The 47,375-nt window shown below is 62.9% G+C and carries 30 protein-coding genes and 1 tRNA gene; 23 read left to right on the top strand and 8 right to left on the bottom strand.

Annotation, left to right across the window (positions count from 1 at the left end):
- The first annotated feature begins 314 nt into the window (after positions 1-314).
- From KOR34_RS22150 to KOR34_RS22105, 10 genes are all read left to right on the top strand, one after another.
- Positions 315-530 carry a hypothetical protein gene (locus tag KOR34_RS22150; RefSeq protein ID WP_146568306.1) on the top strand — a complete coding sequence of 72 codons (216 nt, stop codon included), beginning with the start codon at positions 315-317 and terminating at the stop codon, positions 528-530.
- A gap of 132 nt (positions 531-662) precedes the next feature.
- Positions 663-1,946: a hypothetical protein gene (locus KOR34_RS22145; RefSeq protein ID WP_146568305.1), complete on the top strand. Its 1,284-nt coding sequence runs from the start codon at positions 663-665 to the stop codon at positions 1,944-1,946.
- A gap of 345 nt (positions 1,947-2,291) precedes the next feature.
- A tRNA-His gene (locus tag KOR34_RS22140) sits at positions 2,292-2,365 on the top strand.
- Between the two features lie 217 nt (positions 2,366-2,582).
- Complete coding sequence (locus KOR34_RS22135; protein ID WP_146568304.1) at positions 2,583-3,923, top strand: tyrosine-type recombinase/integrase; 1,341 nt, start codon at positions 2,583-2,585, stop codon at positions 3,921-3,923.
- Positions 3,924-3,999: 76 nt separating this feature from the next.
- Positions 4,000-4,401, top strand: a complete 402-nt coding sequence (locus KOR34_RS22130; protein ID WP_146568303.1) for a hypothetical protein — start codon at positions 4,000-4,002, stop codon at positions 4,399-4,401.
- Complete coding sequence (locus tag KOR34_RS22125; protein WP_146568302.1) at positions 4,379-4,753, top strand: hypothetical protein; 375 nt, start codon at positions 4,379-4,381, stop codon at positions 4,751-4,753. The genes KOR34_RS22130 and KOR34_RS22125 overlap by 23 nt, the downstream gene beginning before the upstream one ends.
- Positions 4,754-4,861: 108 nt before the next feature.
- Entirely contained in the window at positions 4,862-5,386 is a 525-nt protein-coding gene (locus KOR34_RS22120) for a hypothetical protein (protein ID WP_146568301.1), read from the top strand.
- Between the two features lie 468 nt (positions 5,387-5,854).
- Positions 5,855-6,574, top strand: coding sequence for a GIY-YIG nuclease family protein (locus tag KOR34_RS22115; protein ID WP_146568300.1), 720 nt, complete (start codon positions 5,855-5,857; stop codon positions 6,572-6,574).
- Between the two features lie 344 nt (positions 6,575-6,918).
- Positions 6,919-7,494 (top strand): recombinase family protein, encoded by a 576-nt coding sequence (locus KOR34_RS22110; protein ID WP_146568299.1) that lies wholly within the window; start codon positions 6,919-6,921, stop codon positions 7,492-7,494.
- A 163-nt stretch (positions 7,495-7,657) separates the two neighbouring features.
- The gene (locus KOR34_RS22105; protein WP_146568298.1) at positions 7,658-8,344 is read left to right on the top strand and encodes a hypothetical protein; all 687 of its coding nucleotides are present in this window, start codon (positions 7,658-7,660) and stop codon (positions 8,342-8,344) included.
- 5 nt (positions 8,345-8,349) lie between these two features.
- Here KOR34_RS22105 and KOR34_RS22100 read toward each other — a convergent pair whose 3' ends face one another.
- Together KOR34_RS22100 and KOR34_RS22095 are read right to left on the bottom strand one after the other, a co-directional pair.
- Positions 8,350-9,201, bottom strand: coding sequence for a phage minor head protein (locus KOR34_RS22100; protein ID WP_146568297.1), 852 nt, complete (start codon positions 9,199-9,201; stop codon positions 8,350-8,352).
- On the bottom strand, positions 9,201-9,758 hold the full coding sequence (locus KOR34_RS22095; RefSeq protein WP_146568296.1) for a helix-turn-helix domain-containing protein: 558 nt from the start codon (positions 9,756-9,758) through the stop codon (positions 9,201-9,203). Before KOR34_RS22095 ends, KOR34_RS22100 begins: the two co-directional genes overlap by 1 nt.
- Before the next feature lie 327 nt (positions 9,759-10,085).
- Here KOR34_RS22095 and KOR34_RS22090 point away from each other — a divergent pair, with 327 nt between their 5' ends.
- Both KOR34_RS22090 and KOR34_RS27595 read left to right on the top strand, forming a co-directional pair.
- The gene (locus KOR34_RS22090; RefSeq protein WP_146568295.1) at positions 10,086-10,322 is read left to right on the top strand and encodes a hypothetical protein; all 237 of its coding nucleotides are present in this window, start codon (positions 10,086-10,088) and stop codon (positions 10,320-10,322) included.
- A gap of 114 nt (positions 10,323-10,436) precedes the next feature.
- On the top strand, positions 10,437-11,021 hold the full coding sequence (locus tag KOR34_RS27595; protein ID WP_390620804.1) for a recombinase family protein: 585 nt from the start codon (positions 10,437-10,439) through the stop codon (positions 11,019-11,021).
- A 520-nt stretch (positions 11,022-11,541) separates the two neighbouring features.
- Here KOR34_RS27595 and KOR34_RS22080 read toward each other — a convergent pair.
- The gene (locus tag KOR34_RS22080) at positions 11,542-12,087 is read right to left on the bottom strand and encodes a CbrC family protein (protein ID WP_146568293.1); all 546 of its coding nucleotides are present in this window, start codon (positions 12,085-12,087) and stop codon (positions 11,542-11,544) included.
- A gap of 802 nt (positions 12,088-12,889) precedes the next feature.
- Between KOR34_RS22080 and KOR34_RS22075 the strand changes: the two genes are divergently transcribed.
- The 3 genes from KOR34_RS22075 to KOR34_RS22065 all read left to right on the top strand — a co-directional run bounded on the left by KOR34_RS22075 (position 12,890) and on the right by KOR34_RS22065 (position 22,680).
- The gene (locus KOR34_RS22075; protein ID WP_146568292.1) at positions 12,890-13,192 is read left to right on the top strand and encodes a response regulator transcription factor; all 303 of its coding nucleotides are present in this window, start codon (positions 12,890-12,892) and stop codon (positions 13,190-13,192) included.
- Between the two features lie 495 nt (positions 13,193-13,687).
- Complete coding sequence (locus KOR34_RS22070; protein WP_146568291.1) at positions 13,688-21,844, top strand: cadherin-like domain-containing protein; 8,157 nt, start codon at positions 13,688-13,690, stop codon at positions 21,842-21,844.
- A gap of 56 nt (positions 21,845-21,900) precedes the next feature.
- Positions 21,901-22,680 carry a dockerin type I domain-containing protein gene (locus KOR34_RS22065; RefSeq protein WP_146568290.1) on the top strand — a complete coding sequence of 260 codons (780 nt, stop codon included), beginning with the start codon at positions 21,901-21,903 and terminating at the stop codon, positions 22,678-22,680.
- A gap of 73 nt (positions 22,681-22,753) precedes the next feature.
- Here KOR34_RS22065 and KOR34_RS22060 read toward each other — a convergent pair whose 3' ends face one another.
- The gene (locus KOR34_RS22060) at positions 22,754-23,818 is read right to left on the bottom strand and encodes a mannonate dehydratase (protein WP_146568289.1); all 1,065 of its coding nucleotides are present in this window, start codon (positions 23,816-23,818) and stop codon (positions 22,754-22,756) included.
- A gap of 349 nt (positions 23,819-24,167) precedes the next feature.
- On the opposite strand from KOR34_RS22060, the gene KOR34_RS22055 reads away from it, so the two are divergent.
- Entirely contained in the window at positions 24,168-25,343 is a 1,176-nt protein-coding gene (locus KOR34_RS22055; RefSeq protein WP_146568288.1) for a XylR family transcriptional regulator, read from the top strand.
- 212 nt (positions 25,344-25,555) lie between these two features.
- Positions 25,556-26,452, top strand: coding sequence for an SDR family oxidoreductase (locus KOR34_RS22050; RefSeq protein WP_146568287.1), 897 nt, complete (start codon positions 25,556-25,558; stop codon positions 26,450-26,452).
- 55 nt (positions 26,453-26,507) lie between these two features.
- Here KOR34_RS22050 and KOR34_RS22045 read toward each other — a convergent pair whose 3' ends face one another.
- On the bottom strand, positions 26,508-29,039 hold the full coding sequence (locus tag KOR34_RS22045) for a glycosyl hydrolase 115 family protein (RefSeq protein ID WP_146568286.1): 2,532 nt from the start codon (positions 29,037-29,039) through the stop codon (positions 26,508-26,510).
- A gap of 363 nt (positions 29,040-29,402) precedes the next feature.
- Here KOR34_RS22045 and galB point away from each other — a divergent pair, with 363 nt between their 5' ends.
- The 6 genes from galB to KOR34_RS22015 all read left to right on the top strand — a co-directional run bounded on the left by galB (position 29,403) and on the right by KOR34_RS22015 (position 42,930).
- The gene (galB, locus tag KOR34_RS22040) at positions 29,403-32,138 is read left to right on the top strand and encodes a beta-galactosidase GalB (RefSeq protein WP_146568285.1); all 2,736 of its coding nucleotides are present in this window, start codon (positions 29,403-29,405) and stop codon (positions 32,136-32,138) included.
- 366 nt (positions 32,139-32,504) lie between these two features.
- Entirely contained in the window at positions 32,505-37,097 is a 4,593-nt protein-coding gene (locus KOR34_RS22035) for a beta strand repeat-containing protein (RefSeq protein ID WP_146568284.1), read from the top strand.
- 226 nt (positions 37,098-37,323) lie between these two features.
- Positions 37,324-38,442, top strand: coding sequence for a DUF1559 family PulG-like putative transporter (locus KOR34_RS22030; protein ID WP_146568283.1), 1,119 nt, complete (start codon positions 37,324-37,326; stop codon positions 38,440-38,442).
- An 86-nt stretch (positions 38,443-38,528) separates the two neighbouring features.
- Complete coding sequence (locus KOR34_RS22025) at positions 38,529-38,894, top strand: hypothetical protein (protein ID WP_146568282.1); 366 nt, start codon at positions 38,529-38,531, stop codon at positions 38,892-38,894.
- Positions 38,895-38,923: 29 nt separating this feature from the next.
- On the top strand, positions 38,924-39,808 hold the full coding sequence (locus tag KOR34_RS22020; protein ID WP_146568281.1) for a GDSL-type esterase/lipase family protein: 885 nt from the start codon (positions 38,924-38,926) through the stop codon (positions 39,806-39,808).
- A 206-nt stretch (positions 39,809-40,014) separates the two neighbouring features.
- A complete protein-coding gene (locus tag KOR34_RS22015; protein WP_146568280.1) occupies positions 40,015-42,930 on the top strand; it encodes a BNR-4 repeat-containing protein in 2,916 nt (971 codons plus the stop codon).
- Positions 42,931-42,997: 67 nt separating this feature from the next.
- Here the strand turns inward: KOR34_RS22015 and KOR34_RS22010 are convergent, their stop codons facing one another.
- From KOR34_RS22010 to KOR34_RS22000, 3 genes are all read right to left on the bottom strand, one after another.
- Positions 42,998-43,225 carry a hypothetical protein gene (locus KOR34_RS22010; protein ID WP_146568279.1) on the bottom strand — a complete coding sequence of 76 codons (228 nt, stop codon included), beginning with the start codon at positions 43,223-43,225 and terminating at the stop codon, positions 42,998-43,000.
- 275 nt (positions 43,226-43,500) lie between these two features.
- Entirely contained in the window at positions 43,501-45,687 is a 2,187-nt protein-coding gene (locus KOR34_RS22005; RefSeq protein WP_146568278.1) for an ATP-binding protein, read from the bottom strand.
- Between the two features lie 13 nt (positions 45,688-45,700).
- Positions 45,701-47,179: a sigma-54-dependent transcriptional regulator gene (locus KOR34_RS22000; protein WP_146568277.1), complete on the bottom strand. Its 1,479-nt coding sequence runs from the start codon at positions 47,177-47,179 to the stop codon at positions 45,701-45,703.
- Between the last annotated feature and the right edge of the window lie 196 nt (positions 47,180-47,375).

Below are 47,375 nucleotides of genomic sequence, written 5' to 3'. Positions count from 1 at the left end.
GCTGAGGGAGCGTGAACTTCTTCGGGGCACGGTGATGCCAGTAACGACGCACCGTCCGACGACCCAGCTCGTGGGCGGCAAGCAGCAACGCGATGGGAGACTTCGTCGTTCGCACCCACACCGTACGGAAACAACACTACCTACAGTTTAGCTAGCAACGATAAGATTTCTACAGAGCTACAAAAGTCGCCGCCGAAGAAACCATCGGAGGGGGCCAGTCGAAACCATCAACGCGGTGACCGCGGGCGCCGTGAGCGTTCCCGACAGCGGCAAGCTCGGATGGGCAATGAGTTCAGAGGGCTAGGGACCAAACTATGCGAACCGCCGCGGTCGTCTGTTTCGCCATGGCCGCGCTGACCGGGGTGGTCGGGGTCAAGAACATCATCGCCGACGCCGATCAGGCGACCGACACCGCTAACCTGGTGGGCTACGTCATCGGATCCCTCTTCCTGCCATTCGTTTTCACGATCGGCGGGCTGGCCTTCTGGGGGAAGGCAAAGAGAGAGCGGGAAGACGCCGACCGGGGGTGAGCAGCCTCGACTCGCAAGCGACAGCAGGCGGCCCCGGAACACCTACGCCGGTGGCCCCACGAGGACGGCTTGCTCGGGCGACGCCTCACGCGACGGTAATTTGGCCAACGAAGCGTGAGCTATAATAGGGGCATGCCCCGCCCTTGGCTCCTACTGCTGATCCTCGCAACCGCCGCTCTGGCCCCCGCCGCGACGCGCCTCGCGTCTGGGGAGGCGCTGGCGGTCGTGCCGGACCTGTACTCGGCCGGACCGGGGCCGGTTGAAGCGGACCCGGCCCAAGCCGCCGAGATGGTAAAGCGGGCCGCCGAGCTGGCGGGGATGGGCCAATCGTCCGCCGCGTTGCAGCTAGCCAGCCGGGCGCTGGCCGTCGATCCAGACAATGAAATCGCCAGGCGGGTGCTAGGCTATGAAATGCACGAGGACCAGTGGCTGACGCCGTACCAAGCCCGGCAGATCGGTCGCGGCTTTGTGTGGCACGCCAAGCACGGCTGGATCAAGCAGGACGATATCGCGCGGTACGAGGCGGGCGAGCGTCGCAACGGCCGTCGCTGGAGCACCGCCGAGGAGGACGCCCTGCGGCACGCGACCATCGACCGCGGCTGGCAGGTCCGGACCGACCACTTCCTGGTGACCACCAACCACTCGTTGGAAGCGGGCGCGATGATCGCCGCGGAGCTGGAGCAGCTGTTCCAGGCGTGGCGTCAGATGTTCGCCGGCTACTACCTGGGCGAAGCCGAGGTTCAGTCCCGCTTCGCCGGGACCCGCTCCGCCCGGCAGCGGTCGCGGCCGTACAACGTGATCTTCCACCGCACGAAGGAGGAGTACGTCGCGGCGTTGCAGCACAAGCAGCCCCGCATCGGCGAGACGCTCGGCATCTACTTCGACGACCTGCGGGAGGCCCACTTCTACGCGGGCAACGAGATCGACCGTGCGACCCTGTACCACGAGGCGGTGCATCAGCTGTTCAAGGAGTCGGTCCGCTCGCGGAAGGAGGTGGGCCTGCAACACGGCTTCTGGCTGGTCGAGGGGATTGCCTGCTACTTCGAGTCGCTCACGCCGCCCGAGGAGAGCGGCGGGGACTGGACCATCGGCGAACCGAACGGCGGGCGGCTGCCGGCGGCGCGTCACCGGCTGCTGGTGGACGTGTTCTACGTGCCGCTGGCGGAGCTGGCGCCCCTCGGAAAATTGGACCTGCAGCGCCGGCCCGACCTGGCGCCGCTGTACAGCCAGTCCGCCGGGCTGGCGACCTATCTGATGGAGGCCGACGGCGGGTCCTTCCGCGAGCCGCTGGTGGCCCACCTGAGGGGCCTTTACGAGGGCGACGCCAACTCCGACGACCTGTTTGAGCGGCTCGGCCAGACGCCCGACGAGCTGGATGCGGCCTACCGGCGGTGGCTCCAGGGGCCCGCGGAGTAGCCCGCCCAGCTTGCCGCGGGGGGCCAGGATAGCTAAGGTTGAGGGCTTGCGGGGCCCGATCTCTTCCCAGAGCGGGGCGAACCTCCCTGAGGGCCGCTTGTCCGATATTCCGGCCGCCCCGGCTGCCTATTTGCCCGAGAGAGAAACGCTATGCTGCTCGCCCACCTCACGACGCTGGACCTGCCCTCGCTGTGCGCCTCGTTCGCGGCCGGACTGGCCGTCGGCGCCGCCGCCATGGCGGGCCTGCGGTCGCTGCTGCACCGCTAGAAACCGCCCGGAATCGCAGCCCGCGGCAGGCGGATTGACCGACCTGCGCCCCGCGCGATAGGATTCTGGATTCTCGCGGTGGCTGTAGCTCAGTTGGTTAGAGCGTCGGATTGTGATTCCGAAGGTCGGGGGTTCGAGACCCCTCAGCCACCCTTACGGCTCTCTTGCTAAGCCTTTCTCAGCTTAGACTTACAACGATTCGCCGAGTTTGGCGTTTCGTAGGGCTTCCTCATTTCGGCACCCGAAGTGGTCCCCAAGGGCTCCCAAAGTGGTCCCGACTGGGTCTGTCGGCACTGCCAAAATAGTTAAGGAACCCCCTCGCCGATTCGGCTACGCTGGCTGCCCCTTCGAACCAAGGAAGCCGCAGCTATGCCGTTCAAGTACCAACTCACTTGGCTCCCCAGTCGCAAGCGATGGGCCAAGACCTATCTGGGCAAACGCCACTACCTCAAGACGCGAACCAACGGCAAGAAGGACCGCGAGGGCTACCTTGCGGCCTATCGCGAGTGGGAACGCCTACGCGACTACCTCGACGGCATCGGCCCCAATCCTTACGGGCCTAATGGGAACCTGCTGCCCGCTGGCGTGATCCCCTCACTTCCGGTTGAGTCTCACCGCACCCTGACCGTCGCACCGAAGCCCGCCCCTCAACGGGCCGTGGTGGCGAGCGTTCCACAGGTGGCCGAACTGCCCGATTCTCCCTTCATCTTGGGCATCGGGCTTTGTTATGAGCAGGCTATGAAGCCGGGCACCGCCCTCCCCTGCCCTACCGAAGACGGAATCTTCACCCTCATCCGGACGTGGGTCGAGCATCGCAGGCAACTCGCCGAGCGGGGCGAGCTGTCGCTAAAGCAGTGGTCGGAAGATGGAATCAAGATCGGCACCTTTCGAGATTTCATGCTCGCCAACTATCCGGGGCTCCACTCAATTGACCATCTAACGGGAACGATCCTCAACCAGTACCGAGACAAGCAATGGGAATTCGTGGACTGCGGGGGCGAAGGCAGCATTAGCAGGGCGACTCTCAAGAAGCGTCTAAGCATCCTCTGCAAGTGGCTGCGTTGGCTCGTCGACGAAAACTATCTTGAGGCCCCACCCAAAGACCTACGTTCGTACGCGAAGGTCAAACTTGACCCGCCGCAGCCTCTGTTCTTCACAGCGGACGAACTCAAGCAACTTTTCAGCGTCGCAACGCAGCGAACCCGCTTGTTCATGCTGCTAGGGCTCAACCTTGGTGCGACTCAACGGGAGATTGCGACCCTAGAGGCGAAAATGATCGACTGGGAAACGGGGATCGTCACCCGCCCCAGACACAAAACGGGCGTGCCTTCAAGGAATATTCTTTGGCCCCGCACGCTGAAACAGCTTCGCATCCTACGGAGCACCAAGCGGGGGCCGTTGCTGGTTGGGAACACCGGCAATCCACTAGTCGAAGAGTATATCAACAGCGAAGGAAAGCTCTCATTGCACGATGCGGTAAGCAAGGCTTTTGCCCGCACAATGAAGCAGGCGAAACTAGAGGGCCACAAACGGAGCTTCAAGCACCTTCGAAAGACCGCCGCAAACGAGATCGAGAAACGCGACCCGACGTTAACGCCGCTCTTCCTCGCTCACTCAGAGCAAGGCGTGAAACGGCACTATGTCGACACGCACTATGATCGCCTCTTCGAAGCCGTCTTGGAATTAGAAGCGGTGCTTCTTGCAAGTTAGCTCTTGCCTTGCCAAATAGTTTGCGTATAAATAATTTACACGTAAACTTTATTTGACACGGAAGCGAGCGGAGCCGATGGGCACCGAAACTGTCGGGCAGACACCAGATTCGGACCAGCTCTACGCGATCACCTGCACGGTTGCGGGAGAGGCCGCAGGGGCCTTTCTGATCGCCTCGGATCGAGATGAGGCCGTGGCACTTGCTCGGGGCGTGCTGCCCGACAACGCCCGGGTAATGCACGCTCTACAGGTCTGCCCCGCTTCGCTGGTCAACATGCACCGTCACAAGCTGGCGAGCCTGATTCCGCGAGAGCAGCGGTTGCAGTTTAGTTCGCTCAACCTGCTCAAGCTCATCACGATTCAGCAAGGGCTATGCGAGAGCCTTGGGCTCGCCGTCGACAGATACGAAGACTTGGTTCACGAGACCTTAACCCAACGCCAAAAGGGGGCACCGGATGCCCGAGATACCGACGCTTGAGCAGCTCGCCGCTTATCGTGGCCAGCCTATCAACTCGCAGAAACGCGAGAACCTCAAAGCTCTCACCCCTCAACGCTTCCCGGTCTATGTGAACGGCCAGCACGTCGGCACGGGCAGCGATCTAGAGCTTATGGAACGCCTGCCCGATGGCAGCTTCCGCAGCACGCTCACCAAAGCTGTCGTGCCACCCCCGCCTGAGGATGAGAACGAAGACCCCAACTCGGTCTTTGACCGGTCCGGAGTGTTCCCGATCACTGACCAGCAGCCACGGCAGCACGTTGCCAAGCAAACCACGGGACTGGACGCCAACTCATGCCTTGATCGGTGCTTCCCATGGCAAAGCAGGAACTAACCCAACGGAATGACCATGCCCACAACACAGCCCGAAACCTCCCGGCTACTCGACACCGGGGCACCTGCTCAGCCCAGCAAGCCCGCAAGCTTCTGGAATGAGCATGAAATGTTGAAGCAGAACCCCGCCCCAGCGGTCGAGAAAGAAAGCGGGGACGTTTACGGGTTCGAAGTTTGGGCACCGAAACGGGAGCAGGACGTAGGCCCGGACAACTCAGCAACCCGTGAGCGTATCGCCGAGCTTGAGGCAGAGCTAACCAAGCTTCGGGGCGAGTTGCGAGACCAAACCGCAGACGTTTTCGTCTTTCGGTGTGTGCCCGAGTCAAAGGTGTTCGTCTACGCAGACTGCCTCTCGAATGCAATCGACACCCTCAAGCGTCGAATGGCGAAGAGCTACGGCAACGCTTGGGCAATGGATTCGCAAACCGTCCAGCGTATGCCGCTCCACGATGCCGCCAGAGAGTCGCCCGGCAATCTCATTTACTCGTTCGGCGAGCTAGAGCGTAGCCGAATCGTGCGGGACGTAACCCAGAGCAAAGAGCGTTGGCAGAGGCTCCCCAACCAAGGCACGTATCGGCGGCTGTTGCTAGACGTTGAGGATTACGAACGCCGCCAGCGTGCGAACGCCAAGTAGGGCTCCATACGCATGCAGCCGCCAAGGTGTGATTCCTCCTTGGGTCCGGCTCCCGCCCCTCTGACATGTGGGGGCGGTTTCGGGGGGCGAAGAGTGAATCAGAGAGTTAAGGGACTCTGTAGGACAGCGATTCTAAATCCTTGGGAACGCTGCCCGCCACGATTCGCCCCCCTATTGAACAAATGAAACCGGGTTTTTTGGAGTCTGCCCGGTCTGCCCCGGTAGCAACCTCAGCCGCTGCCGGGGCCTCTAATCTTGTCGGGCAACGTTGCCTGCAAGCGAGGCCCGGGACCTGAACAACCCCGGGCCTTGGTATCTCGTCGGGCCTAGCGTCCGAATGAGAGCATTCCGAGCCCGGTCTAGGGGAGCGATCCTCTGGGCCGGGTTTTTCCGTATACTGGCGGGAAAATGGTGCTCACCGTTCAAGGCAATTGAGATTCCCCCTACTCCGTCACCTCAGTTCTTGGCATGAACAAAGAATTCATCCTAAATGAAATCCGTAGATCCGCAGTCGATGGCGAGGCTTTGGGGAGAGAGAAGTTTGAACGCGTGACTGGGATTAGGGTGAGTGACTGGAGGGGAAAGTACTGGGCACGCTGGTCTGACGCAGTTAAAGAGGCCGGCTACAAGCCGAACTCTCTGCAACCATCATTGGAATTCGATGAGTTGGCACTAGCAATGATTGAAATGATTCGTCACTACGAAAAGTATCCAACTCAAGCAGAGGTGCAGATGTATGCCGAGAAATGCCCCGAGATGCCGAATTGCAGGACCTTCGACAAATTCGGTGGGCAGGCGGCCTTTGCTAAGAAGCTCGTCGAGTACTGCTCCGCAACCTCCGGTCTCGATGATGTCATAGGGATTTGCCGGCCTGTTGCGGGGGCAATATCGGATGCACCCAAAGCAGAAGCAACCGCCAAAGATAGTGCTGCCGACGAGTACGTATACCTAATGAAGCAGGGGAAGAACTACAAGATTGGCAAGTCCAATGACACAGACCGGCGTCGGTCGAACTTAGCTACGGGTTCGCCAGAACACAGCGAAATGTTGCACAAGATCAAGACTCGCGTTCCTTTCCTGGCTGAGAAGTTCTGGAAAGATCGCTTTGAAGAAAAGCATGTTAGGGGCGAATGGTACGCCCTAGACGCTGAAGATATTAGAACCTTCAAACGCTGCCGCTTCATGTAGAGTTGCTGTGCCTTCTCGCTATATCCAAAATCGCAACTCGCAAAAAACACACGTAGGCAGTTTTCGCACCTTGCGTGCCAAATCTGGACACGGCCCCCACCCCCTCTTTGGCACGCGATTCTCGGCACACGATTTGAGCGGCAAATTGGCACGCGATTTCAAAGAGCCAATCACTTCTTCAACAACGAAGATTGAAGCCAACTTTTCTGCCGGTCTCAAATAGGGTTGCCTCGGTTTAGCCTCTTGAAAACAGGGGTTCTTTGCCGAAAACCACTTGCAGAATTGGTCTCATTTTGAGTACACTCTACTGAGACGAAAACAGTAAGGTTTTAGTAAGGTCGATCATGAGCACTGCCGTCTATATCCGTGTCTCGACTGTTGGTCAGAATGAGGCGGGCCAGAAGGCCGAGATCGAGCGTTGGCTCAAGGGCCACGGCATCACCGATGCGACCTTCTATGTTGATAAGAAATCAGGTGACAACCTGAATCGTCCTTCCTTCGAGCAACTTCAGAAAGCTGTCTTCGCAGGTGAAGTGAAGACCATTGTTTGTTACAAGCTGGACCGCCTCTCACGCTCTCTTAAGGACGGCATTAACACCCTGGTCTCTTGGATAGAGGCAGGGGTACGCGTGGTGAGCGTGACGCAGCAGCTCGACTTTAGCGGAGCTACAGGCCAGCTAGTTGCAAGCGTGCTCTTCGCTGTTGCTCAGATGGAGCAAGAAACTCGACGCGAACGCCAGAAGGCGGGCATCGAAGCGGCTAAGGCTCGTGGCCAGTACCTCGGAAGAAAACCGGGCACGACCAAGAGCAAGCCTCAGCGGGCTCAGAAGCTGCGAGAGAAGGGCTTGAACGCCGAAGAGATCGCAACGGCGATGGGCATCAGCCGGGCTACCGTTTTTCGGTACCTCAAAGCCGCCTAGAAAAAAGTCTGCGAAAAAAAACTTCTCGAAAAATAATCGAAAAGAAGTCTCTTCATACACACAAGCTGGTAGCAGCCATTTGCGACCACGGGTACTCTTTCCGCGTGCCTCTGCGAAGCAATTCGCGTTCGCAGGCTATGCCCCTAGTTTCCGAAAGCGGCTGATGGTCAATAAGTTTGAGAACGTTGAGTACTGCGTGAAGCAGGCTGCATTCTATTTCGACGAGATGGCTAAGGAGAAAGAGGACTACGATCGGGTCAGCTACATGTTCAGTGCGTTCGCCTATGGGGGCCGGTGCATCTACTTCGCGGTAAAACACGCAGGCAAAGCGATTCCTAGTTTCGATACTTGGTTCGGCGCCCTCGACGCCAAGCTGAACTCTAGCGGCCTAGACAAGTTTTTCGTTGATGCTCGCAACACCGTTACCCACGAAGGTCACTCCCCAGTACTCTACGGCTCTACTGCGGGCGATATCGATGGCTTTGTGGAGCACTTTTTCCAAGTGGGGCACCCCAACCTGCCTAACCCGCCTGAAGATGGCGTGCTCGCCAGTAGCAAAGATTGGCTGGTCGAGTTGCTGTCCATGGTTTGGGAGTGCTACACCCTCGCTGGACCTGAAATAGACCCGCTGCAGTACGCGACCTACGCCGACTTTTGCAAGCTGGGGTACTCGCTTGACAAGTACTGCGAGGAGGCTGGTTGGCCCAACCTATGTGACCGCGAGGCAGAAGTGTCGAACGAGAATCGCTTTGACTGCGTTCGCGACTTCCTAAGAGGACTAGACAGCGAGAGAATGGTTGACGCAGTCTTTCAACGATTTCTCAACAAGCCCAGGCCTTACCTGACGTGATCTCGCTAGCCGCCATCCCACGGGATAAGGTCTAGGGCAGAGGGGACTTCTGGAATCACCGAGCATCGGCAGTTCACCGACAGCGGACCATCGCCCGGGTGAACCTGGCCGCTCGGGAAGGGATCACCCACCCGCACTAGTCCCTCGGCTTCGTTGGTGACGTGCCACGGGCGGACACGGTTATCGCCTACGGTAATCCAAGAGTGGTATAAGACTCCGGATTTCTTGTACGTCTCGTGCTGCCCGTCTTCGTAAGCAGCGTGTGCCTCTGTTTCTGCGATCCTGCCGGCAAAGCTTGTTGGGAACTTTTGTCGCTTGAGTTTGGCAATCGCTGCCCCGGCTGTAATGCCGCCCGCTAGGGCAAGTTCTTTGAGGGTGCGTTGGGTAGCTTCTACGGTTGCTTTGACGGCTTGGTGGGCTATCGCTTGGGCACGCTCAAGGATTTTGAGGTTTATCGCACCATTAGTTAGCCTGAATTTCAGCTTGAAGGCTTTCAGTACCTCGACTCGGGCACGTTTGCCCCGAAGTTTGCTAACTCTGGGGGCAGTCGCCTCAAAGCCCATCTGGTGGAGAGCTACAACTGCCCCCGCTTCGAACGCCACGCTAGAGGCTCGGTATAGCTCTCCCGCAATGCGTGCTTCGAATGTCGGATCAACCAGAATCGCAGGCAGACGCTCAAACGCGTCTGGTTCGTTCAGCAGATTTTGCCGTTCAAGTTCCGCTATGTAGTTGAACTGAAAGCCCAAGATCATTTGGGCGAGTTTCGCCTGTAGCTGCCGCTCGATAAGCGAGCGTGCCCCGTTCTCAGCCAGCCTGATTGCTTGCTCGCGTCGTGCGTCTGTGAGTGTTGCTGACATTACAAGCTCCGGGCGTTCGCCATTTTCCCGATTAGCTGCGAGATCGCTTGATCCCGGGGAATGGTCGGGCCTCTGTCGTCGTCACTGAGGATTTCTTGGGGGCGATTGTCGGCAATGACCTGATAGATTTTTTCCGGGCTCTTGGGCAGGATGCCCGTTGTGACTAGCAAGTGTTGCCGTGCTGTTGCTGACCTGCGAGCTTCGCCTAGGTACGCCTGCTTTGCCCGGTCGCTCTTGCTCGACTCAGCCAGTTGCCGGGCTTGCTGCTCTAGATCCGTCAGCCTCGCTAGCTCTTCGGTGAGTATGTTGAGGACGGGCTTTGAATACTGCTCGCTCGCCTCAGCTTCCACGGCCTTGCACTTACGCCAGACGGTAGAGGGATCTACTCCCTCTGCCTGGGCGATTTCCCTAACCGGCTTCCCTGCGAGTCTCGCCCGATAGATCCTGTGGTGCTGCTCGGTGAGCTTGCTTCCTTCGAAGTCCTTGGGCGGATCGCCTAACGCCTCAAGGGCGGTGACTACCGAGGGAACTGCCGGCGTTTCTGTTGTCGCTTCCATGGACTCACGCGAGTTGTGTTCGTTCGTTGGCGGGGCGTTGAGCAACCTGCGGTAACGCTCCCGAATCTTGCAGGACCTTGCAGCCGCAACTTGGGAATCCCGTTTCCGGGACTCCACTCGATTGGACAAATCACCCCACCGGTGGGCGGTTTGCACCAAACCTCACCCGGAAATTTATCCTGCCAACCCCGGAAGCATTTCACCCTATAAAACACGGTGTGAAACGCGATCCATTGATTGACAGCGATGAGAAAATGAGTATAACAGGGTATCACACCCCTTGACAAGTTTCTTCCTTGCGATCTCAGCAAAAAGCCGTTTCGAGCGATGGGCGAGAAGATTGACCGACGAAAGACCAAGCCCGCCGAGACCCGCCGCTACTACATCGAGAGCGGACTGGTAAGGAAAGCGGCGGAGCTTTACGCCAATCACTCGCAAGTCGAGATCGCTGAGATATTCACTGACCGAAAGTACAACAACGCAACCGGCTACGTCGGATGGAAGCAACCGACTATCAGCAAGCTTCTTAAGTTCGCCCGAGAGATGGGATTCTTAGAAGAGTAGGAGCAAGAAAAAAGCCCGGCGACTGTTGGAGCAGTCGCGGGGCTCGAAACCTGTTAGCAGCAGGTTCTACTACACACAAAAACCACCATTACCTTAGCGTCTTTGCGTGCCGACATGATACCAGGAACTGCCACGGCGGGCAATCTGTTTGACCGCGACTCGTACAACTTCAAGGAGTCCGGGGCCGTTGTCCTCTACTCTCGAACGAGCCCGGATCGCGGGTCGGTTCGACACTCACCCGATGCAACGATAGGCGAGATGCATCGGTGGGCGAGTTCGCACGGGTTGCAAGTTGCGGGCAAGTTCATTGATCGGGGCTGCGACGGCCGGCGTGTCGGCCCGAAACGAATCGGACTCAACAACGCTGTTGCAATGGCTGTCGCCATGCAATGCCCTGTTGTGGCGTGGCACGTTCATAGGCTCTGCCGGATGCCGCACAAGCTGCAACGTTTCGGCTGTGACTTCGTGACCTATCATCCGCTTACCATGCCCGAGGCTGAGGTTAATGAGCTAACGTGCCAACTCGTTTGCCGTGATCGAAAGCAAGCGGGCCAGCGAATCGGCAGACCGGGCCGGCGAGAGATCACCCCAGAGCTACGGGAGAAGGTGAAGTCGATGTATCGGCGGTGTAGTCTCGGTGACGTTGGCAAGATCTACGGTCTGCCAAAGTCGACGGTCTTCGATATCGTCCACTGCTGAAATCGTCCGGAAGTGTCTAGTCACTTAGTCCGGTTCCAGAACGTGACTAGTCAAGTACCGGTACTGGTGACTACCTTCCCTTAGAGAGAAGAAGAACTGAGAAGAGACAACGCTCAATAGCTACCTCTAGTAGTCCCTCATTGAGAGCTTAGAGATAGTACCTCTAAAAAATAAAAGGCTGCGATTCGGTTTTCTCGCCCTTCGGGCCCCGACTTTTTGATTTCACGGGTCGCTCCCCCCGACTTTTGGGGAAGCAATCAAAACCACTGAGTACTGTCCAATCGATTGGAAGCGGTCAACCGCAGAGAGCCTGCTGAAGAGTGCGTAGGAGTTTCACGCCGACGCGTCGAAGAACTGGGCACCAAGTCGCCGAGATTGGGCAATCCGCTGTTAGTTTAGTGACGGCCGCCGAACGTCTCTCCGCTCTGTTGCCGGCCGCCCGCGGGGAGTAGGCTCCAAACCGACGACAACGTCACAGCGCGGGCGTCGCCGGTCAACTGCAGCCGGTGGTTAGCTCCACTCAGTCGCAGTCTTGATAGCCACCTACGGCATTGCATTTTGGGCAACGGAAGACGTAAGCAGTTGGGGAACCGTCCTTGTCCAATGCGTTGAAGAATTGCTGCCATTCTGGCCCATCATTCAAGCCGGTCGAATCTTGAATCGCAGCAATGGCGTCAGGCCCAAGCGATTCCAACTCTTTGCGTCCCGCACGTCCCAAGAACTGGCCTGCGTCTTCGCAATGTGTCCACCATTGTTCTTGCTGCCATCCGGAGAACCCAGGGGTGCGGTAGGCGACTTCTTCGACCAGTTCTTCGGATACCTCATCCCACATGCCACCCCCACCGATACCGTTTTCGTCGGTGAAGCTCGCATCGAGTTTCTCGTGAGCCGAACCATCTGAGATGCACCACGGACATATACAACAGTCGTATTCCTCAATTGCATACACTGGGCCGGTATAAATGAAGCCTCTGGCCGTCCCACAGCAAACGCATTCTGCCTCGGATTCAACGACATTGCCCGTGGCGACGGGATCAGGGTGATAGCGGAAATTCGGTAGCGACACTTCGACCTCCCCGGTGGGGCTAACTTGGCTATAGGCTGGTCAGTGTACCAACTCGTATGCTGCGAGGTTTTCAGCCTAACGCTCATCGGGCTTGAAATCGCTGAGGTTGTCACAACCTCGGTCACAGTCGAGCCCCCCTAACCTGCACAGGTTTCATCGTCCTGTGCGGATACGAAGCTTGCTTTCCGGCTCCCAAGTGGTTCAAATCTGTGTCAGAAATGTATCAAATCTGTGTCAGTCAGCGGTTTTGGATCAGCGTAAGTAGAGGCAGAAAAAACGCTTAGCAAGACGGCGGATCGGAGCTTGTGATTCCGAAGGTCGGGGGTTCGAGACCCCTCAGCCACCCCTTTCTCCGCTAACGACACACGTCGTTTCTCCCGCCGGTTTTCAGGCGATTCGCACTCCCACCGGCCTGATCCGGCAGCCCTGTGCGACTCTGGCACCCCTGGCCCCTACTCTCGCCCACCAGTGGCGCCTGCGCCAGTCATTCCCCCTGTGGGTTGAGCGAGAGGTTGCAAGAATCAGGTAAAGTCTAGCTTCCTTCTTCAATTCATCGTTTCTTAATTGAATGCATGCGGCCAATCGTATAGGCTCAAGTGTGGAACGGAGAGCCGCACCTACCGCGTCCCCTCGCAAGCGACTCACCAACGCGACCCCCCATCCTTGATTTTCACCTGATCTGGCGTCTCGTCTTCGGCCCAAAGCCTCTCAGATTCCTTCACCACAAGGCCCACTTGAATCGGCCATAGGTAAGGCGCGATGGCCGTACAGATCAATCGATACAACTTAGAGGGCAGAGTCGATGGAAGAGAGCGGCGCAAGAAGCAAGCAGCAAGACGAGCATCCCATCGCGAGCTCTGATCTATTTGACCTCGCTGAGTGGGAACTCGTCTGCGCAGAGCTTTCGCTAAGCGAGCGGCAGGCCGACATCGTCGCACGGATAATCTCCGGCAAGAGCGATCAAGCGATCGCGCACGCGCTGGGCATCTCAACGCCCACTGTCCGCGCCCACCTGCACCGTGTTTTCGAATCTCTCAAGGTTAACGACCGAGTGTCGCTCCTCGTGCAGGTGTTTCGAACCCTGAGAAACCTAGACCGGGTTTAACGGCGCAAGGATTACGCGCCCACGTTCGCGGCCAGCGGTCGACGTGGCCTGGGTCCGCAAACCATCTCTGCTTCAGCAGGATTCTGCGATTGCTGCGCGCGGCGTATCGCTTCCTCGGCTTGGGTGTAAACAAAATGCTAATTGCTTGCCCAATCGATACGGTTTAGCGTGAGTTTGCGGCTCCAAGTGTTCCGCTCGAACTACCCAAGCCCGCGGGATTGGGCCGCGAGCGAGCGAGCCGCATGACGCGAAACACCCTCCCTACCTCCACAAGTAAAGCTCCTGTATCGCGGGACGAGCAGCCGCAGTTCCTCACACGCAAGGATGCGTGGCAACTGCAACGTGGCGATCTCATCGGTTGTCTTGTCGAAACCTACTCCGAAGCTCTTGGAGCACTGGGCGCCCTAAGTTGGCCCCGCGAAACCAGGGCCGCCGTGCAAGAACCGCGATCACTTCATCTACAGCTCACTTAAGATCACTTAGGACGCCTACACCATGCATCGCCGCACCTCTCGGTCGCTGTTCGCCAACCGCCCCGCTCGCCGTGCCGCCCGCGCCCGGACGAAAGCCGAACGCATCAGCCAGCGTTCGCAAGTCCGCGTGTATGCGATGCAGCGGAAGCGGGAGTCTCGGATCCAGCGGTGGCGCAAGGCGTTCCCGACGCGATTCGTACCGGTCAACATGACGCGTTTTTCAGCGCTGTGGGCAGCAGTGCTGAGTATGTTCTCCGACGCGCTAGCCCCCCCCACCTTCCGGCGCCGGGCGTCCGTCGGAGCGCGGCATCGGGTTGGCAGCATGCGGTTCTTCCAGCCACTGGAAGAGCGCGTCCCCCTTGCAGCTGACCTGGTGGTAGGGAACTTCACGTTCGCAGATGTCGCAACTGACACCGACCTCTCAGGCGACCTTACTACTGGCGACATTGTCAACGTCACCCACACGGATTCCAGCGCACCGGCGACTGCTGAGTATAACGTCGACACGTTCACCTCGATCGGCGCAGCCATCGCCGCTGCGGCAGCAGACGCCGTCGATAACAACGGCCTGACATTTGACCGAATCTTTGTCACCGACGGAACTTACGCAGAGAACATCTCGCTCGCTGGCTCGGCGAGCCTCGACGGTCTGCAGCTAATCGGTGACGGCTCGGCCGACACGATAATCTCTGCCAGTGGAACCATCGTTGACAGCGCTGCTGAAGACGTAGGAATCAGCGGCTTCACGCTCAGCGCCACCACTAGCGGCGCAACTTTCTTCGACGACAGCAGCCCGATGGAGTCCTTGGCCGTATCGACGACTGCCTACGAGATTGTTGTCCTCGAGGATACCCCGTTTACGCTTACGGTTGACGGATCGAATGTGACAAGCGTCACTGCCGGCGACACAAAGGGCACCGTCCAGGCAACCGGCCCCGCAATTACCTACACGCCTAACTCCGCAATTGAAGGCCCCGATACGGCCACCTTCTCGTTCACCACTACCAACGGCCTGTCGGGGACTGTCAAGGTCGCGATCGCACCTGTGAACGACGCGCCGACCTTTGCGCTGGCGGGTGACCAGTCGGCAGCGGAGGATTCTGGCCTGCAAGAAGTCGAGAACTTCTTGACCGGCTTCGACCCCATCGAAGCAGGGCAGAACCTGCTCACGACCACGGTTACCAACAACAATAACTCGCTCTTCTCGATGCAGCCCGCCATCGACGCCAGCGGGAAGCTGACCTACACCCCGGCGCTCGACGCCGTGGGCACGGCCACCGTGACGGTGACCGTGCAAGACGATGGCGGCACCGCAAACGGTGGCGTCGATTCGGCTTCGCTCACGTTTGAAATTGAAATCACCCCCGTCAACGACGCGCCAACCGAGGATATCAATCTCGGTAAGACCATTGACGAGGGCGGCTTCCGCTGGATCCGTTCAAGCGATCTTACGTATACCGACGCCGAAGACGATAGCACCCCCGAGAACATCGTCTACGAGATCACCAGCCTCTCGCCGGGTATCTCGCTCGAGTTGGTCGACGGCACCACCATCGGCCCCGCGGGCGGCGGATTTGACCAGACCTATTTCACTCAGCAAAACCTGAACAACGCCTCCGGCCTGCAGCGCGTGTTCGTGTACCACGACGGTCGGGAGGGGAATTCCGGCCTTTTCACGTTCATCGTCCGTGACAGCGGTGACGTTGACGGCTCCGACCCCTCGAGCCTGGAAAGCCCTGACGCGAACTCGACTACCAACGGCGAGTTCCTGCTTACCGTAACTCCGGTCAACGACGCCCCGGTACCCAAGGATGACTCCTTTGCCACCGACGAAGACACCACCGTCGGCGGCAACCTGCTCGCCGACAACGGCAATGGGATTGACTCTGATCCAGACGCCCCGGCCGATGGCGCCGAGTCCGACACCCTAACGGTCTCCGAGGTGGAGGGCGTCCCAATTGATGACGTCGCCAATCCCATGGGAACGCCCGTTGCCCTGGCTAGCGGCGCCACGCTGCTGGTGTGGGAGAACGGGGACTTCACCCTCGATCCCTCGACTTCCGCCAGTCTCAACACCTTGGCGGCTGGCGCCTCGGGCTCGATCACTTTCGACTACACCCTCAGCGACGGTATCGCCAGCAACACCGCCAGCGTAACGGTCGACGTCACCGGCGTGAACGACCCACTGTTCAAGGTCCGCAACCAGCCGCTCTCCGTCATCGAAGGCGGATCGGCCGTCATCACCAAAGCTCTGCACCTCGAATACAGCGACCCCGACATCGGCGACACGCTGACCTACACGGTTGACTCGATTCCGGCCGGCACGCTGACTCTGGCCGGAGTCGGCCCACTGGGCTTGATGGACACGTTCACTCAGGCCGACATCAACGCCGGCAAGCTCACTTACACCCACAATGGCGACGAGACCACCAGCGACTCATTCGTTTTCACGGTCACCGACGGCAGCGCAGCCAGTTTCACCGCAACGTTCAGCGTCTCGGTATCGCCGGTAAATGACAATCCTGAAGTCAGCGCGCCGACCGGCTTGGAAGTGGAAGAAGCCGTTGAGACGCCGCTTATTGGCATGGGCTTCGGCATCGTGGACCCCGATTCCGCCCCCGTCACTGTCACTTTTGCAGTCGGTAGTGGAACGATCGCGTTGTCAGGCACAAGCGCCCTGGTAGCCGATGCCGCCAGCACTCCGACGTCGTTGGTGCTCGTTGGATCGATTGGCGACATTGTTGCCGCCTGGGAATCAGGCGACGTGCTCTACACCAGCGCTGCCAACACACCAGCCGACACGCTGACAATCAGTGTCGATGACAACGACGGCGGGACCATCGCGACCGACGTGGCTACGATCGACATCAACGAAATCAACGACCCACCGGTGGTGGCGGGCCCGGCCTCGATCAGCGTCGACGAAGATGTCCAGACGCCGATTGCTGACGCCGCGTTCGTTGTCACCGACGCCGACACCGCCATCGTCACGCTGACCCTAGAAGTCGACTCCGGCGCCCTCAACGTCACTGGAACGCCGGCTGGCGTCACCGTCGACAGTGGCGATGGCACTGGCATGCTGGTGCTCTCCGGCTCTCCGACCGACCTGCAGGCGGCTCTGGTCGCGGGCGACATCTCGTACACCAGCGTTTTGAACGATGACACCGACGCAACCTTGACGCTCACCGTCTTCGACGGCGACAACACGGTCGACACTACGGTCGACATCTCAATTGATCCGGTGGACGACGCGCTGCAGCTATCCACCAATGACTTCACGATGGACGAGGAGTCCACGTTCACGCTGACGAGTGCGCAACTCTCAATCGTCGACCCGGACCGAGTGCCCGCGGATATTGAGATTGAGATCACATCGCTCCCGACTGACGCCTCGCTGCTGCTGAACGGCACCCCGCTCGGCTTGAACGATACGTTCACCTACCTGCAACTGCTAAGCGGCAACGTCGCCATCAAGGACGCGAGCCAGGGCGGCTCAACTTCATTCTCGTTTGATGTCGCGGACGGGGCCCTGCCCGACCAGAGCGGCACGATCAACGTCACGGTGACGCCGATCAATGACGCCCCAGAAGTCACCCCAGCCGGGCCTCTCATGGTGGCATACACCGAAGGAGACAACCCAGGCGTCCTGCTGGCAGGCGGCATCTCGCTCTCGGATGTCGACAACTTGCAGCTTGCCTCGGCGACCATCACCATCACCGACTTCCTAGCGGGCGACCTGCTGGAGGTCACCCCGACTGGCAGCGTCACAGTCGACGCCTCGGACGACGGCACGAGCGGAGTGCTGAAACTAATCGGTCCTGCCGACCTGGCCGACTTTGAAGCGACGATCGCTTCGATCACCTACCGCAGCACCTCGACCGACCCGACCGACAACATCAACATGCAGGCCTCCCGGTCGATCACCATCCAGGTCGATGATGGGGGGTCCAGCGACAGCGCCTCGAACGTGCTGCCCGTAACGGTTGACATCACACCGGTAAACGACGCGCCGGTGCTCGACACCGACGACATGATGCCGCCAGCGACGATCACCTACACAGAGAACGACCCGGCGGTCGCGCTGATCCCCAACATAACCGTTACCGACGGCGATGGCCCGTCGGTGATGATGGCCTACGCCACGGTCACCCTGACCGCCCCGACGCCGGGTGACGTGCTCAGCTTTGACGAGATGATGCTGCCGGCCGGCTTCACCGTTATGGACAACATCACGGACACCGGCACGGAAATCATCCTGACCGGCGCCGCCACGGCCGCCGAGTACCAGTCGTTCCTCAGCTCAGTCAAGTTCGAGAACACCACCGACGCCCCGAGCACCGCGCAACGGACGGTCGAATTCGTAGTCAACGATGGAATCGTGGACTCCGCCCCATTGTCGGTCATGATCGACGTGATCGCGGAGAACGATCCACTGGTGATTGAGGCGAACGAGGGGCTGAGCATCCTCGAAGGCTCCCACAACGCCGACGAGAACTACATCACGACATCGGTCCTCAACGTGACCGACGCCGACCCCGAGATCGACCCCGCCGACATTACGTACACGCTGGTTTCGATCAAGCGAGCCGACAACAGCAACGGCGATGATCTGGTCGAGATCCGAAACCGCATCGCCGGCACCCCGGTTGGAATCACCAGCTTCACCCAGCAGGACATTAACGACACCGACGCCAGCGGCCCGTCCAACCTGCACACCGGCATCCAGATCTACTCGCTGGGTGTGGACGCAACGCCGGGCAGCGATGTGGCGATCCTTGAGTTCGCCGTCACAAACGGCCAGGGCGACGACCTGATTCCGAACCTCACCTTTACGGTCAATATCGCCCGGGTGAACGACGCCCCGTCCGATGGCGATGGCCCTGGAACGGTCAGCGTCCCCGAAGAGGTCGACACCGTCGGCACTCCCGTGAGTATCACGGACTTTACCTACACCGATGAGGAAACCCCCGCCGACGAACTTACCATCATGATCACCGGTGTCACGCCCGACATCGGCGTGCTGTCGGTCAACGGCGTTCCGTTTACGGGATCTGCGCTCCCGATCACACAGGCTGAAATCGCCGACAATAAGCTGACCTTCACCCACAACGATCGCGGTGAGGGGACCGGCCCTGTCACAGTCACGTACGAGGTGATGGACGGCGAACTCGATGGCGGCGCCCTTGCGGCCACAAAGACTACCGGTCAGTCGTTCACGATCACCATCGATCCGCAAAACGACTCGCCGATCGCGACCGACAACGAGTACAGCGTGACTCAGTCGGGCACTGTTTCGGAGAACCTGCTGACGGATGACACGGGCGACGGAGTTGACGCCGACCCAGAAGGCGTCGGCTTTGTGATCACCGAGGCGAACGGCGCCGCCTTCGTCGATGGCGCCACAATCTCACTGACCTCGGGCGCCAACGTGACGCTCAACGCCGACGGCAGCTTCACCTACGACCCGGCCGGCGCGTTTGACTACCTCGACGACGGCGCCACCGCCACCGACTCCTTCACCTACCGGATCGAGGACACGTCCGCCGACAACCTGTCGCACCCGACGATCTCCCTCGCCACGGTCACGATCGCGATCACCGGCGAGAACGATGCACCGAACGTCGATCCCGACCAGGTGCTCCAATTCCCCGAAGGCGTCGCCCCAGTCAGTGTGGTTGGACTGGTCACCGCGACAGACCCCGACGATTCGGGCACGATCGTCGACTTCGATATTGTCGGCGGCGACGCAGGCTTCGAGATCGACAGTACCGGCCAGATCACGACCACTGCCGACTTCGACTTCGAGATGTCAGCCTCTCCGTACACGGTCTTGGTCAGCGCCAAAGATGACCAGGGCGACTGGGGCCCCGGCATTGAGGTGACGCTAAACCTGACGGATGTCAACGAGGCGCCGACCCTCATGGCTCCTGCCTCGATTAACACCCTATCTGAGGAAACCGCCGGCACGATCACCGGCATCACCGTCGGCGACCAGGACGCCGGCGACACCCTGACGCTTACCCTTGACGTGGACGCCGGCTCGCTGGCTGTCTCGGGAACGCCGACCGGGGTAACCGTCAGCGTCGGTGGGGCTACCCTGACCCTCACGGGTTCGGCAGCCGACCTGCAGGCCCTGCTTGACGCTAGCAACGGTTCCGTAGAGTACACCGGCAACATCGATGTTTTGATGGACATCCTGACGGTAGACCTGCAAGATGCCGCTGGCCTGACTGCGGCGACTGAGATGGTCGACCTTGTCCTTGCGAACGTCAACGACGCCCCGGTGGCGGACGCCGACCCGTATGAGATCACCGTGGACAAGGACAGCTCGTTCGTCCTGCACGTCCTCGAGTCCGCGATGCCGGCGTTCGGCGGGGAGGCGAATCTTTCCAGCGATGCCGATGGCGACACCATCAGCCTGACTGGCGTGTCAGCCACGGCCACTGGCGCCCTGGTGACCGCCGACATCGGCGACCTCGGTTCCGGCGGTGGTACGATTACCTACACGGCTAACGGCAGCACGGGTACCGACACCTTCCAGTACTTCCTGTCCGACGGAACTGCCACGACGGTTGTCACGGTCAACGTGACAGTTCAGGATCTCGAGCCGGTCGCCAACGACGACGACTTCATAGTGACCGAGGGCGACACCCTGGTCGAATTCGACGTGTTCGCGGACAACGGACACGGGCCAGATATTTCCGGCAAGACCGGCCAGCCTTCGTTCGTCGAGGTTGCTGGGGTGCCATTCACTCCCGGCATGGTGGTCATCCTGAGCGGTGGCACACTGACTCACGTCGCCGATGGCCTGTTCACCTACATAAGCGACGGCAACGCCGATCCCGAGATCCTAGCTGAGACCTTCACCTACACCATCACCGATGGCACCACGGCTGTCCCAGACAACATTTCGGACCCCGCGACTGTCACGATCAGTGTCACCGATGTCCCAGACATCGACCCGGTAATCTCTGGGTTCACTGTCGATAGCGGCACGCCCGGCACCGAGGATGTGCCGATGACGTTCACCGTCTCGGCGAGTGACGGGGACGCGATGGCCGACCTTGAGTACACTTGGAACTTCGGCGACGGCACCGTGTTCACCAGCGGCAACGCCACCGAGAGCCACACCTACTCGGATAAGGGCATCTACAACGTGACCGTCACGGTCTCGGACCGTGGAGACTCCGCGTCCGCTACTTTGGTCGGCGTAGAGGTGATTGACGTCACGCCGCCCGAAATCGCCTCGGTCCGCGTCGCCTCTCTCGACTGGAGCAGCAGCTTCATCGACGAGGTGGACGCCACCATGGGCCTGGGCTACTCAGTCGCTGACGGCGAAGCGTCGCTGCCCTGGGTCAACCTGGATGTCATCCACGTGACCTTCAGTGAGGAAGTCCAGAAAGTGGGCGGCGGCACGATCACCGCCGACGACATCCAGCTGATCGGGGTGAACTCGTCGCCCAGCATCGCTTCGTTCACGTACGACAACACTACCTTTACCGCGACGATCACGCTGTTCGATCCGATCGGAGCCGATAAGCTGCTGGTCTACGTCGACGGCGCAGACGTCCAAGACGACGCAGGAAACGCGGTCAACGACGGCGGGTCCGACAGCGACTCGCTGCAGGTCAACATCGTCCCGGGCGACGCCAACCGCAGCTCACAGGTTTCACCGACCGACCTGGGCTTCGCCAATGGCAAGAAGCTTCTGGCGGTGGGAGACGCGGGCTACTCGATCTACGCGGACGTGAACGGCTCGGGAACGGTGACCGGAACGGACGTCAACGACATCCGCCTGCGGCAGTTCAGCAGTCTGCCCACCGGTTCGCCAATGCCTCCGGCGCCCGCGCCAGCTGCGGCCCCGGCGCTCACGGCGTCGCCTATCTCCGACCCGATTAACTCGGAGGAGGTTGCTGGCCCGGCGGAAAACGAGGCACCAGCCCCCGTGCTGTTTGTGCTGTCGAGCAGCCTCCCGGCCGGCCCGGCAGCCGGACCTGCGGTGCTAGCAGAAGCGGAAGTTTCCGCCTATCAGGACCAGTCGTTGTTGCTGTACCTGGACGAGGTCGGATCCTCGGCCGGAGATGCTGAAACGGTAGCGATTGGAGAGGACACGGAGGAAAATGAGACGGAAGAAGAGCGGGACGAGGCAATCGGCCAGCTCTTCGGCTCAGCCTTCTAACGGTTCAGCCCTGGATAACGCGACTCAAGACTGTACATGACACCGGAGAGAAGGCTATGCGTTCCAGAATGATGCTCACGGCGGCGATTGCCGCCTTTACGGCGGCGGGGCCAGTGGCGGCCGAGGTCGGGTATGTGCTGCCGGAGGTTCATATCCCGATCAGCAACACCGATCCGATCACGGGGTCGTTCGATGTGAGGCTGTCGGTATCCGGAGCCGAGCTCGGCCTGCCGGCCAGCGCGTTCGCGGTGGAGTTCTCGGTCGACTCGACCGACGTGACACTGCTCGACGCCACCGGCCCGGCCAACGCTCTGTTCAACGACGGGGCGGTGCTGAACTTCTCGGACTCGGACCAGAAGATCCAGACCGCACAGGACCTCTACAGCTCCAACCCAGGCTCTGCCCCACTGGCTAATGAAAAGGGGCTCGTTACGGTCCCGTTCTCAATCGCGGCGCCATCAGTCGGAGAGTACTCGTTGTCGTTTGGTGGTCTTAACGAGTTGGCCGACGACCTCGGCTCGGCCTATACCCTTGACCTTTCGGACACAGGTTCGATCTCCGTCTTCCTGAGCGGCGACTTCAACCGCGACGGGTCGGTCGACGCGGCAGACTACACGGTCTGGCGCGATAACTTGGGCGGCAGCGGCGCGGCCTACGCAGGCGCCGACGGGGACGGGGACGGCAGCGTCGACTCGGACGATTACCTCGTCTGGCGAGACCAGTACGGCGCCTCGGTGGCGGCGCCAGGCGGTGTCGCCAACGCTGCCCCCGAAGCGACGGCCTTCTGCCTGGCGGGTCTCGCGGGGTGGTGGGGCGCCTTTCGACGGCGTCGGTAAGAGTCGGGATCGTTGACCCCAAGTTCGCGTTCGCAGGCCGACACATCTGCGAAGGTTGCCCGGGCGGACTAGGCTACCCGGTGGCTTCGATGGCCGCTTTCAGGTAGCCCATTGCGAAGGCCATGCCGGCGTGCCACGGGGCGTCGCAGCTCATCTGGGGGGCGTGGTCGGGGATGACCACGCCCTGGAAATCCGCGTTGCGCAGCGCCTGCAGCACGCGGCGAACGTCAACCTCGCCGTCGTCGATAAAGGTCTCGCGATAGTGTGGTGCCGCGCCTACGACGTTGCGGAGGTGAACGTAACCTATCCGCCCCTGCTCTGCGTAGCGGGCCGTTGCTGCGTAGACGTCCGCGTCCCGCATCTCGGCAATCGTGCCGACGCAGAACTCGAGCTGGTTCGCGGGGCTGCCGTTCAGATCGATTACCCGCTGGTATAGCTCCGGTCGCCAAACCAGCCGCGGCTGGCCCCGCACGGTTTCCAGCGGCGGATCGTCGGGGTGCAGCGCCAACCGCACGCCGCACTGCTCCGCCACTGGCAACACGTCATCCAAGAACCGACGCAGGCGGTCCCACAGCTCCTGGGGAGTGGCTGCGGCGGCGGCGCCAGCCGGGGCGTCTGGATCAACAACCATATTCCACGCCATGCCTTGTGGCATGGGCGTGTCGTACGGGCCATCCATCCCTACGGCAATTGCCTTTCCCCGGGCAAACGGACCAGTTACCCGTCCGCACACGCCGGCGATGCTGAAGTTGTAACCGAGGATCGGCACGCCCGCCTCGCCAAGCCGGCGGATGATAGTCCTGACGTTAGCGACGTGCTCGGCCCTGCGGGGGCCGTCGAGGAGAATGTCGTGCCAGTGCGCCGGGTCGAGGTTCTCGATCGCCTCGAGCGTGAGACCCTCGTCCGCTGCTTCGTCGCGTATGCGGACGATCTCTTCGACCGTCCAGAGCTGGCCGGGATCGCCAGCCCTACCCCAACCTCGGTCACCACCAGTGGGTTGATCGCCGGGCGGATTGTCGGAATCGCCACGGAAGTAGTCGACCAGGTGGGCCACCAGGTGCGTCGCCCCACACTGGCGAGCGAACCGGAAGTTGCTGCGGTCGAGTTGATGCCGGTACAGGCCCAGGCCGAGTTTCACAAGCGTGTCTCAATGAAGAGCAATGTAGGGATACCGCTTCCGTGAATCGTTTCATTAAACTCCGCCACTCACAAGGACAACGGTCCGCCAAACGCAATTGCAATACGCTTCTGCGTGATCGCCCTTGCGGGCCCGTCGCCGCCGCCAGCCGCGGATTCTGTGCAACCGGGATTTTAGGCAACGACGCGCCGTACGCAATTACACCACTCATTTGCGCGAATGCGACTTTCCTGCTTAGTCGCGACGGGACACCCTGCTAGTTGCTCCCAACCGCCGCGGTCCTCCGAGTTAGCTCACGGTGGGGGTCCCGACGATCTCATCCACGACCTACCCAGAACAGCGCACTGCCTTGCCGCACGTCTCCGAAGTCCGCGTCGCGTTGCTTGTCGAAACCGCCAGGGCGTTTGGGCGTGAGTTTCTCCGCGGGATCGCCCGCTACTCTCGCGAGCACGGCCCGTGGAGTTTCCACATCAGTCCTGGCGACTACGAACAGGTGGTGCCCAAGATGAAGCAGTGGGGCGGGACGGGCATTATCGCCCGCATCCCGAACGAACGGGTCGCCAGGCAGGTGTTAGCGGCGGGGGTGCCGACCATCGCGATCGGGCTGACCGACGAGCAGCTGGCCGAGGACAGCCCGCTCCACCTGCTCTCGGAAGTAAGCTCCGACCCGGCGGAGGTGTCGCGGATCGCAGCCGAGCACCTGCTTGAACGCCAGCTCAGGAACCTGGCCTACGTGGGTAGTTCCGATCGCGGCTGGTCATCCCGACGCGAGCTGGCGTACCGCGAGTTCCTCAACAAGGAGGGGATTGAACCATTCGTCTACCGCTCACCGACCCGCAAACGAGACCAACAATGGGAGCATGAACAAACGATCTTGGCGGAGTGGATCAAGAGTCTTCCCACGCCCGTGGGGCTGTTCGCGTGCGACGACGACCGCGGCCGCGAGGTGCTCGAGGCGTGCGCCCTCGCGGGCCGCCGGGTGCCGGAGGACGTGTCGGTCGTCGGCGTGGACAACGACGAGGTGTTCTGCGACCTGGCCGACCCGCCGCTATCGAGCGTGGCGCTCAACATCGAGACCGCCGGATACCGCGCCGCGGCGTTGCTCGACCAGATGATGTCAGGCCGCCGCACATCGTCGCAAGCGATCACCGTCGAGGCGTTGAACGTCGTGACGCGTCGCTCGAGCGAGATCATCGCGGTGGAAGACGAAGATATCTCATCAGCGCTAAGCATCATCCACAGCACGCAGGGGCGTGACGTCACCGTGAAGATGCTGGTCGACGAGTTGGCGATCTCACGCCGCAGCCTGGAGAAGCGGTTCCGGACCATCGTCGGGCGAAGCATCCTCGAGGAGATCCAGCGAGCGAGGCTGGAGCACTCCAAGCGGCTGCTGCTGAACACAAGCTACTCGGTTTCGCGCGTGTCGCGGCTCGCCGGTTTCGGTTCGGTCGGCTACTTCATCCAGTTCTTCAAGAAACGCGTCGGCATGACCCCGATCCAGTACCGGTCGAACCTCGCGCCCTGACCCCAGCCGGTTGCTAGCTTCGCTGCGCAATCGCAGCATGGTTTTACGGTATTAAGCCCGTAGACGCCTGCCGCACGGCGTAGAGATACTGGTTGTGTGCGGGCGGCGCGGGCCGCTTGTCTCCTTGTCAGCGTGTCACGGGTGCACCAAACGCGGAATTCGGGGCCCCAGCAGCGCGCCGTGTGTGGGCCGAGAGTTCGCAACTTCCTTCAATGCCAGACTCACCTCAATCCATCGTTTCCAAGCTGCCTGCTGAAAGCGGCGACGAGGCTCTGATCGGCGCGCCCTTCACGAGTTTCACACAGGGGCTGTTCGACCTAACGGGCGAGGTCGCCGCGGTGATTGGCGGCACCGGAGTCTTGGGCGGGCTGATGGCCGAGGCGCTCGCGTGCCACGGCGCGCGGGTCGTGATCCTCGGTCGCAGCGCCGAGCGTGGCGCCGCTCGCGCTAACCGTATCAACCGCAGCGGCGGCGTCGGCATGTTCCAGCCGGTGGATGCGTTGGACCAAGACTCCGTACGACGCGCGGTCGACTCCGTCCGCGACGAGCTCGGGGAGACTACCGTGCTCGTAAACGCGGCCGGCGGCAACCACCCCTCGGCGACGCTCCGCCCGGGCGACAGCGTGTGCAAGATTCCTATTGACGCCTGGCGCGAGGTGATTGATCTCAATCTGGTTGGCGGGGCTCTGCTTCCCTCGCTGGTGTTCGGCGAGGCGATGCTCTCGGCCGGACGCGGCAGCATCATCAACATCGCTTCGATGGCGGGGCTCAACCCGGTGTCGCGGGTAGGCGCCTACTCGGCCGCGAAGTCGGCGGTGATCAACCTGACCAAGTACCTGGCGCTGGAGTGGGCGACCCGCGGGGTCCGAGTGAACGCGATCAGCCCCGGCTTCTTCCCGGCGGAACAGAACCGCAAACTGCTGTACCACGAGGACGGGACGCTGACCGAGCGGAGCGCGAAGATCATCGGTCACACGCCGATGGCCCGCTTTGGCGCCGCCGAGGAATTGGCTGGCGCGGTGATCTGGCTTGCCTCGCCAAAGGCGTCGTCCTTCGTGACCGGCCACAACCTGGTGGTGGACGGCGGGTTCTCGGTCGCAACGATCTAGCCCGGCGTAGGGGCGACAACTCGTGACGCCAACTCGCGGCGTCGCCTAGAGGACGCTATTCCGCCCGGGTGCTCTCCGGCGGTCCCAGGGTGCTCGGGGGAATCTCGCGCGTTCTCACCACGAGCTTCTGCAGCACGAGCCCGCTGTCGATACGCCAGAACCGCAGGGTGTGGGCGCCTTGGCCGGCCTCGATCGGCGGCGTCGACGCGATGTGGATCGAGTTCCGTACCCGCTCGCGCCAGGGGTTGGGGTTGTGCTCGTTAGTGCTTCGGTCGGCGTGCATGTCGACAACGACTGGCTTGCCGTCGTCGATCGAAACCGCGAAGCGGATGCCGTGGTCGTCGGCGCCGTAGAAGTCGTGTGTCGGAGAAAGGTAGGCGTCGACGGTCACGGGACCAGCGCTGGTCAGCCAGATCGGATAGCTGAGGCATGCCCCTTCGCCCGGCACCGACGGTGCGGCGGTCACCGGCGTCGGCATCATTGCAGATCCGGTTCTTCCATGGTCAGGCAGTTCGACCCACCCGACGCCGTCCGCTGACGAGGAGCTGGCGAAGCTGGGCGCCTCGATCGACACGTAGCCGTTCCGCTCCACGAATCCCACCGCGGCCGCGGACGCCGCACCGTTGTTCGAGTGCGCCGCACCAGCGGCCTCCGTGGCGGGCCTGGAATCCGGGTCGACCCGGCGAACGTCTGGCATCCTTTGTCGGCGGGGCTCCTGCCAGCTTGTGTAGCCGATATGGGTCTGGGACATCATGTGATTCCACTTGCCGCCCTCCAGCGCGTGGTAGCGGTCGGTGAGCTGCTGGTCGATCGCGTAGAACGCCTCTGCCGCATCGGCGTACTCGTTGGCTGCCGGGTCGCCATCTTCGGCGAGGGCGTGGTTCATTGCGACGGCGAAGTACAGCTCGTGCAGATTGCCCATCGCGAGCACCGGGTGGAGCACCAGCTGGTAGTACGCCGCCTGTTGATCGCTCGACGCCTGCTGGGCGATCTTCTGAGCACGGTTCATAAGCTGTTTCCACTCGGCCACGACGCGGCCCCACTCATCGTGACTGCCTAGGCTGTAGCTGTTGGCGTCAAGCAGCTCGGGCTTGCGGCGGGCTGCAAGCTTGGCGTAGCGCTTGAGCACTTCCGCAATTGGACCGGCGAGCTCATCACCGAACTGCTCTCGTGCCCAGTCGATGCGCCACTGATCGATACGCTCGCCGATTCCCTTGGCGGGGAACCGGTCCGGGTCGTAGGCCATGGTAAGAAAAAAGTCGATCGGTTCTTCCATCGGCTTGAGGTCGCCCACATTGACGACCCAAATCTGGTCGACCCCGTGCTTCCAAGTGAGGTGCATCTGCTCCCAGACCCGCGGCAGGCTGTTGGTGTTGAGCCACTTGTAATTCCTAGGGTCGCCAACGTAGTCGAAGTGGTAGTACATCCCGTACCCACCCGGGTGCCGCGGCGCTTCTGGGCTGGGGAGCCGCCGGACGTTCCCCCAGTTGTCGTCGCAGAGCAGCAGGATCACGTCATCGGGCGCACGCATGCCGCGGTCGTAGTACTCCTGGACTTCCTTGTAGAGCGCCCACACCTGCGGCTGGTCGGTGACGGGACGCCCGAGCTCTTCGGCGAGGATCTCACGCTGATCACGAACGATCCGCTCGAGCAGCGCGATGTTGGCGCCCTCGGTCATCGGCTCATCGCCGTCCCCGCGCATGCCTAGGGTGACAACGCTCTCTTTGTTTCCCATCCGCCGCACGCCGGCGCGCCAGAAATCGCGGAGAGTTTCGGCATTTCGGTCGTAGTCCCAGGGGCCCTTGCCGTAGCGAGACCACTCCGCGTGGGCCCGCTGCATCGGCTCGTGGTGAGAGGTGCTGAGCACCACGCCCAGCTCGTCTGCGAGGCGCTGGCTGGCCGGGTCGTCGTCGAACAGCGAGCGGCCCCACATGGCAGGCCACAGAAAGTTGCCTCGAAGCCGCAGGATCAGCTCGAACACATGCGCGTAGAACTCTGAATTGCAACCGCCGAATCGCTCGTTCGACCAGTTGGCCAGCGCTGGCGCCTCGTCGTTGAGGAAGATGCCCCGGTAGCGGACCTTCGGTGGATCGCGGACCTGTGGCTCCGACGCTACCGAGACGTCGCTCCGATGCTGGACCGGCACGTCCGCCCACCAGTACCATGGTGACACGCCGATCTCGCGTGAGAGGTCCAACATGCCGTAGATCGCCCCGCGCTTGTCGCTCCCGGCGATCAGCAGCACGTCCCCTGCAGCGGCCGTCACAGAGGCCTCACGTTTTCCTTCCACGGCCGAAACATCAATTCCCCGAGCCTTGATCAGGTCGCCAAGCTCTCCCCCGGCCCCAATAACGCCCACCAGGATCCCGCCGCCAGCAGGCCGACCGGGCTTGACCTCGGGCCGCAGTCCACTGACGCGTTGCATGTCGTCGGCCAACCAGCCGGCGACGCGACGCAGGCCGGGCGATGCCTGGGAATCGACAAAGATGTCAACGGGCCTGCCGTCGGCGATGAGCTGAAATTCGGCGTGCGAGGTTCGCACGACTGTGAGCAGTAGCGCAAGCAGGATTAGCGGACGGTGCGGCATCAGTACCTCAATGGGGACGAGACGAAGCTCTGGCACGCGACGATTATGCTATCCCAGACTCGCCGACTCAAATGCGCAATTCGATGGCACAAATGCGGGGCGCGAAACGAGAGGCCCGAGCACAGTTTATCTTACAGGCTTCTACGGTCAGTTCCCCTGCGCTGCCCCCCGAATCTCCGTAGACGGCGGCGCCCTCGACCTTCGGCAAACTTCCGCATCTCAACAACGGACTCGCCAACCAAGCGGTCACGCTTGGGCGATAGGAGAAGGCTCCGTACAGCTGTTCCAGAGAATGGCAGACTGCCGTGCAATGTGGTACCACCGGGCATGTATCCAGAGTATTCCACGGAGTCTGAACGCAAGATGGTATACCGCATCGCCCTTCTAGTCTCGGCCGTGATCGGCGCCACGACCGTGGCGCCGCATGGCGCCAACGCCAGCGAAGCGGCAGCCGGAGTACGCACCCGAGAGTCGATCAACTTCGGCTGGCGGTTCTACAAGTACGGCCCCGACGAAACGCCCGACCCGCTGGTCTACGACGCACGGCCCGAAATCACCGACCGGCGCGAGACGCGGCCCGCCGACGAACGACCAACCGAGGCGGTGCAGGTGCGGTCTGATCAAGCGGTCCTCAAGCCGTGGATCCTGCCAACGGCGAATGCGTTCATCAAGGATCCAGCCAACCACCATGCGCGGCCCGCGGGGTCTCCGGGCAGCGACTTTGCTTTCGTCCAAGCCGGGTTTGACGACACCGCCTGGGAATCGGTTGACCTGCCGCACGACTGGGCGATTGCCGGCCCGTTCAGCGGCGGCTGGGGCGCGGCGGTCAGCGGCGGGATGGGGCGCCTGCCAAGTCCCGGCGTCGCGTGGTATCGCCGCCAGCTCGATATTCCCGAATCGAGCGCCGGCAAGTCGGTCTTCCTCGAGGTCGACGGGGCGATGTCCTACGCCATGGTGTGGCTCAACGGCCAGCTGGTTGGCGGCTGGCCATTTGGCTATGCGTCCTGGCAGGTCGACCTCACTCCCTACATCCGCCCCGGCGGGGTGAACCAGCTCGCCATCCGACTAGACAACCCGCCCGAATCTTCACGCTGGTACCCGGGCGGCGGCCTGTACCGCAATGTATGGCTGACGACCGTTTCGCCAATCCACATTGGGCAGTGGGGGACCTGCGTCACGACCCGCGACGTCTCGCCCGAGTCCGCGGTAGTCGAGTTGCGTGTTGAGGTTGCCAACCGTTCGTCATCAGCAGCGGAGGTGACACTCAGCACCGACATCTACGAACTCGGCCAGGACGACCGCCCGAGTGGCGATCCGGTGGCGTCGATCGAACCTGCGCCGCTTTCGGTCGATAGCGGTCGCACTGCATCAATTCGAGGCGCGGCCAAAATCAGTTCTCCGCGGCTGTGGGGGCCGCCCCCAACTCAGGAGCCACACAGGTATCTTGCGCGAACCAGGCTGTACGCGGAGGGCGAGGTCGTGGACGAGTACGACACGCCGTTCGGCATCCGCGACCTGCGGTTTGATCCCAACCGCGGCGTTCTGGTGAACGGCGAGCACATCCCGATCCGCGGCGCCAACCAACACCACGACCTCGGACCGCTAGGCGCCGCGTTCAACGTTCGCGCCGCCGAGCGACAGCTCGAGGTTCTCAGAGAGGCCGGCTGCAACGCAATCCGCATGTCGCACAACCCGCCGGCGCAGGAGCTTCTGGACCTGACCGACAAGATGGGCTTCTTGGTCATCGACGAGACCTTCGACGTTTGGGAGCGGAAGAAGACGCCGCTCGACTTCCATCTCATCTTTCCCGAGTGGAGCGAGCCCGACACCCGCGCCCTCGTGCGGCGTGACCGCAACCACCCATCGGTCATCGCGTGGAGCATCGGCAACGAGGTGGGCGAGCAGTACACCGGCGAGGCCGGCGCCGCGGTCGCCCGGCGACTCCACGACATCGTGAAAGAGGAAGACCCAACCCGGCCGACGACCACCGCGATGAATTTTTCGAAGCCGGACATGCCGCTACCTGCCGAGGTTGATCTCATCAGCCTCAACTACCAAGGCGAGGGCATCCGGGATGCGCCCGCCTACCGCGGACTGCAGGGCATCCGCACCCCGCCACTGTACCCGGCGTTCCGCGAGGCGTTCCCCGACAAGGTCATCGTAAGCAGCGAAAACGCGGCGGCGGTCAGCACCCGTGGCGCCTACCTGTTCCCCGTGACCAAGGGGGTGAGCGCCCCGGTGGCCGATGGCGCCGGGGGTGACCCGGACACCCGCCAGGTGAGCTCTTACGAGCTCTACACGACCCCGTTCGGATCATCGGCAGACAAGGTGTTCCGGTCGCTCAAAGAGCACCCGTTTGTCGCCGGCGGGTTTGTGTGGAGCGGCTGGGACTACCTGGGCGAGCCGACTCCCTACTACCTCTCGCGCAGCTCCTACTTTGGGATTGTCGACTTGGCAGGTTTCAAGAAGGACCGTTTCTACCTCTACCAGTCGCACTGGCGGCCCGACCTGCCGCTGGTCCACATCCTGCCGCACTGGACCTGGCCGGGCCGCGAGGGGCAGGTCACGCCCGTCCATGTATTCACCTCGGGCGACGAGGTCGAGTTGTTCCTCAACGGCCAATCCCTAGGGCGTCAACGCAAGACGCCCGGTCAGCACCGCTTGCGATGGGATGACGTCGCCTACCAGCCTGGCACGCTCCGCGCCACGGCCTACAAGGATGGTCGAGAGTGGGCGAGCTCAGAGGTCCAAACGGCCGGCGCCGCGGCCGCGTTGGACGCGACGGTTGACCGGGATCAGCTGCTAGCAGACGGACGGGACTTGGCCTTCGTCTCAATTCGCATTGCCGACTCCAGTGGCGTCACCGCGCCGCTTGCCAATCACCCGCTTACGTTCGAGCTGAAAGGCCCTGGCGAGATCATCGCAACCGCCAATGGCGACCCCACCAACCTTACCCCATTCCCCTCCTCTACCCGCAGCGCCTTTCACGGCAGGTGCCTGGCCATTGTGCGGACGAATCGCGACGAGCCGGGCGAGCTAAAGCTGACCGTGCGCGCCGAAGCGTTGCGGCCCGTATCGCTCTCGCTCAGGTCAAGGTGAAGTCGCGTCCAAAGCGTCTGTCGCTGCAATTCAGAGCGGCGAGTGAACCACGATTGCACCCGGCGCAGACAAGTCCGCGATCGCATCATTCTTTTTCGCATTTACGCATCGCAGTTTCAGCGGCGCGCGATTAACTTGACGATTAGCTTTTCTGGAGATGCGCTGCACGCCCAAGGGCAGTGGCGCGAGCGACTCGGTCTTAAATCTTATCAACTCGTTCGAGGTCGTGAGCAACGAATCCGGGGCTCGACACCAACGGCTACGCAGGGCGTTCTCGGTTGGGTTAAAAGAAAGCCACCTGCCGCTCGCCGTCGGCCCCGGCGACCTGAGAGACAACTCCGTCCACCACCTAGAGGGACTCCTCTGATGAGAACTACAGTTGCGGCATTGGTATTGAGTCTGCTCCTTGGTTCGTGCCCTGCGTGGGCCGTTGTGATTGTCACCGGCACCGGCAGCGGGCGCGTCGACGAACTCGGAACGAGCGGCAATTTCCCATACGCTCTGCAAGGCGACGGCAATGCCCTCGTCTTCGGCGTCTACGCCGACAACAACATCACGTACTCGAACGCCATGTACGGTGGCGCTTCGCCGGACGCGTTCGTCTCTGACGGTCGTGTGGGGTTGTTCTACTTCGCGAACCCAGCCGCGTCCGGCAACTTCACCTTCGACGTTGATGTAAGCGTCGCCGACGCCGGATACTTCCTCTACGAACTGGACTACGTCGACACGTCCTCCTCACCGATCACCGCGATCGACAACTCGATCACTACCACCGCCGATTCGCAGTTCGTGCTCAACTACGCCGGGCTCAACTTCGGCAACGGCGCCGGCACAACGCCCGCCGCCGGATCGATCATCAGCTCATCTGGCGTGTTCGACATCGACGGCGGCGCGGGCGGCGGCGCCCTGGCCTACGGCAGCGGATTCGGCGGCGGCGCGGGCGTGCAGACCCTCGGCTGGGACCGGATGAACGGCAACGACTCGGGCGATGTCGCGATCGCGTTGTTTGGCGTCGCCGGCGGGCCCACCCCATGGAACGTCAATGGCGGCGGGAGCTACAACTCCGGCGCGAACTGGCTCGGAGGGGCGGTCCCCGCCGACAACCCCTTCTTCAGCTCCGCTCACGCCACGGACAGCACCGCAACGGTCACCCTCGACGCCCCGGTCAGCCTGAGCGAGATGACGTTCAGCAACGCCAATCAGTACGAGATTGCCGGCCCCAGCGCGCTGACGCTCACCGGCGGCGCCAACATCCTCGTGGGTGAGGGCACGCACGAGATCAGTGCGGTCGTCGCGGGCGGCGCCGGGCTGACTAAGTCGGGGGGCGGCGCCTTGGTCCTGTCGGGCGCCAACACCTACACGGGGACCACGTCCGTCTCGGGCGGGGCGCTGCAGCTCCCGGTGACCGGAAGCGTGCCGGGCGCCGTGAGCGTCGCGGAGGCGGGCACACTCGCCTTTGTTGCCGGGTTCGACGGCGCCTTCCCGAACGCCGTGTCCGGCGCTGGGAGCGTGCTTGTCGACTCGTCGCTCACAACCGAAACGGTTGGCTTCAACTCCGCCAAGACCTACACAGGGACGACCCAGATCTCCGGAGGCACGCTCCAGGTAAGCCACGCATCCGCACTCGGCGCCGGCGACGCGACCACGCTCACGGGCACTACCGTCAGCGAGAATGGCAGCCAGAACAACGGAAAGCTGGCTCTGAGCGGCAATGTCACGGTCGCCAACGAGCTGCTGACGCTCTTCCCGCGTCGGGGTGAAGGGGTCGCGGACCTGGTGCACGTCACCAGCGCCGGCAACAACACGTGGAGTGGAAACATCAAGGGCGATGTCAACGGCGACAACTACAACTTTGAGTCCACCTCCGGGACCCTGACGCTCGGCGGAACCATCTCCGCTCCCGATGGCGACGGCGGCGTCCGCAACTTTGTCTTCTCCGGTGCAGGGAACATCGACCTTGCTGGCCGGCTCGTCGACTACGGCACCGACGAGAACGGCATGAGCGGGGTCCCGATCAACGAAGAGAACAACGTCAACGTCATCAAACGCGGTTCGGGCACGCTAACGATCAACACCAAGACCGACGCCAACGACGACTACTGGTTTGGCTCCACCACGGTCGAATCCGGAACACTCCGGGTGAACGGCGCCGGCGACAACGGCGAGCTCCGCTCCGACGTGCAGGTAAACGCCGGCGCCACGCTCGACGTCAGCAACGGCTTCAGCAAGTACAATCTGATCCCGATCGCCCCCTACGAGACCGGGCTGAGCGGCGGTGGAACCGTGGTCGCCAACAGGCTGGGCGTGTGGGAGTCTAGCACCCTCTCGCCCGGCGACGGTGTCGGGACCCTGTCGGTCAACGGCGGCGTCGACCTGTTCTACTTCGACGCCGACGAGGCCACCGTCAACAACACCGGTTCGCTCAACTTCCAGCTCGGCGACGACGCCACCGTCAAGTCGGTCGGCAACTCTGAGAACGACCTGATCTCCGTCAACGGCGCCTTCACGATCGGCGCCGGCGGCGGGGGCGGCGCCGCATTCGGCTCCGAGCAGTTCGTCGTGAATGTGACGATCGCCGAAGGGGTCTTCGACACGGCCAACAACTACACGCTGATCGACGCCAGCACGCTCACGCTCAACGGCGGGGCCTCGGCGTCAAACTTCCAGGTGAACTTCACCGACACGCTTGGCAACGTTATCACCGGGTCCCGCTACTCCGCCGCGATCGTGCTCGACACCGCCGCGGACGAGGTGCAGCTGGACGTCGACGGCACGCCCGTGAGCCTAACCTGGACCGGCGCCAATGGTCAGGCCTGGGACATCCAGACCACCGCCAATTGGACCGGCGGCGACACCGTATTCGCCAACCTCGACCAGGTGACGTTCAACGACTCCGCCGTGGTTGGCGGCCCGCAGGCGGGCGACTTCAACAGCGACGGCTCCGTGGACGCCGCCGACTACACCATCTGGCGGGACAACCTCGGGCAGAGCGACGACGCGCTCAACGGCAACGGCACCGGCGACGCCAGCGGCAACGTCGTGCAGGCCGACTACGACCTCTGGCGAGACAACTACGGACAAACAGGCGGCGGCGGTGGCGTCACGGTCGATATTTCCGGTGCAGACGTCTTCCCGTCGCAGGTGATCTTCGACAGCTCTACGGGCAACACCTACACCATCACGGGCGACAGCGGTTTCGGCGGCGCCACGCCAATCAACATCACCGGCAACGTCACCGCCGTGCTGAGGAACAACAACACACTGCAGGGCGCCATCAGCATCGGGGAAAACGCGACCCTGGACATTGGCGGGGACGTGTCGGGGAACATAAGTGGGTCTGGAACCCTGGTGGTTGGCAGTGGGTTCAACACCTTCAGCAGCGCGAACTCGCTCACCGGCCCGGTGGTCATCCAAAACGCGACGCTGAACCTCAACAACGCCCAGGCGCTCGGCTCATCGGCCGTTGGAACCACCATCAGCGCCGGCGGCGACCTCACCTTCAACTTCACCGACCTAAGCCTCGCGGAACCGCTGACCTTCAATGGGGGGAGCGTGAGCGCAATCGAGAGCACCGCAACGCTGACCGGCGCGATCAACGTCGCTGCCGGCGGGGCAAGCTTCCGGGTAGCGAACACCGGCGGCGGCGAGTCGACGATGACAATCAATCAGGACATCGCGGGGACCCAGTCTGGCCCTGTGACCCTCACCGTGAGCAATGGCCTTACGATGAGCCTCCTAAACAACGTCAGCAACAACGGCGTCCTGACCAAGACTGGCGCCGGAACCGTCCAGATCGCCAGCACAACCGCAATTGCCGCTCCGGAAATCGCCGCGAATGGCGGCACGATTGACGTCACGGCTCAGTCGTCACTGCAGCTTGCCGGCGGTCAAACCCTGAGCGGCAAGAGCGGCACGATCGCGGGCAACGTCTCGACGACCAGCGGCGCTGTTATCCGCATAGGTGACGCGGTGATGCCGCAAGGCCCCAATGCGGATTATATCGACGCGACCTGGGGCGCCGAAGGCAACACGACCCTTGCAAGCGGCGCCGAACTGAACCCGCCAAACGGGAGCTTCCAGGGCAACGACGAGTGGGCAGCGCGGGCGTTCGGAAACAACGGCGACCTGCTGCAGGGGGCGCCGACAACACCTCCTGATGAGGCCGCTGTGCCGGTGATCAAGACTACGATCACCGGACTTGAGCCGAATACCTCCTACGACGTCTACGCAAACTTCTGGGACAACGCCGCGGTGTGGCCAATTCAGGCGGGCGCCAGCGAAGGCTCGTTAACGCTCTTCAATGCTCCCGGCGACGGCCTCGAGGGCGCAACCGATGCGGTGCCCCTGGACAACTTCCTGTTCACCGGCCCCGTCATGCTCACCGAGTCGGACCGGACGATGTACGGCGCCCCGGTCGGCTCACTCGTTTCGAACGGCGCCGGCGAGATCGAAGTCTTCATCGACGACACCGGCGCCGGCCCGAACGGCCGGACGCTCTACGACGGCATCACGCTGACGGACGGATCGACCAGCGCTTTTGGGCAGTCGTTCACCGTCGACGGCGACCTCTCGCTGGTCGATGGATCGACGATCCAGTTTGATATTGCCAACGCCGGCGTCAACGACCTGCTGACGGTTACCGGCGCACTGTCGGTCGCGGACGGGTTCATTCTGGAGGTCAGCCTCGACGCAAGCGTGTCCGCGGCGTCCCTGCTGGCCGGCGATTCCTGGAACCTGTTCGATTTTGGTTCCGCAAGCGGCGTGTTTGACGAGGCGGACTTCATCCTGCCGGCCGGGCTCGCCGGCGGGTTGGAGTGGGATACCAGCGGCTTGCTGACAACCGGATCGCTCAGTGTCGTTGCAACGGGGGCCGCAGCCGCGGCGCCTGAGCCCGCGACGGCGATGCTGCTGCTGAGCATTGCCGGTCTGGCCGCCGGCGTCCGCAGGCGGGCTGAGTAGTCGAGCGACAAGTCTGGGGCAGACGGACGCCGCGCCGGTAGTCGCCGGCGCGGCGCAATTTCGGAGTGCAAAGCGGAGCGGCGTAGGTTGGGTTGGTGGTTGAGTACTCGGCCCAATCTCGCTGCTATTTGTTCTTGCAGATAGACGTCAGAACGATTCGGCTGAATAAACCGGTCGGTGCTGGCGGCGATGGAAACCAATCAACGAGGTTGTGAGGAGGTCGAAAATGGAGTCTGTCTCGAGCAGCTGCCCACGCTCGCGCATCGATCGCGGGTTCACTCTCGTCGAGCTACTCGTGGTGATCGCGATCATCGGTATCCTGATCGCGTTGCTGCTGCCTGCGGTCCAGGCCGCGCGGGAAGCCGCCCGCCGCGCCCAGTGCACCAATCAGCTCAAGCAGATGGGCCTGGCGGTGCACAACTTCGAGGGGACCTACAAGCGGGCGCCGGGCGGGTCGGGGTACCCGCAGTGGTGGGTCGACCAGGCCCGCTACTGGCAGACGGGCGAACAGGTGGAATGGAACTGGATTACGGCCCTCATGCCGTTCATGGAGGACCAGGCGTTAAAGGACTCGTTCCACATGGAGCTGGGCGGGCCGAACGGCGCCTACCCCGGTAGCGGGAACCTCTCGGACCCGAACTCCAACCAGGCGCTCTGCGCCAACGCCCGCATGCCTGCGATGCTCTGCCCCTCGGACCCGTTTTCGTCGATTGTGGTCAAGCAGCCTGGCGAACTGCAGGTCTGGGGAATTGAGAACCCACCGACAGCCCAAGGCAATTCCTACCTCGGTTCGATGGGTCCAACCGCACAGGACTACTGCCACTTTGGCGGCGGCGCCCCTGACGTGTGCATGGGCAGCTCATGGGGCACGCAGCCTAACAAAGGTTTCGGCTCGTCGGACTGCTTTGCAAACGGCACCTGCGTGCAGGATGGGATGTGTGTCGGGATGATCTGCCGCAACCCGAAGGGAGTCCGGTTCAGCAAGGTCACCGATGGGCTTTCGAAGACCTACCTGATCGGCGAAACGCTCGCCGACGACAGCAACCGCAACTGCCTGCTCTGCACCAACACGCCGCTCGCCAGCACGAACGTGCCGCTCAACACTCCCGGCACGTGGCGGGACAACCCAGACGCTTACTACATCTTCAACTCGTTCCGGAGCGCTCACCCCGGCGGCGCCAACATGCTGTACGCCGACGGGTCGGTTCACTACGAGGTGACGTCGATCGACTACCATACGTGGAACTACTTCGGCACGACCTCGGCCTCCGACGGCGAGTGGAGCGAGGAGCTCAAGGGCAGCGGCGGCGGCGCCGGCGGCGGTGGAGGGGGTGGAGGGTTTTGAGGACGCCTATGCTGTACTGCAAATATGCCGGAGTTCTCGTGACTGCCGTGGCCTGCCTTGCCGCGGCCGGCTGCGGGGGCTCGGGGATGCCAACCACCAAGGTTCAGGGCGCCGTCACGTTTGAAGGCGGCCCGCCCCCGAAGCCCGGCGATATCTCCTTCAGCCTCGTCGAAGGCACCGGCGCCGCCGGACTCCCCTACCGACCGGGGAGCGGTTCGTTCGGAACCGACGGTAAATTCGAGGTGACCTCGTTCGAGAAGGGCGACGGCCTGCTCCCCGGCACCTACGAGGTGCGGATCACCTGCCTGTCGGCGCCGCCTTCGCAGGGCCCGCTCGCCAAGCTGAGCTACGTGCCCCTCGACTGGGAGGCAGAGAACCTCGTGATCACGGGAGACGAGTCCGCTATCACCGTCGACTACGACGTCCCACTCAACAAGAATGTACGCCAGTAACCCTCCGGTATTTCGTGGAACGGCGATACATGACGAATCACACTTCTCGTACAGCAGACCGGCACGGCGCAAGGCGGCTTCTCGGGGCCGTTGACACAGGCCGCGTCGCAACCGCGCTGCTGTGCCTGGCCGTGGTCAGCACAGCCCCCGCTGCAGAGTCCGGGGCCTCATCGCGCGAACGCACGCTCGCCGCAGCGGCACGCGCACACAAGGCGGTCAAACGCACCGACCCGAACTCGGTCCTTGCACACCAGCAACTTCTCGAGAAGACCAAGTACGGCCAGATCGACCTCTACTTCGTTGGCGATTCGATCACCAGGCGGTGGGGCGGGACCGACTACCCGGAGTACCTGAAGCACTGGCAGGAGAGTTTCCACGGCTGGAACGCGGCCAATTTCGCCTGGGGCGGCGACAACACCCACAACATCCTGTGGCGACTCCGCAACGGCGAGCTCGACGGCGTAGAGCCGAAGGTGGTCGTGCTGCAAGCGGGGACCAACAACCTGCCGTGGCAAGGCGCGGCCGACGCGTCGCACGTCGACGACATCGTCACCGGGGTGCAGGCGATCCTCCACGAGTTCGCAACCCGCACGCCCGACGCGAAGATCATCCTGGTCGGCCTGTTCGCCAGGCCTCAGAACCCAGGCGCCGCAGAAGCGATCAACGAGGCGAACAAATGCCTGGCCGAACTCGCCGACGGCGACGCCATCCGGTACCTCGACATCAACGAGGGGCTTGTCGCTACCGACGGCAAGGCCCGGCCAGGCGTGTTCTCCGATGGCCTGCACCTGGGCCTGCCCGGGTACATCGTGTGGGAGAAGGCCCTCAATCCGGTGCTCATCGAGTTGCTTGGCCCTCCTGCGAAGGAGGATCACGCGCCGCCCCCCACAGGCGACCCCAGCGCCAAGCGGTGATATCGCGGCTGTTGGCGTGCGCTGCTTCGTGTCGCGACTCACCATCGACGCCGACCGCATCCGCGTCAGCGTTTTGCGCATTCGTCCCAGGCCACGCCTGGCGATCGCAAGTAGGATGGGCTGCATCATTCGTGAAAGACTGCTCGCCCACGCAGCGGACCTTCTAGTCTCGCTTACCCGCCCGTTTCCGCCTCCTCGACGACGTTATGCGCCTACTGCTAGCGACTGCCTGCCCGATTGTCCTCGTCCAGTTCGGCTTCATCCCGGCATGCTGCTCGCAGGTCACACTCTCGGTCGTGAACAGCGGATTCGAAGCGGGATCACCGACCAACCCGCCTAGCGGTTGGACCGTCGCCGCGGGCAGAAATCCGCTGTGGATTGGCGACGCGCCAATTGGCAACGCTAACCCTGACGCCGCCTTCGAGGGGAACAACTTCCTCTCGGGGAGTTGGGAGCACTCGGGGCTGGGCAGCGCCGACTCGCTGATCGGCGGCGCTCAGAACAGCGGGCTCATCTATCAGGACATCGACCTAACGCCGCACAACGAGTTGATCTCGCAGGGCGACCGCCACCTGGGGCTCTCCTACGCCTTCTACAACAACGATGGCAACGACTTCGGCTTCGTGTCCTACGAGTTCTACGACGCGACCAACTCCCTCCTCGGCAGCAACTCCTACGTCACCCAGGCAAGCGGCGCCGGCTGGCAGCTGGTGGACAACCCTATGGCCGGTATGGTGCCCGCCACCTCGACCCGGCTGCGGATTTCGGTCGGCGCCGGGCTCAACCCCGGCTCGTTCGGCAGCGCGCGGAACGTCGCCTTTGACGCGATTGGCGCCAATCTGCTGCCGCCGCCACCGCCCGACGAGATCGGCGACATCGTGCACGGCAACCTGATCCAGTTCGACAGCGACGGCAACTGGACCTGGTACACGGACGAGCGGAGCATTGTAAACCCCAACAACGGCCACGTCCTGGTCAACTCGGTGGGCTTCGACGAGACCGTGCAGGGCGGCGGGTACCCGGGCAACGTCGATGTCGTGGATTTCGATCCCGTCAGCGGTCGGCGTGTGAGGACCCGGCTCTCCAACCAGGTGCAGGGGAACCCCGCCATCCAGAACGACGACCACAACGTGGGTGCCTTGCTGGTGCTTCCGGATGGGCGTTACCTGGCGACCTACGCTAACCACGGCAACAACGGCGGGCTGGGTGACGAGTGGACCCGCTACCGGGTCTCCACCAACCCGGGCGACAGCACCTCGTGGTCCGAAGAGCGGCTGTTCAACTGGTACGACAACGTGCCCGGAGCCGACCAGACCGGCAACCCGGACCAGGGCAACATCAGCTACCACAACCTGTTCTACCTGGCCGACGAGGGCAAGGTGTACGACATCTCACGCTCGTACGGCCGGCTCTCGACCAACGGCGCCGGACAGAATATGCCCAACGTCGCTGAATACCACCCCGACAGCAGCACGCTCGAGTGGAAGGGGCAGTTCCTCGAAAGCGACGCGCAGGGCTACTCCGCGTACCCAAAGTACGCCAGCGACGGCGAGTCGCGGATCTACTTCACCACGACCGAAACGCACCCCCGCAACTACAACAACAGCGTCTTCGCGGGCTACATCGAGGGCGGCCAGACGTTCGACATGCGGGGAAACCTGATCGACGCGAACCTGTTCGACAGCAACGTCACCGCGGGCGACGGCGCCGTACCGGACGCCACCGACTTCACCTTGGTCGCGGCGCCCGACGGGCTCGGAGAGGGCCACAACCGCCTCTGGACGACCGACGCCGCGCTCGATTCCCAGGGCAACCTGATGGCGTTGTACACCTCGCGGTGGAACACCGACGGGTCTGCCAACGACGGCGGGACCGAGAACCCGATCGACCACCGCCTGCACTTCGCCCGCTGGGACCCCAACTCTGAGTCCTGGTCCAACCAGGAGATCGCAAGGATGGGAGACCGCCTGTACGGCCCCGAGCAGGACTACACAGGACTGGGCGCCCTGATCCCCGGCGATGAGAACACGCTGTACATCTCAACGCCCTTCGACCCCCGCGACCCAACGTGGCAAACCGAGACCCGAAACCACGAGATCTACCGCGGCAACTACGACGGGAGCAAGTGGAACTGGCAAGCGATCACCGAGGACTCGACCGTCGACAACCTCCGCCCGATTGCTCCCGACACCCATGGAACAGGACCACAACCCGTGTTCTGGTTCCGTGGCGACTACACCACCGCCCACAACATCAACGCCGCGGTCGTCGGGATCATCGACCGCCCGCCGCGTGACCAAAGCGGGCTGGTGACCTACGTCGACGCCAACGCGTCGAACACCACCCAGCTCGATGGATCGGCCATCGGCGCTACAGCGCCATCAGACCTGGCTGGCCCGGACGACAACCTCTGGCACCAGCGGTCGGGCGTCGGCAATGGAGGAAGCGTCTACTCGTCCAACGAGTCCGGGACCGAGGACGCGGCGATGCTGCACACCACGCTTTCCGGATTGGCGGACGGCACGTACGATCTCTTCGCCTACTTCTGGAGCGACAACGACGAAGACTGGCGCCTCCTCGCCGGCCTTGAAGAGAACAACCTGATCGACTTCCGGAAGTACGGCTCTCAGCACGCCAATTCGGGTCAGTTCGAAAACGAAGTCGAAGTAGCGGCCAACGCCAACGACCTGCTGCTCTACCGCGCCTACCTAGGCAGATCGGAAGTGGCCGATGGCACCGACCTCCAGGTCTTCATCGACGATTGGCAGACGCTCAACGGCGCCGCATCTCGGACCTGGTTCGACGGCGTCGGCTACTCTCTGGTCGGCCCCAGCCTGCCCGGCGACTTCAACCGCGACGGGCTGGTTGACGCGGCCGACTACACGGTATGGCGTGACACCTTGGGGGCGACCGACCTCCCCCCCTACACCGCCGGCGACGCCAACGGCGACGGCCAGGTCACGCAGGCTGACTACCGGGTCTGGGCAGACACCTTCGGCCAAAGCCTCGCCGATCCCGCACAATCGTTTCAGGCCCCGGAGCCCACGGGCGGCCTGCTGCTCCTCCCCTTCGTGCTGCTAACTCGGCGCCGTCAGGCACCGGGAGCCCTGCGGCCGGCGTAGGGCGCATTAAAAACAGCCGGCGGAGGACCGCCGGCTGCGCGCGTTCGTCGGAGTAGACTGCCTCAGCTCAGCTCTCGCCGTAGCCGTCCTGATCGCGGAAGAAGCTGGGCGAGTAGGTGCTGCGGTACACCCGCACGGCGGGCGTGGGGACGCTGCGGTAGGTCGGCGTGGCCGAGCGGTAGTAGTAGTTGGACCGCTGGGAGTGCCGGTGGAACCAACCGGCAGACGCGTCGCTGACGGCGCAGGCGCCGAGGAAGGTCACGGTGAGGGCGGTGGCGAGAAGGTACTTGGGCATGGCTTACACCGTCTGGGAGAGGAGAGAAAAGCTGGGTGGGGTCGTGGGGCGGCGGCGGCTTTGGCGGGTCGGCACTACGTGTCGGTACGCATCGTCTGGCGGACCTGTTCGCCAAGGTTTGCCTTGCCTGCCTGAGCGATTCAGTATGCTCACGGCCGCCCAGCCCTTCAAGCAAAGGGGATTCGGCTTGCCGTCCGCATACAGAGGGTCCAACTCGCTCACGCGCCTATTCGGCACACTCCGCACGGTCCGCACAATGCGACCGGCGAACGCCGTTAGCTCGGCAGGTCGACGAGCTCGCTGCTCAGCTTCGACCGGAAGCGTTTGAGCTCGGGCAGCCACTGTTTGGCGTCCGCAGCGGCCCGGTCGTATTGGCCTGCCTTGCAAGCGTCTTCTAGCGACCTGAGCCCGGCCACCAACTCCGGCTCGCCAAAGCAGGCGACCTGGCCGGCGATACGGTGGGCCAGCACGTGCGCGTCGGGCAAACGTTGTTCGGCCACCGCGGCGGAAAGGTCGCGCTCCTGCTGGACGGCAACCTTCAGGTAGACCTCTGTCAGCTCCTGCTGCAGATCGGCTTCTCCATCTGCGCCGGGTTCACCGCTGTCGGCTGCGGGAGGGAAACCGCCCAGACCGGCAGTCGCCGCGATCTCTTGCTCAATCTGGGCCCGGCTGAACGGCTTGATCAGCACCGAATCGAAGACCGCTTCGAGCTGCGAATCCTCAAGCGACGCCCGGGCGTCGGCGGTCACGCACACCAGCCTGGGCGCCCGACCTCCCACTGCACCCTGACGGAGCGCGTTGGCGGTGGCCACGCCGTCCATGCCGGGGAGTTGCAGGTCCACGAACGCGATTTCGAACGACTGCTCCGCCGTCAGCTCCGCGGCCTGCTCGCCACTGTCCGCCACGGCGACGGCGTGCCCGGCGCCACTTAAGAACTCGTGGAAAACGGCCTGGATGACCTCGGTGTCCTCGACGACCAGCACCCGCCTGGGCGTCGTTTCCGTGGCGGGCGGATGATCGGCCTGCGGCGAGGCTGGGCCCGCCAGGCAGAAGTCGGTTGTTAGAGTGACCGTGGTCCCGACGCCGGGGCTGCTGGTGAGGCTGAGGTCCGCCCCCATCGCGTTCGCGATGCGCTTGCAGATCGCCAAGCCCAACCCGACGCCACTGATTGCGGTCGTCTTGTCGCCGGCCACCTGCGTAAACGGTTCGAAGACACGCCCGTGGTGCTCCTCGCTTATCCCGACGCCCGTGTCCTGGATTGTGTACCTGAGAGTGACCAGCGAACCGCTCGAGCGGAGCGTCTCGCAGCGGGCGTAGATCACCCCCTCGCTGGTCCACTTGATCGCGTTCGCAAGCAGGTTCAGCAGCACCTGCTCTAGCCGCCGCGCGTCACCCAGCACCCGCAACTCCTTGTCTACGCCCGCCATCGGCGCGAGGCTGAGGTTCTTCGCCTCGCAGGCGGGACGCATCATCTCGCAGACGCGTCCTAGCACCTCGTGCGGGGAGAACGGGCGGATCACCAGCTCCAGCTTGCCGGAGTCGATACGGGCGAAGTCGATCAGGTCGTTCAGCAGGCCGAGCAGCAGCTCGCCCGCCTGCGATACGGTGGCGAGGCTGTTGTCGCGGCGGTCCGGGTCGGTCTCGCCGCGGGCGACCTCGGTCATCCCGAGCACCGCGGTCATTGGCGTGCGGAGCTCGTGGCTCACGTTGGCCAAGAAACGGGACTTGGCGGCGTCCGCCTCCTCGGCCCGAAGCTTGGCGGCCCGCAGCCGCCGGCCGGTGCGGTTGAGGCGGGCGAGGGTACGGTCGATCTGTCGAACCGCGGGTCGAAAGATTAGCAGGCCTTCGGCCAGCAGCACGAGCAGCGTGAGCGCCAGGATCGCCCGCTCCAGCAGCCTAAGCCGCGCAACCTTGCCCTCTGCTTCCCGCACGTACTGCGAAACAATGTCGTCCATACCCGCCAGGAACTGGTCCTCGTGCTCCTGGATGGACGCCGCGGCCCGGGCCGCCATCGGCGGGCTGGTCGCCGGGTCGAGCAGCGTGAGGGCCGAGGAACGCATGGCCCGGTAATCGGGCTCGATCGCCGCGAACAGCCGCTGCACCGCCTGGGAGTTGTGACCCGGCAGTCCCTCTTCGGCGTCGCCGCTCTGCAGCCCACGGTGGGAGCGAGACCACAGGTCCAGCGTCTGACGCAGCTCGTCCCGCCCCGCGCTGTGTCCGGCGCCGGACGACTCGATCTGGAGCGAGGCTTTGGCGAGCTTCTGGCTGAGCATCCGCTGCCGACCCGCGATGTTGATGACCCGCGAGTCGCTCTCGCCGCGCACCAGCTGCCGCTGGACGAGCCACTGGCCACCGCAGGTCAACAGCGCCACGGAGCTGAGCGCGCTGACGTACAGGATGGTCATCAGCCGCCCCTGCGAGTGGGGGCCGCCCGTCCGTCCGCTTGATCTCCGCCTGATCATGATCGCGGGGTCCTCAGGAGTCTCCCGACGGCTTCGGCGCCATGCTGTACATCCGCAGCTTCTTGCGGAGGCTCGCCCGGGTGATCCCCAGCAGGCGCGCCGCGTGGGCCTGGTTTCCGCCCGTGTGGCTCAGCACCCGCGCGAAGAGCTTGCGCTCGGCTTCTTCGATCGCATCGGCGTGGAGCGTGTCGGTGCCGCCGTCGATCCGCAGCTGGGCGAACGAGACCCAATCGGTCGTGTACTGCCCGTCGTCCGACTCCTCCGAGGGCTGCACAACCGGGTCGCCGGACAGGACGTCACGCAGGTCGGCCGCGAGCAGGATGTGGCCCTTCTGCTCGACCAACGCACGCTTCAGCACGCTCTCCAGCTCGTCGATGTTGCCGGGCCAGACGTGGCTGCAGAGGGACTGCATCGCCGCCTCAGAGACGCGCGGCTGCTCGACGCCGAATTCCTTGTAGATCGGACGGAGCTTGTTGAGGCTGTGCGCGATTAGCAGCGGCAGGTCGCCCCGCCGCTGGCGGAGCGGCGGCAGCGTGATGACGAAAGCGCCGAGGGTGTAGTAGAGGTCCGACCGGAAGTCGCCGCTGCGGACGCGGGCCTCGAGCGGCTCGCCGGTGATCGAGATGACGCGGCAGTCCGCCCGGCGGGGCGCCGCGCCGCCGACCGGCAGGTACGCGCCGTCGCGGAACAGCGGGAGCAGCTTAGACTGCAGCGAGAGCCCCAGCCCGCCAATCTCCTGCAGCACCAGGGTGCCGCCGGCTGCCTCCTCGATCTTCCCTGGTTGGGACTCGGTCCCGAATATCTCGAGCTCGAGCTGTCGTTCCTCGAACGCCGGGCAGTGGATCTTGACGAGCGGTCCGGTCTTCCGCTGGCTGTGGAAGTGGATCTCGCGGGCGATAGCCTCCTTGCCGGTTCCGTGCTCGCCCCTCAACAGCACCGCGACGTTCTGCGAGGCGACTTTGCCGATCGCCTTGAAGACGGACTGCATAGCCGGGCACTCGCCAACCAACGCGTCGGAGGTGGGCGGTGGTTCCGTCGGAGCGTCGGCCGAGCGCGCGTCGCCGCTGTGGCTGAGGGTCGGGTCGGACTGGATCAGTTGCCGTAGCGACAGCGCCCGGCGGATCTGGCTCTTGAGCTTTGGCGGGTCGAGCGGCTTCGGCAGGTAGTCGAACGCGCACAGCTTCATCGCCTCGATGGCGGTGCTGCCCGACCCGCGGGCCGTGACGAACAGCACCGGCACGTTGGGCGCCAGTTGGTGGATCTGCTCCAGCACCTCGACGCCGAGCCCGTCGGGGAGCACGTTGTCCAGCACAATGACGTCTGGCTGCTCAGTGGAGATCGCGTCCAGCCCCAGCTTGCCATCCAGGGCGGTCCGCATGCGGTGGTTGATGCCCTCCAACGCCCGCCGCACTACTACCGATATCAGCGGGTCGTCATCAATCACCAGCACGGAGGGGCAGTCAGCGGGGGCGGGGCCAAGCGCAGCGGGCATAGGTAGTTGCTAGAGGGATTAATTCTGTCGCGGCAGCACGGGAGTAGGCGAGGACCTGGACTGAGGAGCATTTTCTGCGCCGATCAACCGGGCCGCCACGTCCCGTCTCCCCCTAACTTATTCTGTTTCAACAGTTTCCGCTTCGCCACAGGGCGATATCTCCCCGCCATCTGGCGCAAATAATCGGCGCCACTGC

Source organism: Posidoniimonas corsicana, from assembly GCF_007859765.1.
Taxonomy (GTDB): domain Bacteria; phylum Planctomycetota; class Planctomycetia; order Pirellulales; family Lacipirellulaceae; genus Posidoniimonas; species Posidoniimonas corsicana.
The sequence above is the reverse complement of the archived record's forward strand: the minus strand, read 5'-3'. Positions and strand labels throughout refer to the sequence as shown.

Bases quoted from the DNA above. Each gene is read 5' to 3' on its own strand.
- KOR34_RS22150 (WP_146568306.1), top strand. From the start codon at position 315: ATGCGAACCGCCGCGGTCGTCTGTTTCGCCATGGCCGCGCTGACCGGG.
- KOR34_RS22145 (WP_146568305.1), top strand. From the start codon at position 663: ATGCCCCGCCCTTGGCTCCTACTGCTGATCCTCGCAACCGCCGCTCTG.
- KOR34_RS22135 (WP_146568304.1), top strand. From the start codon at position 2,583: ATGCCGTTCAAGTACCAACTCACTTGGCTCCCCAGTCGCAAGCGATGG.
- KOR34_RS22130 (WP_146568303.1), top strand. From the start codon at position 4,000: ATGGGCACCGAAACTGTCGGGCAGACACCAGATTCGGACCAGCTCTAC.
- KOR34_RS22125 (WP_146568302.1), top strand. From the start codon at position 4,379: ATGCCCGAGATACCGACGCTTGAGCAGCTCGCCGCTTATCGTGGCCAG.
- KOR34_RS22120 (WP_146568301.1), top strand. From the start codon at position 4,862: ATGTTGAAGCAGAACCCCGCCCCAGCGGTCGAGAAAGAAAGCGGGGAC.
- KOR34_RS22115 (WP_146568300.1), top strand. From the start codon at position 5,855: ATGAACAAAGAATTCATCCTAAATGAAATCCGTAGATCCGCAGTCGAT.
- KOR34_RS22110 (WP_146568299.1), top strand. From the start codon at position 6,919: ATGAGCACTGCCGTCTATATCCGTGTCTCGACTGTTGGTCAGAATGAG.
- KOR34_RS22105 (WP_146568298.1), top strand. From the start codon at position 7,658: ATGGTCAATAAGTTTGAGAACGTTGAGTACTGCGTGAAGCAGGCTGCA.
- KOR34_RS22100 (WP_146568297.1), bottom strand. From the start codon at position 9,201: ATGTCAGCAACACTCACAGACGCACGACGCGAGCAAGCAATCAGGCTG.
- KOR34_RS22095 (WP_146568296.1), bottom strand. From the start codon at position 9,758: ATGGAAGCGACAACAGAAACGCCGGCAGTTCCCTCGGTAGTCACCGCC.
- KOR34_RS22090 (WP_146568295.1), top strand. From the start codon at position 10,086: ATGGGCGAGAAGATTGACCGACGAAAGACCAAGCCCGCCGAGACCCGC.
- KOR34_RS27595 (WP_390620804.1), top strand. From the start codon at position 10,437: ATGATACCAGGAACTGCCACGGCGGGCAATCTGTTTGACCGCGACTCG.
- KOR34_RS22075 (WP_146568292.1), top strand. From the start codon at position 12,890: ATGGAAGAGAGCGGCGCAAGAAGCAAGCAGCAAGACGAGCATCCCATC.
- KOR34_RS22070 (WP_146568291.1), top strand. From the start codon at position 13,688: ATGCATCGCCGCACCTCTCGGTCGCTGTTCGCCAACCGCCCCGCTCGC.
- KOR34_RS22065 (WP_146568290.1), top strand. From the start codon at position 21,901: ATGCGTTCCAGAATGATGCTCACGGCGGCGATTGCCGCCTTTACGGCG.
- KOR34_RS22050 (WP_146568287.1), top strand. From the start codon at position 25,556: ATGCCAGACTCACCTCAATCCATCGTTTCCAAGCTGCCTGCTGAAAGC.
- KOR34_RS22045 (WP_146568286.1), bottom strand. From the start codon at position 29,039: ATGCCGCACCGTCCGCTAATCCTGCTTGCGCTACTGCTCACAGTCGTG.
- galB (WP_146568285.1), top strand. From the start codon at position 29,403: ATGGTATACCGCATCGCCCTTCTAGTCTCGGCCGTGATCGGCGCCACG.
- KOR34_RS22035 (WP_146568284.1), top strand. From the start codon at position 32,505: ATGAGAACTACAGTTGCGGCATTGGTATTGAGTCTGCTCCTTGGTTCG.
- KOR34_RS22030 (WP_146568283.1), top strand. From the start codon at position 37,324: ATGGAGTCTGTCTCGAGCAGCTGCCCACGCTCGCGCATCGATCGCGGG.
- KOR34_RS22025 (WP_146568282.1), top strand. From the start codon at position 38,529: ATGCCAACCACCAAGGTTCAGGGCGCCGTCACGTTTGAAGGCGGCCCG.
- KOR34_RS22020 (WP_146568281.1), top strand. From the start codon at position 38,924: ATGACGAATCACACTTCTCGTACAGCAGACCGGCACGGCGCAAGGCGG.
- KOR34_RS22015 (WP_146568280.1), top strand. From the start codon at position 40,015: ATGCGCCTACTGCTAGCGACTGCCTGCCCGATTGTCCTCGTCCAGTTC.
- KOR34_RS22010 (WP_146568279.1), bottom strand. From the start codon at position 43,225: ATGCCCAAGTACCTTCTCGCCACCGCCCTCACCGTGACCTTCCTCGGC.
- KOR34_RS22005 (WP_146568278.1), bottom strand. From the start codon at position 45,687: ATGATCAGGCGGAGATCAAGCGGACGGACGGGCGGCCCCCACTCGCAG.
- KOR34_RS22000 (WP_146568277.1), bottom strand. From the start codon at position 47,179: ATGCCCGCTGCGCTTGGCCCCGCCCCCGCTGACTGCCCCTCCGTGCTG.